The organism is Paraburkholderia sp. GAS38 (assembly GCF_050434965.1).
GTDB lineage: Bacteria > Pseudomonadota > Gammaproteobacteria > Burkholderiales > Burkholderiaceae > Paraburkholderia > Paraburkholderia phenazinium_A.
The window spans coordinates 55858-112777 of record NZ_JBNDJO010000019.1 but is presented as its reverse complement, the minus strand read 5'-3'; the positions used below and the strand labels follow the sequence as shown (position 1 = coordinate 112777).

The window sequence follows — 56920 nt, the reverse complement described above, 5'->3', positions numbered from 1 at the left end:
CGTCCGTGCAGGTATTCGCGTACGAGGTCGCGCACGACGGGATCGTCGTCGACGACGAGAATGGATTGGTTCATTCCGGCAATCTTAGGAGATACGCCGGAGCGCTGATAGCGCGCAATGCTTTCTAAACCTTTCCGGGGTAACTGGAAGCAAGCGGCTGCGAACGGTTTGCCGGCATGTTGGCGGGCAGCGCGTCCGCACGTTGAAGCCCTCTTGAACGCAGGTAAGTTTAGATAATCTGCTTCAGCTAATTTGCGTCAGATGAGCTGCGTCAGTTGATCTGCGAAGTCTGAATGGTCTGCGGGCGCAACTCGAGGCGGTTGACCACCATCTTGTCGATCATGCCGTTGAGTTTGACGGACGCATTCGAGAAACGATCGAGGCCGAGGTCGCCCGTCTGATAGCGCGCGGTGACGAGAATATGGCCCTGCTGGAGGAGCGTCAGATCGATCACCGACAGGTACTGGACCGGATTGTCGTTGAACTCGCGCCGGCCGTAATCGACCGCCGCGTTGTAGATCAGACGCGACTCGCAACTTGCGGGGGCGGTGCCCGGGTTGTAGACGTCCGAACGGATGCCGCGCCGGTTGAGCGCGAGTTGCAACGAGGGGACGAAATCGCCAACGGACACCGTCTGGTTCACTTCGATGCACACCGCGCTGATGGACGCGGGCCGGCCGTTGACGAAGGTCGGCGACGAGTAGTTCGACGCGATGGCATAGCCTGCCTGAATCACCGAGCCGGTAGCGTCGGCCGCTGTGATCAGCGTCCACGCGCAACCGTTCAGTCCGACGCAGAGGATGGCAGCGGTCGCGGCCCATACGCAGGTCCGCCGCCCCGTGGACCACGGAAAGCGCAGGGTGCACAGAACGGCCGGAAAGAGCGGTGAGCGCAAGGCGGTCATGATGCAGTACCTCGGCGTGTCGGATCGGGAGTGAATCGCAGGGCCGGCACGCTTAGCGTGCGACGCGCAGATGCAGTTCGCTGGATCCCTGCACGCTTGCCGTGACGCTGACGCGACGCTCGCCCGAAGTCACGATGAAATGCTGGCGCGTCGGCGTGTTGAGGTCGTGCACGACGTTCGGGAAACAGGCGGCGATGTCTGCGCCGAGCTCTTCGAGCGGGTCCGTGACCACGCCGTCGGCTTGCCAGTGAGCGCGCCAATGGCAGTCGTAGGCGTTCGATCCGGCGTGGCAATCGTCGGCGCTGGCGAGGCCCGGCAACTGCGCGGCCGGTTCATTGCGCAGTTGCTTGAAGTCGTGGGCGGCGACGATGTGCGTCAGCGCGGGGCAGACGTCGGCGGGCTCGGCGGCCGGCGTCATCTGCGCGGCGTGCGCGCCGACCGACAGCAGCAACGCGGTCATGCCGACGGTGGCGCCGGCGGCGGTGAACAGGGAACGGCTCATCCGCGTGAGTCGTTGGGTCAAAGGATGGAAGCTGCGATCGAATGACATGAGCGGGAAGTCCGGTAGCGGTGGATGGCGTACGGGCCGCAAGATAGTGTTTGGCCCGCACGTCAATCGTCGCCGCAGCACGGTACTTTCAAAGCACGGAACAACCTGAACGGTCCGCAAATGCTTTCGAACTGTTCTCGCGTATTTCAGGATGTTGCAAGGGGCTCGCCGGCGCCTGTCTGGCGGCCGATTGGAAGGTGCCTGGAGATTGGCTGAAGTTTGTCCGGCGTTTGCCTGGGACTGCAGTAGATTTGTGTCGTGCCGTGCCGTGCCGTGCCGTGCTGCGCCAGCGCCGGAGCCGGAGCCGGCATCGGCACCAGCACCGGCTCCGGTGATCAGCCCCCCGCGCTATCTACACGCTCGCTGCTCATGCGGCGACCGGTTCGCCCGAGCGTTCAACATCGAGCGTTTCCTCATGGAACGCCGCGAGCGATTCGCGGTGCGCGACACTGACGATCGCGGCCTTGGGCAGGCGCTCGGTGAAGAGGTGATAGAGCAGCGCCTCGTTAGTCGCATCGAGCGCGCTGGTGGCTTCGTCGAGGAACAGGTAGTCGGGCTTGTGCAGCAGCACGCGGGCGGCGGCGAGGCGCTGCTGTTCGCCGGGCGACAGCGTCCGCGCCCAGTGTCCCGATTCCGCCAGACGCTCGGCATAGGCGTCAAGGTGACAGACGCGCAGCGCTTCGCGGCATTCGTCGTCGGTGTAGGTGTCGGCGGAGGACGGGTAGGTGAGCGCCGCTTTCAACGTGCCGATCGGCATGTAGCTCTGCTGCGGAATGAACATCATGCGGGCATTGACCGGCGCATCGATCGAGCCGTCGCCGAACGGCCACAGTCCGGCGAGCGCGCGCATCAAGGTGCTCTTGCCCGATCCGGACGGGCCGCGTACCAGCCAGCGCGAACCCGGCTGGATCGTGATATCGCGGATCTGCGACAGGGCGGTTCCGTTCGGCAGGGCGAGCGACAGGCCTTCCGTGGTGAGCCTGTCCTCGTCGACGTAGTGCAGGTTGATGCCGCCATGCACGGTGGCGGGCGAGGTGGCCTCTTTCATGTGCGACGAACGCATGACGCGTTTGAATTCGCGCAGACGATTCACGGTAGCGCGCCAGTCGACCAGGCTGCCGTAACTGTTGATGAACCAGGAGAACGAATCGCTCACCGTGCCGAACGAGTTCTGGATCTGCATCAACACGCCCATGGTGAAGGCGCCGGTGAAGTACTTGGGCGCCGCGACAATGAGCGGAAAGATGAACGCGATCTGGCCGTAGAAGCTCAGCACGAAGCTCAGCCGCTTGGTGTACTTCATCACGCGCCACCAGTTGTCGCGAATGCGCTGGAAGAAGTTTTGTGCGTTCGCCCGTTCGGTCTGCTCACCATCGTAAAACGCGATCTGTTCCGAGTTCTCGCGCACCCGGATCAGGCCGAAGCGAAAATCCGCCTCGACCTTCTGTTGCTGGTACGTAATCGAAACGAGCGGCCGGCCGAGCTTGTACATCACGTACGAGCCGCCCAGCGCATAGAGCGCGGCGACCCACACCATGTAGCCCGGAATGACGATCGGCATGCCGCCGAGTGTGACGGTCAAGGCCCCAGCGAGCGTCCAGAGGATGGTGACGAACGTAATGAGCGTGACGACCGTCGAGAGCAGGTCGAGCGTCAGCGAGAGGGTGCTGGTCGCAAAGGACTGCAGGTCGTCGGTGATCCGCTGGTCGGGGTTGTCCGTGAGGCGGTCGCGCTCGATCCGGTAGAAGGCGCTGTCGCCAAGCCATTCTTCGAGGTAGCGGGTGGTGAGCCACTGGCGCCAGCGGAAGCCGAGCATCTGACGCAGATAGCGGCCGTAGACAAAGAGGACGATCAGCGCCGCAACCAGGACGACCCAAACCGTCATCAGGTGGGGGAAGTCCTTCACGCTCTTGTTTTGCAGCATGTTGAAGAACTCGCCGTTCCAGCTATTGAACTTGACGCTGATCCAGACGTTGGCGAGGTTGATCACGATGATCGTAATCAGGAGTCCCCAGGCGATCTTCCATTCTTCAGAGACCCAGTAGGGCTTGATCAGACTCCACGCGGAGACTTTATCGTCCGGTTCTAGCGTGCCGGCGGGGGAAGTATTGGGTGTCATGACCATCCTGAAGAAATGCTGGCTCATCTTGGGCCGCTTCGCCATGGCTGGGCTCGGATGGCTCAGCCTATGACGAGTCGGCGCTACGGCGGTATTGCGATTGCGGCTTGCGTCTCGACCCCGTCGCACGACGCTGGACGTCCGTTGCCGGATGCCCGTCGCCGGATTCTGGCCCGAGCGCCTTAAGCGAAAATTAATCGCGGCGGACGCAGCGAGGCGCTTGTCCTGTCGTGCGTGAAGCGGGAAGCCGTGCGCTCGTTGCATTGTGCCAGAGGGCCGCGCGCGGCTGCATCAATCGGCAGTGGCGGCTGCCGCACAGCCGCGCCGGTTTGCGGCCCGCGCGCCTTTTATGGTCTAATGACTCTCGACGAAACAGGGGTGCTTTGCGCGCGGGCCACACGCCGCGGCGAGGCTGAGAGAGACCCTTTGCACCCGATCCGGGTAATACCGGCGCGGGAAGTTTCCGGAAGTCAGCGTTTCTTCCAGCTTTTCTTCCATTCCCCGCCGGGCGGCGTCCGTCACTGGATGCGCCTTTTGCCCGGCCGGCCTCGCAAGCCGGTTTCGTCCTTGGGTACGTGCGCCTGTTGCCGTACGGAAAGGATACGATGACCGCTCAATCTTCAGTTTATTGCCTCGTTTGTCCCCTCATGGCGCAAACCGCTCTGCGCGTGCCGGCGGGACGGCGATGAGCACGCACGCCCAGGCGGATTTCGCCGTCATCGGCGGTGGTCTGTGCGGCCGGCTGGTTGCATGGCGGCTCGCCGGCGCGGGGCACCGCGTCGCCCTGTACGAGCGCGGCGATGCCGCCGGCTCGCAGGCTGCCGCGTGGGTGGCGGCGGCGATGCTCGCCCCGCTCGCCGAAGCGGCCAGCGCCGAATTGCTGATCACGCGCCTCGGCGCCGCCTCGCTCGACTCCTGGCCGAGCGTGCTGGCCGAATTGCCCGAACCGGTGTTCTTTCAACGCAATGGCACGCTGGTCGTCTGGCATCACGCCGACCGCACCGAAGCGCCGTTGTTCGAGCGCCGCGTGCGCTCAAATGCGCCGGCGGATCTGCTCGAGGGCGGCTTTGTCGCGCTAGCGGGCGCCCAGCTCGGGGCGACCGAGCCCGCGCTCGCCGGCCGTTTCACGCAAGGCTGGCTGTTGCCGCACGAAGGGCAGCTCGACAATCGCCAGGTGCTCAGCGCGCTTGCCGCGGGTCTGGCCGAACGCGGTGTCGAGACGCACTGGAATACGCCGGTCGCCGATCACGCCCTGCCGCCGGCCCGCGTGACGATCGATTGCCGTGGACTCGGCGCCAAGGCGGTGTTGCCCACCTTGCGCGGCATCCGCGGTGAGGTCGCCCGCGTGCATGCGCCCGGTATCGGCCTCACGCGTCCGGTGCGCCTGCTGCATCCGCGCTACCCGTTGTATATCGCGCCGAAGCAGGACGATCTCTACGTGATCGGCGCCACCGAAGTGGAAGGCGAAGACATGTCGCCGGTCAGCGTGCGCTCCGCGCTGGAATTGCTGAGCGCGGCGTTCTCGGTGCATCCGGGCTTCGGCGAGGCGCGCATTCTCGAATTGAACTCGCAGTGCCGCCCGACCTTGCCGGACCACCGTCCGGCGCTGGTGTGGGATGGCGCGCAGACCTTGCGCGTGAACGGCCTGTACCGGCATGGCTACATGATCGTGCCGGAAGTCGCGGACGAAGCCGCCCGCTTTGCCGCCGCGCTGCTCGAAGGACGCATCGGCGATGCCGACGCCTTCGCCGGCTGGCGGCGCGATGCCCGCTGGAGCGAGCTGTTTCAGCTCGCCCGGCTCGATCCACAGAATTGCGCGCAGGTGCCGGCATGAGCGTTGCGAAGATGGCTGCATCGGCCGTCGTGCCCATCACTTGCGTGATCGATTGAACCGTATCTGAACACCATGGACATTCATATCAATCAGAAGCCGTTGTCGCTCCCCGACGGGGCGACCGTCGCCGATGCGCTGGTTGCCTTCGGCGCGCGTCCGCCGTTCGCCGTCGCGCTGAACGGCGATTTTGTTGCCCGCACCCAGCACGCCGCGCGCGCGCTGCAGGCGGGCGACAAGCTCGACGTCGTGCAACCCGTCGCCGGCGGCTAAACGGCGCTCGCCTGCGGGCCAAACGTGGTCGCCTGCGGCCAGGGCCCGCGCATTGCCAGAGACAAGGATTTTCAGATGACTGCTCCCATTCCCGCCGACGCCCTCACGCTGTACGGCCAAACCTTTGCGAGCCGGGTGCTGCTCGGCACCTCGCGCTATCCGTCGCTGCAGTCGCTGTCCGACTCGATCGATGCCGCGAAGCCCGGCATGATCACGGTCGCGCTGCGCCGCCAGATGAACGACGGCGGCGCCGATGCCGGCTTTTTCGACCTGCTCAAACGCCACGGCGTGCCGGTGCTGCCGAACACGGCTGGCTGCCAGAGCGTCGGTGAGGCGGTCACGACCGCCCATATGGCGCGCGAAGTCTTCGAGACCGACTGGATCAAGCTCGAACTGATCGGCGACGACTACACGCTGCAACCCGACCCGATCGGCCTGATCGAAGCGGCCGCTCGGCTGGTGAAGGACGGCTTCAAGGTGCTGCCGTACTGTACCGAAGATCTGGTGATCGGCCGGCGCCTGCTCGACGCCGGCTGCGAGGCGCTGATGCCGTGGGGTGCGCCGATCGGCACCGGCAAGGGCGTGATCAATCCGTACGGCCTGCGGGTGCTGCGCGAGCGGCTGCCGGACGTGCCGCTGATCGTCGACGCGGGACTGGGCGTTCCGTCGCATGCGGCGCAGGTGATGGAATGGGGCTTCGACGGCGTGCTGCTGAACACCGCGGTGTCGCAGGCGACTCACCCCGAGGCGATGGCCCGCGCCTTCGCGCTGGGCGTCGAAGCGGGTCGCGAGGCCTATCTCGCGGGGCCGATGGCCGAACGTGAAACCGCCCACGCGAGCACGCCGGTGGTCGGCATGCCGTTCTGGCATCAGGACGGGAGCGCAGCATGAACGCGACCTCGACGCAGACTTCGCCGCTCGGCGGCCGCGACTTGTTCTGGCCGCCTGCCGACGAGCTGACCGAAGCCGCCGAGCGCATCCGCGCGCGGCTGGGCGACTGGCCGCCGACCCACGCGCCGTGGCGCATCTGCCTGACCGCGCCGGACGACGCCAACGGCGGCGATCTGATCATCGTCGCCGACGCCCAGCAGCACGGCGAACAGGTGGCGCGCTGGCAGGTGCAGGGCGCGGGCGTGATCGTCGCGGCTGCAGGCCGTGCGACGCTGCATCTGGGCGGCGAGCGCTATTCGCTGGAAGGGCATCTGGCCGAAGACTGGATCCCCGCGCTTGCCGCGTTTCTCGATTGTGGCTTTGCGCCGCACGACGCGCTGGTGCTGGCGCTCGCCTGGCGCGACGGCGACGAAACTCGCGGCGCTGATGCCTGGCCCTCGGACCTGGCGCGTTTTCCGCGCGTGACGGGTTTGCCGGCGGCGCCGCAGCAGGCGTTCGCGCGCTGCCCCGAACGCCTCGGGCTGTACCCGGTGCTGCCGACCGCCGAATGGGTCGAGCGGGTGGTTGGGTTGGGCGTGAAGACGGTTCAACTGCGTCGCAAGACGGCCGCCCCGGGCGAACTGGCGCGGGAGATCGCCCGCTGCGTCGCCGCAGGCCGCGCGCACGACGCCCAGGTGTTCATCAACGACCATTGGCAACTGGCGCTCGAAGCCGGCGCATACGGCGTCCACCTCGGCCAGGAAGACCTGCACAAGGCCGACCTCGCGAAGCTCGCCGCGGCCGGTGTGCGGCTCGGTCTGTCCACGCACGGCTACTATGAGATCCTCACCGCGCTGCACTTCCGGCCCAGCTACGTCGCGCTCGGCGCGGTGTTCCCGACCACCACCAAGGTGATGCCCACGGCGCCGCAAGGACTCGCGCGTCTCGCCCGCTACGTGCGCCTGCTCGACGGCGTCGTGCCGCTGGTGGCGATCGGCGGCATCGACCGGCAGGTGCTGCCGCAGGTGCTGGCGACGGGCGTCGGCTGTGCCGCCGTCGTGCGTGCCGTCACCGAGGCCGCCGATCCGGCCGACGCCATTTCTGCGATGCAGCGAGGGTTTACGCCATAATCGCGGCGTCCCTGTCTACGGGGACGGGGCGCGTCACGGCATCATTCGCATGATGGCCCTATAATTCGGCCTTCTGTGTAAAAGGATCGTCAGCTTCGTGCCCTCCTCCTCCGAGACCCTTCTCGAGCTTCGCGACGTCGACTTCGGTTACGGCGACCGGCTCGTCCTGTCGAACCTGAATCTGCGCTTCCAGCGCGGCCAGGTCGTCGCGGTCATGGGCGGCTCGGGGTGCGGCAAGACCACCGTGCTGCGGCTGATCGGCGGCCTCGTGCGCGCCCAGCGCGGCCAGATCCTGTTCCAGGGGCAGGACATCGGCGCGCAGACGCGCGACGGCCTGTACGCCCTGCGCCGCAAGATGGGCATGCTGTTCCAGTTCGGCGCCCTGTTTACCGACATGTCGGTGTTCGAAAATGTGGCTTTTACGCTACGCGAGCACACCGATCTGCCCGAAGAACTGATCCGCGACCTGGTGTTGATGAAGCTCAACGCGGTCGGCCTGCGTGGCGCGCGCGACCTGTCCCCGGCGGAGATTTCCGGCGGCATGGCGCGCCGGGTGGCGCTCGCCCGGGCCATCGCGCTCGACCCCGAACTGATGATGTACGACGAGCCGTTCGCCGGTCTCGATCCCATTTCGCTCGGCATCACCGCCAACCTGATCCGCGCGCTGAATCAGGCGCTCGGCGCCACCTCGATTCTGGTGACGCACGACGTGCCGGAGTCGTTCGCGATCGCCGACTACGTCTATTTCCTCGCCAACGGCGGTGTGCACGCCGAAGGCACACCTGCCCAGTTGCGGGCCTCGACCGATCCCACCGTGCGCCAGTTCATCGACGGCGCGCCGGACGGTCCGTTCAAGTTCCACTATCCCAGCAACACGCCGCTTGCGGCAGACTTCGGCATCGGCGGGGGACAGGCATGATCAGTTCGATCGGACGTTCGGTCATCGGCGGCCTTGAAACCGCCGGCTATGCCACGCGGCTCTTCTTCCGCCTGGTGCTCGAATTCTTCCCGTTGCTGCGCCGTCCGCGTCTTGTCACGAAGCAGATCCACTTCGTGGGTAATTATTCGCTCGTGATCATCGCGGTGTCGGGGCTGTTCGTCGGCTTCGTGCTCGGGCTGCAGGGCTACAACACGCTGAACCGCTACGGTTCCGAGCAGGCGCTCGGGCTGCTGGTGGCGCTGTCGCTCGTGCGCGAGCTCGGGCCGGTCGTCACCGCGCTGCTGTTCGCGGGCCGCGCCGGCACCTCGCTTACCGCTGAAATCGGTCTGATGAAGGCCGGCGAGCAACTGACAGCCATGGAAATGATGGCGGTCGACCCGATCAAGATCGTGGTCGCGCCGCGCCTGTGGGCGGGCATCATCTCCATGCCGATCCTCGCGGCGATTTTCAGCGCGGTCGGGATCGGCGGCGGCTATGTCGTGGGCGTCCTGATGATCGGCGTGGATGCCGGCTCGTTCTGGTCGCAGATGCAGGGCGGCGTCGACGTGTGGGCTGACGTCGGCAACGGGGTGATCAAGAGTATCGTGTTCGGCTTTGCGGTGACGTTCATCGCGCTCTTCCAGGGCTACGAAGCCAAACCGACCCCGGAAGGTGTTTCACGGGCGACGACCAAGACGGTGGTGTACGGCTCGCTGGCCGTGCTCGGCCTCGATTTCCTGCTGACCGCATTGATGTTCAGCTAAAAAAACCGCGCGACGCGCCTTCCGCCGCGGGCATTGACTTGCCTGCGCCGCGCGGAAGGGGTGGCCGGCGCGACGGATTCTCTTTGGGATGACGATGAAAAAGACTGCTCTCGACTTCTGGGTCGGCCTGTTTGTGGTGCTGGGTTTCGTGGCGCTGCTGTTCCTGGCGCTGAAGGCCGGCAACATGAGCTCCTTGTCGTTTCAGGCAACCTATCCGGTCAAACTGAAGTTCGACAATATCGGAGGCCTGAAGGCGCGCGCGCCGGTGAAGAGCGCGGGCGTGACGGTCGGCCGGGTCGATTCGATCGGTTTCGACAGCAATTCGTACCAGGCCGTGGTGACGATCGATCTGGACAAGCAATACCCGTTTCCGAAGGACACCTCCGCCAAGATCCTGACCTCGGGCCTGCTCGGTGAGCAGTACATCGGTCTGGAACCGGGCGGCGATAGCGAAATGCTGAAAGCAGGCGACACGATCTCGATGACGCAGTCGGCCATCGTGCTCGAAAACCTGATCGGCCAATTCCTCTATAGCAAGGCGGCAGATTCGGGTGCCGCCAAGTCGGGCGCATCCGCTGCGGCCCCCGCGCCGGCGGCACCGGCACCGGCCGTGCCCGCCTCGGGCGCGTCGGGTCAATAAGGAGAACAAGAATGCAGACCATGCGCGTCCGTTTCACGGCGCTCGCGTTCGGCGCGGCGATGCTGGCCGGCTGTGCGACCGTCCAGACCCCCACCAAAGGTGACCCCTTGGAAGGGTTGAACCGCACCGTCTTCAAGTTCAACGACAAGGTCGACCAGTACGCGTTGAAGCCGGTCGCCAAAGGCTACGTGTACATCACGCCGCAGCCGATACGCGACAGCGTGACGAACTTCTTCTCGAATATCGGCGACGTCTACGTTGCGGCGAACAACCTGCTGCAATTGAAGATTACCGATGGCGTCGAAGACATCATGCGGATCGTCATCAACACCACCTTCGGCGTGGGCGGCCTGTTCGACGTGGCCACGCTCGCGAAGCTGCCCAAGCACGACAACGACCTCGGCCTCACGCTTGGTCACTATGGCGTGCCGGCGGGTCCGTACCTCGTGCTGCCGCTGTTCGGGCCGAGCACGGTGCGCGACGCGGTGGGCTCGATTGGCGCTTACTATGTCAATCCGCTGTCGTACATTCATCCGGATGGCCTGAGCTGGGCGCTGTACGGCGTGAACATCGTCAACACGCGGGCCAACCTGCTGGGCGCGAGCGACGTGCTGGAAGGCGCGGCGCTCGACAAATACTCGTTCGTGCGTAACGCCTATCTGCAGCGCCGCAACTATCTGCTGTCGCAAGGCAAGGGCGGCGGCAACGCGTCGTTGCCGGATTACGGCGACAATGCGCCGCTGCCCAAGTACGACGATGTGGATGGCAGCGCTGCGGCGCCGGCTGCCGCAGCGTCGGCTGCCGCAGCGCCTGCAACGGCGGCCTCTGCTCCGGGTGCGGCTTCTGCGCCGGCCAGCGCAGCGGCTCCGCAAAGCGCTTCGGGCGCCACCGCCGCCGCTGCGGCGCCTGCCTCCGGTGTGTCGACGTCGCCGCCGCTGGATATGAACGGCGGTCCGGAGAACGATCAGGTGCCGGCCGACCAGATCGTCCCGCCGCGGCTTGATTTCCCATCGTTCAAATTGCGTTGAGGGGGCAGTCGTAACACCTGGAAACGACTCTCGCAGTTTGCGCGTGGATCGCGGATGAACTCGCGTGCTATTGTCGGTTCCAAGGTTTGCGCTGCACTATTTCATTCTGTCAGGCTCAATATGAAAAAATTCTTCCTCATTTCGGTTTTTGCTGCGTTCTTTTCGTTCGGTGGCACGGCGTTCGCGCAAGCGGTGGATAGCAGCGCGCCCGACGCCCTGATCAAGACGGTCACCCAGCAGGTGGTCGACGCGGTCCGTAACGACAAGTCGATCCAGCAGGGCGATATTTCCCACATCACCCAGCTCGTCAACGAGAAGATCCTGCCGTACACGGACTTCCGCCGCACGACGCAACTGGCGATGGGCCGCAACTGGCGCGCCGCGACGCCCGACCAGCAAAACGCGGTGGTCGAGCAGTTCAAGATGCTGCTGATCCGCACGTATTCCGGCGCGCTGGCGCAGGTCAAGGACCAGCAGATCCAGTACAAGCCGTTCCGCATGAACCCGGACGACACCGACACGGTGGTGCGCTCGGTGGTCATGAACAACGGTTCGCCGGTGGAACTGGACTACCGTCTGTACAAGACGGCGCAAGGCTGGCGCGTGTATGACATCAACGTGCTCGGCGCATGGCTGATCCAGGCGTATCAGCAACAGTTCAACGAGCAGATCCAGCAGCACGGCGTGGATGGGCTGATCCAGTTCCTCACGCAGCGTAACCAGCAACTCGCCGCAGGCAAGCAGTCGTGAGCACAGCGGTGAACGCCGAGGTCCGCTCCGTAGCGGGCCGTTTCGAAACCGGTACGACGCTGACCCACGCGAGCGCCAAAACCGCGCTCGCGGCGGGGCTGCAGCGTATCGCGGCGGGCGCGACCGGTGTCGATTGCGCGCCGCTCGCGCAGTTCGATTCGTCGGCGCTCGCCGTGCTGATCGCATGGCAGCGTGCCGCCCAGGCACGCGGCGCCGCGCTCGACATCGTCAATCTGCCGGCTGGCCTCGCCAGCCTGGCGCACGCCTACGGCGTCGACGTCCTCCTCTCCTCGCGACATTGACGCTCTACTGACGCTTCCGGCGTCACCTCCCAATCCCCCGGGCCAGGTCGGGACTCCCGACTTTGCCCTATAATCAAACGTTTTTTGCGGCTCGGGTTGTACTTGAAGCGAGCCCCAATTTCGTCCCCTCCAGCACTTTGCGCACCTATCAGGCGCCGTGATCCAAAGCGGCGCACAGTCATGCCAGCCATAGAAATTCGTAACGTCAAGAAGCGCTACAAAGATCTTCAGGCGCTCAAGGGCGTCAGCCTCACGGTGGAAGAAGGCGAGTTTTTCGGACTGCTCGGTCCGAACGGCGCGGGCAAAACGACGCTTATCAGCATACTCGCCGGTCTCGCGCGCGCCGATGAAGGCAGCATCGCGGTGCGCGGCCACGACGTCGTCACTGATTTCCGCGACGCGCGCCGGGCGCTGGGCGTCGTGCCGCAGGAACTCGTGTTCGACCCGTTCTTCACGGTGCGCGAGACCTTGCGCATCCAGTCCGGCTACTACGGCCTGCGCAACAACGACGCGTGGATCGACGAGGTGATGGCCAACCTCGATCTCACCGAAAAGGCCGACGCCAACATGCGCGCGCTGTCGGGCGGGATGAAGCGCCGCGTGCTGGTCGCGCAGGCGCTGGTGCACCGGCCGCCGGTGATCGTGCTCGACGAGCCCACCGCGGGCGTCGACGTGGAGCTGCGTCAAACCTTGTGGAAGTTCATCTCGCGCCTGAATCGCGAAGGCCACACGATCGTGCTGACCACGCACTATCTGGAAGAAGCGGAATCGCTGTGCGACCGGATTGCGATGTTGCGGCGCGGCGAAGTGGTCGCGCTCGAGCGCACCAGCACGCTGCTGCAACGCTTTGCCGGCATGCAACTGTTCCTGCGCTTTACCGAGGGCGTGCTGCCGGCCGAATTGCGGCCGCTCGAAGTCGAGTCCGGCGCGGGCAACGGCCATAGCCGGCAGCATCTGCTGCGTCTCGCGAGCTACGACGAGGTCGAGCGGATTCTCGCCCAATGCCGCAGCGCCGGTTGCAAGCTGGAAGAAGTCGAGGTGCGCAAGGCCGACCTCGAAGACGTTTTCGTTCAGGTGATGAACGGTCCGGAAGTGATCGAGGGGCTTGCATGAGCGGTTTTAGTGGATTTCGCACGCTGTTTTACAAGGAAATTCTGCGTTTCTGGAAGGTTGCGTTCCAGACGGTCCTCGCGCCGGTGATCACGGCCCTGCTGTATCTGACGATTTTCGGCCACGCGCTGCGCGGTCACGTGCAGGTCTATCCGGGCGTCGAGTACACGAGTTTCCTGATTCCGGGGCTGGTAATGATGAGCGTGTTGCAGAACGCGTTCGCCAATAGCTCGTCGTCGCTAATCCAGTCGAAAATCACCGGCAACCTGGTGTTCGTGCTACTGCCGCCGCTGTCCCACTATGAGATGTACTGCGCGTATGTGCTGGCTTCGGTGGTGCGGGGTCTGGCGGTCGGCTTCGGCGTGTTTATCGTGACAATCTGGTTCGTGCCGCTCAGTTTCAGCGCGCCCTTGATCATCATTGCCTTTGCCGTGCTGGGCGCGGGGATTCTCGGCACGCTCGGTCTGATCGCCGGCATCTGGGCCGAGAAGTTCGATCAGCTCGCCGCGTTCCAGAATTTTCTGATCATGCCGCTCACGTTCCTGTCGGGCGTGTTCTACTCGACGCATACGCTGCCGCCGGTGTGGCGCGAAGTGTCGCGGCTGAATCCCTTTTTCTACATGATCGACGGCTTTCGCTACGGTTTCTTCGGGGTCTCGGATATCGATCCGCTCGTGAGCCTGGCCATCGTCGCCGGTTTCTTCGTGGTGCTGGCCGTGGCGGCGATGCGCATGCTCGCCTCCGGCTACAAACTGCGCCACTGACGAGGAGCTTTCCCATGTTGCCGACTCCTGAACAGGTCAAGCAATACATCGCGGTTGGACTCGCCTGCGAGCATCTGGAAGTCGAAGGCGACGGTCAGCATTTCTTTGCGACCATCGTGTCTCCGAGCTTCGAAGGCAAGCGGCTGATCCAGCGTCATCAACTCGTGTATGCGGCGCTCGGCGACCGCATGCGCGAAGAAATCCACGCGCTCAGCATGAAGACGCTGACGCCCGCCGAATGGCAAAACGCGTAATCTGGAACGTTAGTGCGAATTACACAAGACAGGCGCGAGGCCGGTAGCGGCGCCGCCGCAGAAAGCAATGCAGCTCCGGTGCAGAGCCGGATCGATCAGGAACTGACAGGTATGGACAAACTCGTCATTGAAGGCGGCCAGCGGCTGGCCGGTGAGATCGTCGTGTCGGGGGCGAAGAACGCCGCCTTGCCGATCCTGTGCGCCGGCTTGCTGAGCGCGGAGCCGGTTCATCTCGAGAACGTGCCTGACCTGCAGGACGTGCGCACCACGCTCAAGCTGCTCAACCAGATGGGTGTGCGCACCGAATCCAGCGCGGGTCGCGTGTTGCTTGATGCTTCGAAGGTCGACAACCTCGTCGCACCGTATGAGCTGGTGAAGACCATGCGTGCCTCGATCCTCGTGCTCGGGCCGCTGCTCGCACGCTTCGGCGAGGCGAAGGTGTCGCTGCCGGGCGGCTGCGCCATCGGCGCACGGCCGGTCGACCAGCACATCAAGGGCCTGCAGGCGATGGGCGCGGAGATCACCATCGAGCACGGCTTTATTGAAGCCCGCGCGAAGCGCCTGAAGGGTGCGCGCATCGTGACCGACATGATCACCGTCACCGGCACCGAGAATCTGCTGATGGCAGCCGTGCTGGCCGAAGGCGAGACCGTGATCGAAAACGCCGCGCGCGAGCCGGAAGTGGGCGATCTCGCGCACCTGCTCGTCGAAATGGGCGCGCAGATCGAGGGCATCGGCACCGACCGTCTCGTGATCCAGGGCGTCGACAAGCTGCACGGCGCGAAGCACACGGTAATTCCCGACCGTATCGAAGCGGGCACGTTCCTGTGCGCGGTCGCGGCCGCCGGTGGCGATGTGATCTTGCGCAAGGTGCGTCCGCTGATCCTGGAAGCCGTGACGGAAAAGCTGCGCGAAGCCGGCGTGACGATCGAGGAAGGCGACGACTGGATGCGCGTGCGCATGGACCGGCGTCCGCAGGCGGTGAGCGTGCGCACCTCCGAGTACCCGGCGTTCCCGACCGACATGCAGGCGCAGTTCATGGCGCTCAACACGATCGCCAACGGTACGGCCCAGGTGGTCGAGACGATCTTCGAAAACCGCTTCATGCACGTCCAGGAACTGAACCGCCTCGGCGCCAACATTACGATCGACGGCAACACGGCGCTCGTGAACGGCGTCGACAAGCTGTCGGGCGCCAAGGTGATGGCCACCGACCTGCGCGCCTCGGCAAGCCTCGTGATCGCCGGTCTGTGTGCCGACGGCGAGACGCTGATCGACCGCATCTATCACCTGGACCGTGGCTACGACCGCATGGAGTCGAAGCTGACGGCGGTCGGCGCGAAGGTGCGCCGCATTGCGGGGAGCCAGGCATGAGCGCGCTGCCGCAAACCTCGTCCTCGACGGCGGTGAGCACACCGCTCACGTTGGCGCTGTCGAAAGGACGTATCTTCGAAGAGACCTTGCCGCTGCTCGAGGCGGCCGGCGTGCAGGTGGTCGAAGACCCGGAAACCTCGCGCAAGCTGATCTTGCCGACCACCGACGCGAACCTGCGCGTGATCATCGTGCGCGCCACCGATGTGCCGACCTACGTCGAATACGGCGCGGCCGACTTCGGCGTGGCGGGCAAGGACGTCTTGCTCGAGCATGGCGGCAGCGGCCTGTATCAGCCGGTCGACCTCGACATCGCGCGGTGCCGGATGTCGGTCGCCGTGGCGGCGGGCTTCGATTACGAGAACGCGGTGCGCCAGGGGGCGCGGCTGCGCGTCGCCACCAAATATGTGGAAACCGCGCGCCAGCATTTTGCCGCGAAGGGTGTGCACGTCGACCTGATCAAGCTGTACGGTTCGATGGAACTCGCGCCTCTGGTGGGCCTTGCCGATGCGATCGTCGACCTGGTCAGCTCGGGCGGCACCTTGCGCGCCAATAATCTTGTCGAGGTGGAAGAGATCATGCAGATCTCGTCGCGCCTCGTCGTGAACCAGGCCGCACTCAAGCTCAAGCGTGCCGCGCTGCGGCCGTTCCTCGACGCGTTCGAACGCGCGTCGCGGCGCGCCGATGCGGTGGCCTAAGCGCCTGACGATGCCTGATGCGGCCCGATGCCGCCTGATGTTGCCTGATGCAAGTTGAAGGAGCATCGGGCGCGCCTTACCGAAACGGATACCAGCATGTCTATCAAGATTCGCAAACTCGACTCCAGCGCTCCCGAATTCCAGAAGGCGTTGCACGCGGTGCTCGCGTTCGAGGCGAGCGAGGATGAAGCGATCGAGCAGTCGGTCGCGCAGATTCTGGCCGATGTGAAGGTGCGCGGCGATGCCGCCGTGCTCGAGTACACCAACCGCTTCGACCGTCTTACGGCGCCGAGCGTCGCCTCGCTCGAATTGCCGATGTCGGAACTCGAAGCGGCTCTCGAAGGGCTCGATCCACGTCGCCGGGCCGCGCTCGAAGCCGCCGCTGGCCGTGTGCGCGGGTATCACGAGAAGCAGAAGATCGAATGCGGCAGCCATAGCTGGCAGTACACCGAATCCGACGGCACCGTGCTGGGCCAGAAGGTCACGCCGTTGGACCGCGCCGGCATCTACGTGCCGGGCGGCAAGGCCGCGTATCCGTCGTCGGTGTTGATGAACGCGATCCCGGCGCGGGTGGCCGGCGTGCGCGAAATCGTCATGGTCGTGCCCACGCCGGACGGCGTGAAGAATCCGCTGGTGCTGGCGGCGGCGCTGCTGGGCGGCGTGGACCGCGTGTTCACCATTGGCGGTGCGCAGGCCGTCGGCGCGCTGGCTTACGGCACCGCTACCGTGCCCGCGGTCGACAAGATCTGCGGCCCGGGCAATGCGTATGTCGCGTCGGCCAAGCGCCGCGTGTTCGGCACGGTGGGCATCGACATGATCGCCGGTCCTTCCGAGATCCTGGTGCTGTGCGACGGTACCACCGATCCGCACTGGGTCGCCATGGACCTGTTCTCGCAGGCCGAGCACGACGAGCTCGCGCAATCCATCCTGCTGTGCCCGGACGACGCCTTCATTGCCCGCGTGCATGACGCGATCAACGAGCTGCTGCCCACCATGCCGCGCCAGGACGTGATCCGCGCCTCGCTGGAAGGGCGCGGCGCGCTGATCAAGGTGCGCGACATGGCCGAAGCCTGCGCGATCGCCAACGACATCGCCCCGGAACACCTCGAGATTTCCGCGCTCGAGCCGCATCAATGGGGCAAGCTGATCCGCCATGCGGGCGCGATCTTCCTTGGCCGCTACACCAGCGAAAGCCTCGGCGACTACTGCGCGGGCCCGAATCACGTGCTGCCTACGTCGCGTACCGCACGGTTTTCCTCGCCGCTTGGCGTCTATGATTTCTTCAAGCGCTCGAGCGTGATCGAAGTCAGCGCGGAAGGTGCGCAGACGCTCGGTGAGATCGCCGCGGAACTCGCGTATGGCGAAGGACTGCCGGCGCATGCCCGCAGCGCCGAATACCGGATGAAGCAGAACGGCTGAGCGCGCCAGGCTGGTGTCATCCAGCCGGCGCCTCACCGACCTTGACCAACCGGGGCGGCTCTCGCGCCGCCCCTGCATGACTGGTCCGTTGTACGGAACAGTCCGCCCATCCATGACGACACCTCAAGACATCATTCGCCGCGACGTGCTCGCGATGACGAGTTATCCGGTTCCGGACGCGACAGGCTTCGTGAAGCTCGACGCGATGGAAAACCCGTTCCCCTTGCCGGCGCCGCTCGCGGCGCAACTCGGCGAGCGTCTCGCCGGCGTCGCGCTGAACCGCTATCCGGCGCCGCGCCCGGAAGCGCTGCTCGAGAAAATCAAACGCGCGATGGGCGTGCCGGCCAACTGCGAAGTACTGCTGGGCAACGGCTCGGACGAGATCATCAGCATGGTGTCGATGGCCTGTGCCCAGCCGGGCGCCAAGGTGCTCGCGCCGGTGCCGGGCTTCGTGATGTATCAGCTGTCGGCCAAACTGGCGAATCTGGAATTCGTCGGCGTGCCGCTCAAGGCCGATTTCACGCTCGACGTCGAAGCCATGCTCGCCGCCATCGCCGAGCATCAGCCGGCCATCGTCTACCTGGCGTATCCGAACAATCCGACCGGCACGCTGTACGACGACGCCGACATGGAGCGCATCATCGCCGCCGCGGACAAGAGTCTGGTGGTGATCGACGAGGCGTACCAGCCGTTCGCGCAGCAAAGCTGGCTGCCGCGCGCCGACGCGTTCGACAACGTGGTCGTCATGCGCACGGTCTCGAAGCTCGGCCTCGCCGGCATTCGCCTCGGCTATCTGGCCGGACGCGCGGCCTGGCTGACCGAGTTCGACAAGGTGCGCCCGCCCTACAACATCAATGTGCTGACGCAGGCCACGGCCGATTTCCTGCTCGATCACCTCGACGTGCTCGACGCGCAGGCCGCGCAATTGCGTGAGGAACGTACAAAGCTGGCTCAGGCCGTCGGCCAGTTGCCGGGCGCGCAGGTGTTCCCGAGCGCCGGCAACTTCCTGCTGGTGCGGGTGCCTGACGCATCCGTTATGTTCGAAACGCTGCTTACCGCGCGGGTTTTGATCAAAAACGTGAGTAAAATGCACCCATTGCTGGCGAATTGCGTGCGTCTGACGGTGGGTTCCCCTGAAGAAAACGCGCAACTGCTGGCCGCACTGAAACTCGTGCTGCATTAAACGGCGTGCCGTTGCACCGCGCACCGCGTAGCGGGCGCGGCATCCGGCGTTCCCCCCAAACCCCCATCTTTCATAGTCAGATTCGAGGAATTACCATGCGCCAGGCGGAAGTCGTTCGCGACACTAGCGAAACGCAGATCCGTATCAAGATCAATCTGGACGGCACCGGCAAGCAAAAGCTCGCCACCGGTGTGCCGTTCCTCGACCACATGCTCGACCAGATCGCGCGGCATGGGTTGATCGATCTCGACATCGAGGCGCATGGCGACACGCATATCGACGACCACCATACGGTCGAAGACGTCGGCATCACGCTGGGGCAGGCGGTCGCGAAGGCCGTCGGCGACAAGAAGGGCATCCGTCGCTACGGTCATTCTTACGTGCCGCTGGATGAAGCGCTGTCGCGCGTGGTGATCGATTTTTCCGGCCGCCCGGGCCTCGAATTTCACGTGCCGTTCACGCGCGCGCGCATCGGTACGTTCGACGTCGATCTCTCCATCGAATTTTTCCGCGGCTTTGTGAACCACGCCGGCGTGACGCTCCATATCGACAACCTGCGCGGCCTGAATGCCCATCACCAGATGGAAACGGTGTTCAAGGCGTTCGGACGGGCGCTGCGCATGGCCGTCGAACTGGACGATCGTGCGGCAGGGCAGATTCCGTCGACCAAAGGTAGCTTATAAGAGCCCCCAAACCTGTCGCTTCGCGCCAGGCCCCCCAAGGGGGGTGGGCAAGAAAACCTGGGGCTGCCCGGCGTTTTCTTGCAATCAGGCGAGTGAGCAAGCAGGACTAACCGGACCGGGCGCGCGCCTTGCGTGGGCCTGGCTTGCGATGGATATCCTCAAGTCGTTTATCTCGCTGCTGGCGTTGATCAACCCGGTGGGCGCGATTCCGTTCTTCATGAGCCTCACGGCCCAGCAGTCGGACGGCGAGCGGCGCCGGACCATCCGGATTGCTGCGATCTCAGTGTTCTTCGTGATCGCGGTGACGACGCTGCTCGGGCAGCAGATCATCGGCTTTTTCGGCATCTCGGTGGGCTCGCTGCAGGTGGGCGGCGGCATCATCATGTTGCTGATGGCGATCAATATGCTGAATGCGCAGATCGGCAACAGCCGTTCGACGCCGGAAGAGCGTCACGAGGCCGAGCAGAAGGATAACGTCGCCGTGGTGCCGCTCGCGATCCCGCTGCTGACGGGGCCGGGCGCCATCAGCACGGTGATCATCTATGCGGCCCACTCGCCGCATTGGTACGACCGGATTAGTCTTATCGTTATCGGCGCGGTGCTGGCGGCGATCTGCTTTTTTTCGCTGCGGCTTGCTGAACCGATCGCCCGCTGGGTGGGGCAAACGGGCATCAATATCGGCACGCGGCTCATGGGTTTGATGTTGTCGGCGCTGGCGGTGGAATTCATCGTCGACGGTCTGAAGGCGTTACTGCCTAACTTGAAATGAAAACTTCGATTGCGATTGTGGATTACGGAATGGGCAACCTGCGTTCGGTCGCCCAGGCATTGAGAAAGGCCGCGCCGGAAGCGGAGGTGGCGATCGTCGACCGGCCGGAAGCGATTCGCGCGGCCGACCGCGTCGTGCTGCCCGGCCAGGGCGCGATGCCCGACTGCATGCGCAGCCTCGCCGAATCGGGCCTGCAGGAGGCGGTCGTCGAAGCGTCGCGCAGCAAGCCGCTGATGGGCGTGTGCGTGGGCGAGCAGATGCTGTTCGACTGGAGCGCCGAGGGCGGCACGCCAGGGCTCGGCCTGTTGCCCGGCAAGGTGCTGCGCTTCGACCTGGAAGGCCAGCTGCAGGACGACGGTTCGCGCTTCAAGGTGCCGCAGATGGGCTGGAACCGCGTCCGTCAGACCCTGCCGCACCCGCTGTGGGACGGCGTCGCGGACGGCAGCTTCTTCTACTTCGTGCATAGCTACTACGTGCAGCCGGACAATGCGGCGCACACCTCGGGCGAGACTGTGTACGGCGTGCCCTTTACCTCGGCGGTGGCGCGGGATAACATCTTCGCAACCCAATTCCACCCGGAAAAGAGCGCTGAAGCGGGTCTGCGCGTGTATCGAAACTTCGTGCACTGGAACCCGTGAGCGCCTGCCGTCCCATCTTTCGTTGTACCGTGAGCCGCCTGATTCGTACCGTGGCGGCGTGCGGCGCTGCGTCTTTGTGCCCGACGCACGTGCGCCGGGCTCCTGAAAGAGTTGTACTAAACTAGCGAAACGGCGCGCGAGCAGCCTCATCCGGCTTTTCGGCGCCGCCCGACTTTAAACCTTCTTCCCTGACTAGACCCGATTGCTATGCTGCTGATTCCCGCCATCGACCTGAAAGATGGTCAGTGTGTACGCCTCAAACAGGGCGACATGGACCAGGCGACGATTTTCTCCGAGGAACCGGCGGCGATGGCCCGACACTGGGTCGACCGCGGTGCCCGGCGCCTGCACCTCGTCGACCTCAATGGAGCATTTGCCGGTAAGCCGAAGAACGAAGACGCGATCCGCGCGATCATCGAGGAAGTCGGTGGCGAGATTCCCGTCCAGCTGGGCGGCGGCATCCGCGACCTGAACACCATCGAGCGGTATCTGGACGACGGTCTGTCGTACGTGATCATCGGCACGGCGGCGGTGAAGAACCCGGGCTTTCTGCAGGACGCCTGCACGGCGTTCGGCGGCCATATCATCGTCGGGCTGGACGCGAAAGACGGCAAGGTGGCCACGGACGGCTGGAGCAAGCTGACCGGCCACGAAGTCGCCGACCTCGCGCGCAAGTTCGAGGACTACGGCTGCGAGTCGATCATCTACACCGACATCGGCCGCGACGGCATGCTGCAGGGGATCAACATCGAAGCGACGGTGCGCCTCGCGCGCGCGGTGAAGATTCCGGTGATCGCGAGCGGCGGCCTGTCGAACCTCGCCGACATCGAAGCGCTGTGCGAAGTCGAAGTCGAAGGCATCGAAGGCGTGATCTGCGGTCGCGCCATCTATTCGGGCGACCTCGACTTTGCGGCGGCTCAGACGCTCGCCGACAAGCTGCGCGAGTCGGACGACGCCTGACGCGTTTCGGCGCCGCGGGTGCGGATGCCTGGTCGCTCTGGACTGCGGCGACCCTACGCTGCAAGGCAGCGCCGGCCGTCGAGGCAAGCGAAGGCCAACCTAGGCCAACCCAGGCCGACCCAGGCCAGCCCGGCACGGCAACGCGCGCCGGCATTGCGCCGCTCCGGTATGAGCGGCCTCATCAGCGGTATTGGCAAGAATTTGCACGATCATGGCTCTAGCTAAACGTATCATCCCCTGTCTCGACGTCACGGCTGGCCGTGTGGTCAAAGGCGTCAACTTCGTCGAACTGCGCGATGCCGGCGACCCGGTCGAAATTGCCCGTCGCTACGACGAGCAGGGCGCCGACGAACTCACCTTCCTCGACATCACCGCCACCTCCGACCAGCGCGACCTGATCCTGCCGATCATCGAAGCGGTGGCGTCGCAGGTATTCATTCCGCTGACGGTCGGCGGCGGCGTGCGCGCGGTCGAAGACGTGCGGCGCCTGTTGAACGCGGGCGCGGACAAGATCAGCATGAACTCGTCGGCGGTCGCGAACCCACAACTGGTGCGCGACGCCACGGATAAATACGGCTCGCAGTGCATCGTGGTCGCGATCGACGCCAAGCGCGTCTCCGCCGACGGCGAAACGCCGCGCTGGGAAGTCTTCACGCATGGCGGGCGCAAGGCGACCGGGCTGGAAGCGGTCGAATGGGCGCGCAAGATGGCCGAACTCGGCGCCGGCGAAATCCTGCTCACCAGCATGGACCGCGACGGCACCAAGAGCGGCTTCGACCTGGCGCTTACGCGCGCCGTGTCGGACGCCGTGTCGATTCCGGTGATCGCCTCGGGCGGCGTCGGCTCGCTGCAGCATCTGGCAGACGGCATCAAGGACGGTCACGCGGACGCCGTGCTGGCCGCCAGCATTTTCCACTACGGCGAACACACGGTCGGCGAGGCCAAGCGCTTCATGGCCGAACAAGGCATTTCGGTGAGGTTGTGACGTGGTGAACCCTACGGCAGTAGATTGGCTCGACAAGGTGAAGTGGGACGCGAACGGCCTCGTGCCGGTGATCGCGCAGGAAGCCTCGAGCAACGACGTGCTGATGTTCGCGTGGATGAACCGCGAGGCGCTCGCCAAGACGGTCGAGACCGGCCGCGCGGTGTATTTCTCGCGCTCGCGTCAGCGTCTGTGGTTCAAGGGCGAAGAGTCCGGCCACGTGCAGCACGTGCATGAAGTGCGGCTCGATTGCGACGAAGACGTCGTGCTGCTGAAGGTCGAGCAGGTATCGGGCATTGCCTGCCATACCGGCCGCCATTCGTGCTTTTTCCAGAAATTCGAAGGGACGGTCGACGACGGCGACTGGGTCGCTGTCGAGCCCGTCCTGAAAGACCCCGAACACATCTACAAATGACGCAAAACTCGCAATCGACGAACGACACCCTGCTGCGCCTCGCCGCAGTGATCGACGGCCGCAAGGGCGGCGATCCGGACGTGTCGTATGTATCGCGCCTGTTCCACAAGGGCGACGACGCGGTCTTGAAGAAGATCGGCGAAGAAGCGACTGAGGTCGTGCTCGCCGCCAAGGACGTGCGCCAGGGCGGCGCGCCCACCGCGCTGGTCGGCGAAGTGGCCGATCTCTGGTTCCATTGCCTCGTGATGCTGTCGCACTTCGATCTGAGCCCAGCCGATGTGCTCGCCGAGCTCGAACGCCGCGAAGGCATGTCGGGGATCGAAGAGAAGGCGCTGCGCAAGAGCCGCGAGCGCGAGCAGCAAGGCGACTGACGTCAACTGAGGTCAACCGAACGCCAACAGGAAGGAGGACGCAAACATGGAACAGTCGCAAGGTGCTTATCCGCCACCCCCGCCGCCGTCCTACCGCAATGCCGTCGAATCCGACCGCGAGCGCAGCGCGCGCACCCTGACGCATGTGCTGTACGCCCTCTACGCGGTCTATTGGCTGACGGGCGGCATCTCGGTGCTGATCGCCATCATCGTCAATTATGTGAAGCGGCCCGACGTGGTGGGCACGCCCTACGAGGCGCATTTCCAGTGGCAGATGCGCACGTTCTGGTGGTGCATGCTCGGCTATCTGATCGGCGGCCTGCTGTTTTTCGTCGTGATCGGAATTCCGATCCTGTGGGCTGTCGGGATCTGGATGTTGTACCGTATCATCAAGGGCTGGCTGTATCTGTACGACAACAAGCCGCTGCTGAATCCGCGGGCGTGGTTCTGACGTCTGGTCCCGCCGCCCGCCCGTTTGCGCTTCAGGACACACATGAGCCACGACTCAAATTGCCTTTTCTGCAAGATCGCCTCGGGCGAGATCCCGTCCACCAAGGTCCATGAGGACGACGAGTTCGTCGCCTTTCGCGACATCCGTCCGGCCGCCGAGACGCATGTGCTGGTGATTCCGCGCAAGCACATCGAAACGCTGTCGAACTGCAGCGAAGGCGATGCACCGCTGCTTGGTAGAATGCTCGTATTGGTGGCGCGTCTCGCCGAGCAGCTCGGCGTGGCCTACACCGGCGGCGAGACCGGCTTTCGCACGGTGATTAACACCGGGCCGGGCGGCGGTCAGGAGGTGTACCACCTGCATGCGCATATTCTGGCGGGACCGCGTCCGTGGCAACGGATGGGGTAAGCGCCGGGGCGCCGCGAACGCAGACGGTTCGATCGCGTTCTACAGGCGTATTGAACTGCGTATGATGGCGGACGGCGGAGCGAAGGCGTTTTCTCTTGAGATGTAATGACGCCGTCGCGATTGCCTGACCACAATCGTGCGCAGAGCCGCTGGGGGAATCCGAAGCAGCGGCGGCAACGTATAGATGAGGCGTACGCGCTTCGATTCGGGCCGTAAGGCGCAGATGTTCGACGCGTGCAAACGCGATGTCGGGGTTAAGGAGAGTAGTCATGGGTTCGTTGAGTATTTGGCACTGGCTGATCGTTTTGCTGATCGTGGCACTCGTGTTCGGCACGAAGAAGCTGCGCAATATCGGTACTGACCTGGGCGGCGCAGTGAAGGGCTTCAAGGAAGGCATGAAAGAAGCGGAGACACCGGCCGGCGACGCGCAACAGCGCGAGCTGCCCCGCACCGACACGGTGGACGTCGACGCCAAAGAAAAGACGCCGCGCTCGAGCGACTACCGCTAAGCCGCGGTCCATCCGCGTACTGACGGGAACCCCACCTCATGCTGGACCTCGGTCTAACCAAGATGGCGCTGATCGGCGTCGTCGCGCTGGTCGTACTCGGGCCGGAGCGGCTGCCGCGCGTCGCCCGCACGGCGGGGGCGCTGTTCGGTCGCGCGCAGCGCTATATCAACGACGTGAAGGCCGAAGTCACGCGTGAAATCGAACTCGACGAATTGCGTCGCATGAAGACCGAGTTCGAAACGGCGGCGAGCAACGTCGAAAACACCGTCCACGACAATCTGCGCAAGCACGAAACCGAGCTGAACGAGGCGTGGGGTTCGGGTTCGTCCGTGAGCCCCAGCATTGCCGGCGGGGCGCTGGAAGGCGCCGCGGATAGCGGCCTCATGTCCAGTTCGACATCCTGGCCGAGTTCGACGTCCTGGCGCAGCACGGCTGCCGCCGCGCCCAGGCGCAAGAACTGGCGCGTCAAGCAGACCGCCATGCCAACGTGGTACAAGCGTGCCACTGCCCGCCGGACGCGCGTGCAGTCGGGCGCAGCGCGCGTGGCGCGTCATACGCCGGTGAGCCTGCGCCGGCCGACGCGCTTCTTCTGATGACCCTAGCGACAATCTCCTACCGAGGGCCGGTGTGAGCGACCCCCAGCAAACCCAGACTGAAGGTAACGAAGAGACCTTCATCTCGCATCTCGTCGAACTGCGCGACCGCATCATGCGCGCCGGCATTGCCGTCATCGTGGTGTTTCTCGGGCTCGTCTACTGGGCGCCGGACATCTTCAAGCTGCTCGCGCGGCCCTTGATGATGAATCTGCCGAAGGACGGCAAGCTGATCGTCACCGACGTCACCGGCTCCTTCTTCGTGCCGATGAAGGTGACCATGATGGTGGCCTTCGTCATCGCGCTGCCTATCGTGCTGTACCAGATCTGGGCGTTTGTCGCGCCGGGCCTGTACCAGCATGAAAAGAAGCTGGTCGTGCCGCTGGTGGGCAGCAGCTACATCCTGTTCCTGTGCGGCATGGCGTTCGCGTACTTCGTGGTGTTTCCCACCATCTTTCGCGTGATGGCGCACTACAACGCGCCGCTTGGCGCGGCGATGAACACGGATATCGACAACTATCTCAGTTTCGTCCTGACCATGTTCATTGCGTTCGGGGTGACCTTCGAAGTCCCGATAGTCGTCGTGCTACTGGTCCGGATGGGCATTCTGACGGTCAAGAAGCTGCGTCAGATCCGGCCGTATGTGGTCGTCGGGGCGTTCGTCGTGTCCGCTGTCGTGACCCCGCCCGACGTGTTTTCCCAGTTGATTCTCGCGGTGCCGCTGATCGTGTTGTACGAGGCGGGGATCATCGCGGCGCGGCTGATTGTCGGCAAGCAGAAGGAAGTGGCCGACGAAGAGGAGCATGCGCCGAGTTGAGGGGGATGACGCAAAGGCCGGGACAAGGGTGATGCAAAAAGGGCGGTCCGTGATTGGACTGCCCTTTTTATTTGGGTGGGATCTGGGCGCGGCCTGAGCTCGACTCAACCGGGCTTAACCGCCGTCGTCGTTCTGGTCGTCGCTGTCGTCGGTGGGCTGTTTCGGCGGCGGTGGACGCTTGCCGATCATCACATCCAGATCCATCTCGTGGTTCTTGCGCACCAGATGGATCTTCGCGTTGGAACCCGGCTTGATCTGCGCGATGAGGTTCAGCAGACGCGTGGTATCCGTGATGTCCTGGCCGTCCACGCTGACCAGAATATCGCCTGGCTTGATGCCGGCGCGGTCGGCCGGGCCGTTCTTCAGCACCCCGGCGACGATCGCCCCCGACTTCTGCTCGAGCCCGAACGACTCAGCAATCTCCGGCGTCACGTCCTGCGGCTCCACGCCGATCCAGCCGCGCGTCACCGAGCCGGTGGTGATGATGCTCTCCAGCACGCTGCGCGCCGTCGACACCGGAATCGCAAAGCCGATGCCGAGCGAGCCGCCCGAGCGCGAATAGATCGCGGTGTTGATACCGAGCAGGTTGCCGTTCACGTCCACCAGCGCGCCGCCCGAGTTGCCCGGGTTGATGGCCGCGTCGGTCTGAATGAAGTTTTCGAAGGTATTGATGCCAAGGTGATTGCGGCCGAGCGCGCTGACAATCCCCATGGTGACCGTCTGGCCGACGCCGAACGGGTTGCCGATCGCCAGCACCACGTCGCCGACGCGCGTCTGGTCCATGCGGCCGAGCGTGATCGTAGGCAGGTTGGTGAGGTTGACCTTGAGCACCGCCAGATCCGTCTCCGGATCGACGCCGATCACCTTGGCGGTGGTCGTGCGGCCGTCGGCGAGCGCGATTTCGATCTGATCCGCGCCGTCGACGACGTGCTGGTTCGTTAGAATGTAACCTTCCGAACTCACTATGACACCCGAGCCGAGATTCGCGGCCGGCTGTTCCTGCTGTTTGCTGTTGTTCTTGTTGCCGAAGAAGTAACGAAACAGCGGGTCTTTCGCCCGAGGGTCGGGCGGCAACGACCCGTCTTTGCTCGAGAACACGTTGACGACCGCGGGTGATGCCTTCTGCGCGGCGTCGGCATAGGAAGCCTGTGCGGGACCGCTACCGATGCCAGGCGCTACCTCCCGCAGTGCGACGATCGGTTCGGCGAGCTGCTTGCCGAATTGCCCCTGGCGCTGCAGCCATTGCGGTTTAAGGGTCGCAATGATGAACATCAGCGCCAACAGCACGGTCACCGCTTGGGCAAAGAACAGCCAAAAGCGTCTAAGCATCTGAAGATTAGAGGTTTATATGGATCGGATCGAACTTGAATTGTACTTGAACAAAGTCCTTGAAACCGCGCGCTTCAAGGACTACTGCCCGAACGGCCTGCAGGTCGAGGGGCGCCGCCGGGTCAATAAGCTCGCGACCGGCGTGACCGCCTCCGTGGCGTTCCTGGAAGCGGCGCTCGACTGGGGCGCGGACGCCGTGCTGGTCCATCACGGCTACTTCTGGCGCAACGAGGCGCCGCAAATCACCGGCCGCAAATACGCGCGCCTGAAGCTGCTGCTCGCCAACGACCTGAACCTGTTCGCCTACCATCTGCCGCTCGACGATCACCCCGAGTTCGGCAACAACGCGCAGATCGGCGCGAAGATGGGCTGGATCGCCGATACGCGCTTCGGCGAGAACGACATTGGCTGGATGGCCACGCTGCCCATGCCGGTCACGCTGGCGCATTTCACCGCCGAGGTCGAGGAGACGCTCGGCCGCACGCCGCTCGTATTCGGCGACCCGGACGCGGAACTGCGGCGCGTCGCATGGTGCACGGGCGCGGCGCAAGGCTATTTCGACGCGGCGATCGAAGCCGGCGCCGACGTCTATCTCACCGGCGAGGTTTCCGAATCCACCATGCATACCTCGGCGGAGAGCGGCGTCGCGTTTCTCGCCGCCGGCCACCATGCCACCGAGCGTTTCGGGGTGCAGGCGCTCGGTGCGCATCTGTCGGAATCCTTCGATATCGAACACCTCTTTATCGATATCCACAATCCGGTCTGAGTCGCGAACCAAACCGTAACTAAAACGCACGAAATACACAGGGCCCACTTAAAAGGAACGACTAAAAAGTTTCTGATTGGTGCGGGGAAACCCTTGGATATCAAAGACTTCGCATGGTTTTTGGCATTCGGGCCTTGTAAATGACGACTCCATTCGAGCAAACTAGCGTCGGTAGAAGCGACGTGAAGGAAAAATCCAACTCAGAAGTGGGGCGTGTGATGCGAGACAAAGAAGATGAGCTCGTCGACGGCGGCCGCCGTACATGGCTGATAGCGACGACCGTAGCAGGTGGCATAGGAGGCGTTGCCACTGTCGTACCCTTTGTTAGTTCGTTTGCACCATCTGAAAAAGCCAAGGCGGCTGGCGCGCCGGTCGAGGCCGATATCAGCAATCTCAAGCCCGGCGACATGATGACCGTCGCCTGGCGCGGCAAGCCCGTCTGGATCCTGAACCGCACCGACCGGATGCTCGCCGACGTCCAGAAAGCCGATAACGAAGTCGCCGATCCCCATACCGAACATCCCTTCTCGATGCCGTTGCCGGAGTACTGCAATAACGAATTCCGCTCGCGTCCGGATCACAAGAACCTGCTGGTGACTGTCGCCGTGTGCACCCATCTGGGCTGTACCCCGACGCCGCGCTTCCAGGAAGGCGCGCAGCCCAATCTTCCGGACGACTGGCCCGGCGGCTTCCTGTGCCCGTGCCACGGCTCGACCTACGACCTGGCCGGCCGCGTCTTCAAGAACAAACCCGCGCCGCAGAACCTGGACATCCCGCCCTACATGTTCACGTCGGCTACCCAGCTCGTGATCGGCAAGGACGAGAAAGGAGAAGCGTAAATGGCGATCGAACACGAAGTGGAGACAACCGGGCTGGCCGGCTGGATCGACCGCCGTTTCCCGATGACCTCGACGTGGAAGAAGCACGTCTCCGAGTACTACGCGCCGAAAAACTTCAACTTCTGGTATTTCTTCGGCTCGCTGGCGTTGCTGGTGCTGGTCAACCAGATCGTCACCGGCATCTTCCTCACCATGAACTACAAGCCCGATGCGACGCTCGCGTTCGCCTCGGTCGAGTACATCATGCGCGAGGTGCCGTGGGGCTGGCTGATCCGCTACATGCACTCGACGGGCGCGTCGATGTTCTTCGTGGTGGTCTATCTGCACATGTTCCGCGGGCTGATGTACGGCTCGTACCGCAAGCCGCGCGAACTGGTGTGGATCTTCGGCTGCGCGATCTTCCTGTGCCTGATGGCCGAGGCCTTCTTCGGCTACCTGCTGCCGTGGGGCCAGATGTCGTTCTGGGGCGCCCAGGTGATCGTGAACCTGTTCTCGGCGATTCCCTTCATCGGGCCGGACCTGTCGCTGTGGATTCGCGGCGACTACGTGGTCTCGGACGTCACGCTGAACCGCTTTTTCGCGTTTCACGTGATCGCGATTCCGCTGGTGCTGATCGGGCTGGTGGTCGCGCACCTGGTGGCGTTGCACGAAGTGGGCTCGAACAACCCGGACGGCATCGAGATCAAGGCGAAGAAGGACGCGAACGGCATTCCGCTCGACGGCATCCCGTTCCACCCGTACTACTCCGTGCACGACTTCATGGGCGTCACGGTGTTCCTGCTGATCTTCGCGGCGATCATTTTCTTCGCGCCGGAGATGGGCGGGTACTTCCTCGAGTCGAATAACTTCGTCCCGGCCAACCCGCTGCAGACGCCGCCGGAAATCGCGCCGGTGTGGTACTTCACCGCGTTCTATGCGATGCTGCGCGCCACCACGGATCCGTTCAAGATCGTCCTGATGATCGTGATCGCGCTGCTCGGGCTGTTCGCGCTGGTGCGGGCCCGCGGCAAGTGGAAGCTGGGCTTGCCGGTGCTCGCCGTGCTGGTGATCCTGGCGATGTACTTCACCCAGTCGAAGTTCTGGGGCGTGGTGGTGATGGGCGGCGCGGTGATTTCGCTGTTCTTCCTGCCGTGGCTGGACCGCTCGCCGGTGAAGTCGATCCGCTACCGGCCGTTCTTCCACAAGGTGTTCTACGGGATCTTCGTGCTGGTCTTTCTGACGTTGGCGTTCCTCGGAACCAAGCCGCCGTCGCCCGCCGCGACTCTGATCGCGCAGATCTGTGCGCTGGTCTACTTCGCGTTTTTCCTTGGCATGCCGTTCTGGACGCCGCTTGGCACCTTCAAGCAGCCACCCGAACGGGTGCGGTTCAAGCCTCACTAATCGCGGGCCAAGGAGACATGAAGATGAGAAAAATGCTTGCGAGGCTTGCGGTGATCGGGACCGCATCGCTGACTTTGGCGCTCGCGCTGCTGGCTGCGCCGGCTTACGCGGACGAGAATTTCCCGCTCGACCGCGCGCCCGATAACGCGGACAATTTTGCTTCTTTGCAGCATGGCGCCAAATTGTTTGTAAACTACTGCCTGAATTGCCACAGTGCGAACCTGATGCGCTACAGCGCATTGACCAGTTTGGGCATTTCACCGCAGGAAATTCAGACAAACCTGCTTTTTACAACCGATAAAATCGGCAACACCATGTCGGTGGCCATGAAGCCGGACGACGCGAAGGCGTGGTTCGGCACGGCGCCGCCGGATTTGTCGGTGGAAGCGCGGGCGCGCGGCCGCGATTGGCTTTACACGTATCTGCGCAGCTTTTATCGCGACGATACGCGGCCAACCGGCTGGAACAATCTGGTGTATGAAAACGTGAGCATGCCTCACGTGTTGTGGCAGCTTCAGGGGCAACGTACGGCGAAGTTCGACGACGTCATCGACGAAAGGAGCGGGGAAACAGTCCATAAATTCGTCGGCTACCAGCAGATCACGCCGGGGACGTTATCGCCGGTGGATTATGATTCGGATGTGGCCGACCTCGTGTCGTACCTGTCCTGGATGTCCGAACCGACGCAGCAAACCCGCCACCGGCTTGGTGTGTGGGTGCTGTTGTTCCTCGGCGTCCTGAGCTTTTTCGCCTGGCGATTGAACGCCGCGTACTGGAAAGATATCAAATAATCACGCCATGACTGGCGTGGGGCCGGCGCTAGGAGAGACCTGCTGGACGGTTTTTCCGCGTGCTGGCCCTTCAGCTTTTTGAGGAAACGTAAACATGATGGTTCTGTATTCCGGCACAACTTGCCCATTCTCCCAGCGCTGCCGGCTGGTGTTGTTTGAGAAAGGCATGGACTTCGAGATCCGCGACGTCGACCTGTTCAACAAACCGGAAGACATCGCTGTGATGAATCCGTACGGTCAGGTGCCGATTCTCGTCGAACGGGACCTGATTCTGTATGAATCGAACATCATCAACGAGTATATCGACGAACGCTTCCCGCATCCGCAACTGATGCCGGCCGACCCGGTGCAACGCGCCCGCGCCCGCCTGTTCCTGCTCAACTTCGAGAAGGAACTGTTCGTGCACGTCGGCACGCTCGAAAACGAGAAGGGCAAGGCCGCCGAGAAGAATCACGAGAAGGCCCGCCTCGCGATCCGCGATCGCCTGACGCAACTCGCGCCGATCTTCCTGAAGAACAAGTACATGCTCGGCGAAGAGTTCTCGATGCTCGACGTGGCGATCGCGCCGCTGCTGTGGCGTCTGGATCACTACGGCATCGAACTGTCGAAGAACGCCGCGCCGCTGATGAAGTACGCCGAACGGATTTTCAGCCGCCCGGCCTATATCGAAGCGCTGACGCCGTCGGAAAAGGTGATGCGTCGTTGAGTTTGGCTTAAGGGCGGAGGCGTCGCACGTTGCTTGTGAGCGTGATTCGCGCGTGAGCGGCGGCGCCTTGCCCAGTAAGAGGACTGTTGATGCAAGAGATTTCCACGAAACCTTACCTGCTGCGCGCGCTCTACGAGTGGTGCACGGATAACGGCTATACGCCGCACATCGCGGTACGGGTCGACAATCAGACGCGGGTGCCTCGCCAGTTCGTGCGGGACAACGAAATCGTGTTGAACATCAGTTTCGAGGCGACCAGCCAGTTACAGATGGGCAACGAGTGGGTCGAGTTCAGCGCGCGCTTTTCAGGCAAGTCGCACAAGATCGAAGTGCCGGTCGCCAATGTGCTGGCCATCTATGCGCGTGAGAATGGCCAGGGGATGGCCTTCCCGGTCGAGTCGGCGGGTGGCGAGGCGACGGATTCCGGCGCGGACGCGGTGGAAGCCGATGAGGTGACGCCGCCGGTGAAGTCAGCGGGCAGCGGGCCTCGGGCGGTCGAGTCCGAACCGGCCTCTGTGCCGCGGGCGAAGGCCGATGAGGCTGACGCTGACGGCACGCCCTCTCCGGATGACGATGGATCAAAGGGTGGCGGCGGTCGCGGCCACCTGAAAGTCGTCAAGTGAAGTGAGACGATGCTGCGGGCGGATCCAGCAAGCTGATTACGCTGGAGCCGCCGCGCAGCCGCTTTCTTCGGTCAGTTTTCTCAGGCCAGTTCGCGGCCGCCGGTTTCTTCGAGCATCGAAACGGCAATCAGCGAAACAATCACACAGCCAATCATGTACCAGGCCGGGGCCATCGTATTGCCTGTCGCCTTGATGAGCCACGCAACGACCAGTTGCGAGGTACCGCCGAACACCGACACGGCGACCGCATACGCGCTCGCCAGATAACCGGCGCGCACATGCTTCGGGAAATTCTCGGGCATCAACGCATAGGCCGGCGCCGATCCCATCGTGTAGAAAATCATCAGCAGTACGATCAGGCCGAACACCACCGGCAGCGTCGGAAAGTGGTTCATCAGCCAGAAAGCCGGATACAGCAAAGCGATCAGCGCGACGCGGCCAATCAGGGTGAGCGGCTTGCGGCGCTGCAGCTTGTCCGAGAGCGCGCCCCAGACCGGGCAGAGGACCAGCGAGACGCACGCCGCGCCGATCGACACCAGCATGGACAGCTTCGCCGGCAGCTTCAGATACTGGATCGAGTAGGTCGGGATGTAGTACATCAGCACGTAAGTCGCGACGGTCATGCCCATGATCGCGAATACGGTGAGAAACCACTTCCGCACGAGGGCCGGCTCGATGCCCGCGGCTTTCGTCCTGGCCGCAGCGGGCGGCTCTTCGACGATATGCCGGCGCAGATACACGCCGACCGGCATGATCAGCACGCCCGCCAGAAACGGCACGCGCCAGCCCCAGTCGAGCAACTGTGTGCTGGTGAGCTGGTAGTTGAGCAGCGTGGCCATGCCGGAGCCGAGCAGCGCGGCGGCACCCTGGCTCGCCAGTTGCCAGCTCGCCCGAAAGCCGCGGCCGCGCGCCGAACCCGTCTCCAGCAAGGTCGCCGTTGCCGCGCCGAACTCGCCGCCTTGCGCGAAGCCCTGCAGCAGGCGGGCGAACACGATCCACGCGGGGGCGGCGAGACCGATCGTGGCGTAGCCGGGCGCAAGGCCGATCATCGCGGAACCCACTGCCATCAGGAAGATCGTCAGCGTGAGCGCCGCGCGCCGGCCGTGCTTGTCCGCGTAGTGTCCGAGCACGAAGCCGCCCACCGGCCGCGCGACGAAGCCGATCGCGAAGGCCGACAGCGCGAGCAGGGTCGAGACCACCGGATCGTGCGCGGGGAAGAACAGCTTCGCGATTGTCAGCGCAAAGAAGCTGTAGACCGTGAAGTCGAAGAACTCGAGCAGATTGCCGAAGACCGCCGCCACGACGATCCTGGTTTGGGATGCCTGCGTGGCAGCGGACGGTGCGACGGACTGCTCAATGGGCTTGGCGGACATGGTGGTTCCAGTGTGCTCAGGTTTCGCGCGCCGGTCAGGGTCGCGCGAGGCTCGTGCTAGCTCGGTGGGGAGGGCGCGGGCGCCGGCAATGCTTAAGCCTGCGCGGCGAGGAAGCGCTCCACGAGACGCGTCCAGTACGCCGCGCCGACCGTGAGGTTGTCGTCGTTGAAGTCGTAGGAGGCGTTGTGCAGCATCGGCGCGCCTTCACCGTTACCCAGGCGCAGGAAACAGCCCGGCTTTTCCTGAAGGTAATAGGCGAAATCCTCGCTGCCGGCAATCGGGCCGAAGCCGTCGATCACCCGTTCGTCGCCCACCAGTTCGCGCGCCACCTGCAGCGCCAGTTCGGTCTCCGGCGCGCTGTTCACGACGACCGGGTAGCCCGGCACATAGTTGACCTCGATCCGCGCGCCGTACGCGTCCGCATGCGCCTGGGCAAGCGTGCGGATGCGCGTCTCGAGCAGCGTGCGAACCGCGGCGTCGAACGAACGCACGCTGATCTGCAGACGCGCCGTTTCGGGGATCACGTTCGCCACGTGCCCGGCATTGAAGGCGCCGACCGTCACGACGGCGGCTTGCATCGGATCGACGCTGCGCGACACGACCGTCTGCAGCGCGGTCACCAGGGCGGCTCCAATTACGACTGGATCGACGGCCAACTGGGGCCGCGCCGCATGGCCGCCGCGGCCGTGAATCACCACTTCGACCGTATCGCAGGCCGCCATGAACGGCCCGCTGCGGAACATGAAGGTGCCGGTGGGGTAGCCCGGGTGGTTGTGCAGACCGAAGATCGCCTCACACGGAAAACGCTCGAACAGGCCGTCTTCGATCATGCGTTTGGCGCCGCTGTCCGCACCGATTTCCTCGGCGGGTTGAAATACGAGGTGCACCGTGCCGTCGAAGCGGCGCGTGCGGGCCAGATGGCGCGCCGCGCCGAGCACCATGGTCGTGTGGCCGTCGTGGCCGCACGCGTGCATCTTGCCTGGTTCGGTGCTGGCGTAGGGCAGGCCGGTTTCTTCGTTGATCGGCAAGGCGTCCATGTCGGCGCGCACGGCCACCGCGCGCGATCCTGTGCCCGCCTTGAGCGTGGCCACCATGCCGGTGCCGCCCAGACCGCGCGTCACGGCATAACCCCAGCTTTCCAGGCTCTGCGCGACGAAGTCGGAGGTCTTGAACTCCTGATAGGCCAGTTCCGGGTGGCGATGGAGATGATGGCGAATGCCACTCAGTTCGTCGCGCAGATCCTGGGTGTCGTCGAGGGAGCAGAAGTCCTGGGTGTCTGACATGGTTTGGCTTGCAGGGAAGTAAGGGTAGCGTGGAGTATTTCGCCGCCATAAAGGCCAATCAATGACGTTTTACCGTCGATAATGTTGACTTTAATGTCAACGGATTCCGCCATGTCGAACGATGCTGAAACCCTGCGCGAGACCGTCCTCAGCACCCGCAGCCTGCGCTATCTGCATGAAATCGAAGTGCACGGCGGCGTGCGGGCGGCGGCGGACGCGTTATCGATCAACGGTTCGGTCATCAGCCGCCAGGTGGCGCAGCTTGAACGCGTGCATGGCGTGGCATTGCTCGAACGGCGTGGCCGACGCGTGAGCCTCACGGAAATCGGCATGAGCCTCGTCGAGCACTTCCGTGACAGTGCGCGGCGCGACGCCGAGATGCTCGCGCAACTGGAGGACTACCGGGGCTTGCGGCGCGGGCGGCTCGAGATCGGCATTGGCGAGGGTTTCGTCGAGAAGCTGCTCGCCACCGTGCTCGAGGCTTTCAGCCTGCAATTCCCGGACATTGTGGTGGAACTGCGCGGCGGGGCGACCTCCGAAATCATTGCCATGGTCCGCAACGACGAAGTCGATCTTGGCCTGTGCGCGGGCGGCAGCAGCGACCCGGCGATTCGCGCGCGGACCTTTCGCGCCGCGCCGCTCTGCGCGCTGGTGAGCCCGCAGCATGCGCTGGCGGGCGAACGGCGAATCCGCGTCGAACAATTGGCTAACCACCGGCTGATCTTCATGCCGGCGCGCTTTGGCGTGCAGCAGTATCTGGACTCGCTGATCCGGGCGGAGCGGCTGAATTTGACGCCGGCGTATCGCTGCGACCTGTTCTCGGCGGCGCAGGCGATCGCGGCTGCGGGGCTGGGCGTCGCGTTCATGTCGACCGATGCCGCGCGGCAGTATCTGGATGCCGGAAAACTGGTCCCGCTAGAAATCGATCATCCGATTGCGCGGGAATTCGGCAGCCAGGCGATACGGCGGGTGGGGCGTCGCTTGTCGCCTGCTGCGGAATTCCTTTGGACGGAATTGATCAAGGAAATGCAGAAGCGCTGGGTGGCGACGGGAGCGAAGGCGGGGTAGAGGGCGATATTGAGTGATGTGCGTGATTATGTTCGACAAGGCCAGGTCGTGCAGTTTGTCGCGCAAACGTTTTACATACCGTGAAAATGGCGGTATTGCGTCATAAATCACCGGAAAGGCTGCTGATTTAAAAGATGCATTCAAATCACCCGATTTTAGTAATTAAATCGAAAGAAAAGGTATTCCAATAAATTACTAAAGATTTCTTCCGGTCTGCCGACATTCGTATTAAGAAAGCGAAGCCTGGTCCGACCTGACGCTACGGGCTCGCATAAAACCAACGCTACGAGTGAGCCCGCGAACGCGAAAGCGGCGGGATTGTTGCATGACCGCCCAGCACCCACTCTGGCGCGCGAGTCACGGGGATTCGCGCGCCATTCAACTTTGCCTCTGCCTGATTCAGACCTTACCGCTTGCGGCACAAGCGGCCGGGATTGTCACGCATGACGGAGCCGCGATCACCGTTTCAAATGCCGCCAACCGCAGGCAAGCCGTCAATAGCACGCTTGCGATCTCCGGCGTTTTGAATAACTCATATAGCGGCTTCAGTTTTAATGCATTTGGCATAAACAAAATAACTCCGGCATTAATAGCCGATAGCAGCACCGGAACAACGCAATGAAGAAGAACAAATCAGGCGGGATTGCACGGTCGTCGGAAGCGACCCGCAAATTCCTGGGTGCAGGTGATGCGCGCCGGACCACGTGGGGTCGGGTTTGGGTCGTATGTGCCGCGTTGGTGACGCTCTCGCATGTGGGCGTCGCGCACGCGCAAGCCGCCGATCCGCTCGGCGAACAGGAGCAGCGTCGCCGGGCACAGGACCAGGCCGCGCAGCGCGAACGCGCGCTCAATGCACCGAACGTCGAGCTTCAACCTGCCGGGCGTCCCGAGGTTGACGACGGCAAGGTGCCGGTCGAATCGCCGTGCTTCAGGCTCGACTCGCTCACGCTCGAGGTGCCGCCGGGGTTGAGCCCCATCGTCGAGGCTGCCGGGGCACGCGCGCTGTCGCCCAATCCTCTGTTCCCTGGCGAATTGATGTTCGCCAACGACTATCTGCAGCGCTACCGCGGCCAGTGTATCGGGCGCGAGGGACTCAACCTGATCGTGCATCGCGTGTTGGCGCGTGTCATCGAGAAAGGTTATTCGACGACACGCGTCGTCGTTGCACAGCAGGATCTGTCCACCGGCAAGCTGAAGCTCGAACTGATTCCGGGTGTCATCAGCGCGATCCGCTTCGCCGACCCGTCGACGTACGGTACATGGCGCAATGCGTTTCCGACCGGTCCTGGGGACCTGCTGAATCTGCGCAGCCTCGAGCAAGGTCTCGAGCAGATGAAGCGCGTGGCGAACCAGGACGTCGACATGCAGATCGTGCCGGGGCCCTCGGCCGGCGAAAGCGACGTCGTGATCGCAGTCAAGCGCCAGAAGCCGTGGGCGCTGGCCTTGAGCGCCGACGACAGCGGCCTGAAATCCACCGGCCGGTATCAGGGGACGGTGACCCTTGCGATCGACAACCCGCTCGGGCTCTCCGACATTTTCAACATCAGCTACAACCACGACATCGATGGGCATCCTGGGCAATACGGCACGCACGGCAGCAGTGCCGATTACTCGATTCCCTGGGGCAACTGGACTTTCACCGCGACGGCGAGCCAGTACGACTATCACGAGCAGATTGCCGGTGCCTTCAGCACGCTGGTGTCGAGCGGCAAGTCGGAGACCTTCGACGTCAAGACGGAGTACCAGTTCTATCGCAATCAGGTACAGAAAAATTCGCTCGAATTCCGTGTGGGCAAGTACTTCAGCGAAGCGTTCGTCGACGGCACGGAACTCGGTGTCCAGCATCGCGACAACAGCTTTGCGGAGATCGGCTGGGAGCACAAGCACTACTTCGGGGCCGCGCAGCTGGACAGTACGCTCACATACCGCTGGGGCGTCCCCTGGTTGGGTGCGCAGCCCGATTTTCCGGGTGTGGGTGGCGGTACGCCAACCTACTACTACCACATCGAAACGCTCAACGCGACGCTGAACGTGCCATTCGCGATCGCCGGTTTGCCGCTGCGCTACACGGCGACAGTGAGTGCGCAGAACTCGCCGAGTCTGCTCTATTCGACCGAGTATTTCTCGATCGGCGGTCGCTACACGGTACGCGGCTTTGACGGCAACACGCTGCTCGCTGCGGAGAAGGGCGCCTTCATGCGCAACGATCTGGAGTTGCCGATCCTGCGAACGGGGCAGGCCTTGTACGTGGGTCTCGACGGAGGTGAAGTCTTCGGTCCCGAAGCGCACAACCTGCTGGGCCGGCGCCTCGCCGGCGCGGTGATCGGCCTGCGCGGCAATCTCTATCAGCGCGTCAGCTACGACGCTTTTATCGGCGGCCCGTTGTACCAGCCCGCCGGCTTCCCGAACCACTGGCCAGTGGCGGGCTTCAGCGTGAGTTTCCTGCTATGAACAAGCATATCTATCGGGTTATTTTCAACGCAGCCCGTGGTCTCTGGACGGCTGTGCAGGAAACCGCAACGGGCTCCGGAAAGGGGCGTTCGGTCGGCACGCCTCGCCGCACGCGGCTGATGCGCGCGGCTGCGGCCTCGATCGACATGCTGTCGATGCGGCACATGGCATTTGCCGCGCTGTGCGCGCTCGGCATGCAACCGGTACTGGTCGAAGCCCAGGTCGTCGCGGCACCTGGATCGGGGAGCCGGCCGATCGTCGGCGTAACCGCGAACGGCTTGCCGATCGTCCAGATCGCCACGCCGAACGGCGCGGGCGTCTCGAACAACCCGTACACGCAGTACAACGTCGGTTCGCAAGGCCTGATCCTGAATAACTCGCCTGGCAATGTGCAGACCCAGCTGGGCGGGTACGTGACCGGCAACCCGAACCTTGGCGCCGGAAGCGCGCGCGTCATCGTGAATCAGGTGGTGGGTGGCAATGCGAGCCAGTTGCTGGGCTACAGCGAAGTGGCGGGCCAGAAGGCCGATGTGGTGATCGCCAACCCGGCTGGCATTTACTGTAACGGTTGCGGGTTTATCAATACGAGCCGCGGCGTCCTGACGACGGGCACACCGGTCTTCGGCGGAACGGGTAGCCTGGATGCGTTTCACGTGACGGGTGGCCAGATCCAGATCGGCCCGGCGGGGCTCAACGGAAGCAACGTTGACGAGGTGGACCTGATCGCGCGCAGCGTGGCCGTCAACGGCAAGCTCTGGGCGGGGCAGTCGCTGAACGTCGTGACGGGCAACAACGACGTGCGGTATGGCGACCTGGGCGCGCAATCGCTCGGCGCGGACGGCAACAGTCCGGCGGTGGCGATCGACGTCGCGCAGCTCGGCGGCATGTACGCCGGCAAGATCATGCTGGTGGGGACGGACGCGGGCGTCGGCGTCAACAGCGCCGGCACGATCGCGGCGCAATCCGGCGACGTGTCGATCAGCAGCCAGGGCAAGGTGATGCTGTCGGGTACGACGGGCGCGAACGGCAATGTGTCGATCGCCGCGGCGGGTGATGTGTCGAACAGCGGTTCCGTCTATGCGACGCAGAATGCGACGTTGAACAGCCAGGGGCAGGTGAGCAACAGCGGCACGGTGGCCGCGCTCGGCAACACGACCGTCACGGGCGCGAGCATCAATTCGGGCGGTTCGCTCGGTGCCGGCATCGATGCGAACGGCAACGTCACGGGAAGCGGCAGCCTCGCGGTGACTGGCGCCGGCAGCGTGAGCGCTACGGGTCGGCAGATGGCTGGCGGCAATCTCGCGCTCTCGGGCAGCAGTCTGAACATGACTGGCGCGCAAACGCTCGCAACGGGCAATGCGTCCCTGACGGCAACGGGCGCCGGCGGCGACACCGGCAACATCGTGCATACGGGCGGGTCGCTGCAGGCGGGCGGCAGTCTGAGCGTCAATGCCGTAGGGACCGTCACGAACGATCAGGGGCAGGTCGGCGCTGCACAATTGAGCGTGACGGCGGGCAGCATCTCGAATCGCAGCGGCACGCTGTCGCAAACCGGTGCGGGCAACACGACGCTGGCTGCCTCGGGGGCGTTCGACAATACCGGTGGCACGGTCACGACGAACGCGCAAAACACGGCGATCCGCACGGGTAGCCTGACCAACGCGAGCGGCACGATCAGTCAGTCGGGCACGGGTGCGCTGAATGTCCAGACCGGCGCGCTCGACAACAGCAGCGGCAGCATCGCCACGAACGGTGTAGCGACGATCGCGGCGACCGGCCTCAAAAACGGCTCCGGCTCGATCACGTCGGCGCAGGCGCTCACTGTGGCGTCGAACGGCGACATCGACAATACGGCGGGCCGGCTCGAAGCGGCCGGAGCGGTGAACGTCTCGGGCGCGAACGTGCAGAACACGGCCGGGCGCATCGTATCGGATAACGGCGACGGTCTCACGCTCACGGCGAGCGGGCAGATCACGAATGCGGCGGGCACGACCGTGCAGGGTGCGACGGGTGGTGTGATCGGCGGCAACGGTAATGCGACGATCGACGCGGCAACGCTCGCCAACAGCGGGACGGTCACGGCCGCGCAGAATCTGGGCGTGACGACTTCGGGAGCGCTCAACGACAACGGCGGCTCGATGAGCGGCGCGACGCTCGAGGCGAACGCAGGGTCGCTGACGAACGCGAACGGCACGATCAGCGCGGACACCGTGTTGCTTACCGCGCCGCAGCTCGACAACAGCGGCGGCAAGATCACGGCGAACCAGATCAGTCTGAGCGCCACCAGCCTGACGAACCAGAACGGCACGCTTACCCAGCTCGGCTCGGGGGTAATGGGCGTGAATGTCAGCGGCACGCTCGACAATTCGGGCGGCGGTGTGATCCAGACCAACAGCACGGACCTGACGCTTGCGCCGTCGACGTTGAACAACAGCGGCGGCACGATCACGCATGCGGGGACCGGCACGCTGACGATCGATGCGGGCAATGGCACGGGGGCGCTGACGAACGTTGGCGGCAAGATCGTGACGAACGGTCTGGCGAACCTGTCGGCCGGCAGCATGGACGATACCGGTGGCGCGATCACCGGACAGGGCGGATTGAATGCGACGGTTGCCGGGGCGTTGAACAACACCAACGGACAGCTTGAATCGAGCGCCGATCTGCGCGTCGCAAGCGGTGGCGCCATTACGAATGCCAACGGCACGATCGCTGCGTCGGGCAATAACACGGTGCAGGCCGCGTCGCTCGCGAACGGTGGAAGCATTACGGCTGGGGGGAATCTCAACACCACTGTCAGCGGCACGCTCGACAACGGCAACGGGACGCTGAGCGCACAGACGGTCACGGCGAACGCCGCGTCGCTCACGAACGCGAACGGGACCATCAGCGCCGACACGGTGTCCCTAACCGCGCCGCAGCTCGACAACAGTGGCGGGAAGATCACGACGAACCAGCTCGCGCTCACCGCCACGAACCTGACAAACGAAGGCGGGTCGATCACGCAGCTCGGCAGCGGGACGATGGCGCTTGGCGTCAGCGGCACACTCGACAACTCGAACGGTGGTTCGATCCAGACCAACAGCACGGACCTGACCATTGCGCCGTCGACGTTGAACAACGACGGCGGCACGATCACGCATGCCGGCACCGGCACGCTGACGATCGACCCGCACAACGGCGCGGGGTCGCTGACGAACGTCGGCGGCAAGATCGTGACGAATGGCCAGGCGAACCTGACGGCCGGCACCGTGGACGACACCGACGGCACGATCACCGGACAGGCCGGATTGAATGCGACGGTTGCGGGTGCATTGAACAACGCCGGTGGGCAGCTTGAGTCGAATGGGAACCTGAGCGTCGCAAGCGGCTCGACTATCACCAACACGAACGGCACGATCGCCGCGTCGGGCAATAACACGGTGCAGGCCGCGTCGCTCACGAACGGCGGCAGCATCACCGCCGGACAGGCTCTCGACGCCACCGTCAGCGGCACGCTCGACAACGCAAGCGGGACCTTGAGCGGTCAGACGATCACCGCGAACGCGGCGTCGTTCACGAACGCGAACGGCGTGGTGAGCGGCAATGCGGTATCGATGGCGATTGCGCAGCTCAACAACAATAACGGCCGGATCACCACGAACCAGCTTGGTGTTACTGCAACGAACCTGACGAACGAAGGTGGCTCGATTACTCAGCTCGGCACCGGGGTGATGGGACTCGGTGTGAGCGGCACGCTGGACAACTCGAACGGCGGCGTGCTCCAGAGCAATGGCACGGACCTGACACTCGCGCCGTCGACGTTGAACAACAACGGCGGCACGATCACGCATGCCGGCACCGGCACGCTGACGATCGACCCGCACAACGGCAGCGGATCGCTGACGAACGTCGGCGGCAGCATCGTGACCAATGGCCAGGCCCTGGTGTCGGTCGGCAGTCTCGACAACACCAGGGGCAAGCTGGCTGCGCAGGGTCTCCTAACCGCCACCGTTCAGGGCATGCTGAACAACACGAACGGGCGGCTGTCATCGGGCACCGGGCTCAACGCCAGCAGCAGCGGCGAGCTGCTCAATGCCGGGGGCGTGATCGGCGCGGGCGGTGCGGCGACAGGCAGCACGCTGAGCCTCACCGCCTCGTCGATCGACAACTCGGGCGGGGCGATCACCAACCTCGGCAATGGTGCAACGACAATCAACGGCGGTAACGGGATTACCAACAGCAATGCCGGCGGCGCGTCCGGCATGGGCTCGATCAGCGGCAACGGCAATGTGACGCTGAACGCGACGTCCCTCTCGAACACGCAGGGCGGCCAGCTGAGCGGTGCGAACCTGCAGATCAACGCCGGCAATCTGGACAACACCGGTGGTGAAATCGGCAATGTCGCGAACGTGACGGGAGACGTCGGGATCACGACGGGCACGCTGAGCGACATGAGCGGCCAGATCAACGCGTCCCGGAATCTGTCCGTCACCGCCAATACACTCGCGAACGGCGGCACGTACAGCGCGGTCAACGATCTTTCGCTGAATCTGCAAGGGGACTTCACCACCTCGCCGAGCTACAGCTTCAGTGCGGGCCACAATCTGACCTTCACGCTGCCCGGCACGTTCAGCAACGGCGGCGTGCTGTCGGCTGTGAACGGCCTCACGATCAGCGCGAGCGATATCGAAAACGCAGGGGCGTTGGGCGCCGGCGGCCTGCTGACCACGCACTCGAACACGCTGACCAATACAGGCACGATTGTCGGCGGCAGCGTGTCGCTCAATGCCACACAAACCCTGTCGAATCTCGGCCCGAGCGCGCTGATCGGTGCAACGGACAGCGCGGGTACGCTCGAGCTGCTCGCACCGGACATCGAGAACCGGGACGATACGACCGCCACCGACACGCAGGCGACGACCGCGATCTACGGCCTTGGCAACGTCGTCCTCGCCGGCGGCAAGGACGCGAATGGCAATTACATCAACGCGAATCTGATCCACAACCAGTCTGCGCTGATCCAGTCGCAAGGCAACATGGAGCTCGACGCGAACCAGGTGACGAACACCCGGCGCGTGATGACCACGACCGGCTTCACGTCGTCGGTCGATCCGGCGCTGCTGACGAGCCTCGGCATCAGCCTGTCTGGGTGTACCGCGATCAACATTGCTGCGTGCTCCGGTCAGAATGTGGGCTGGACCACTCCGGATAACCCGGCCTTCCTGACCATGATTGGCGGTGTGTACACGGTGCCGCCCAACGGCGGCCAGTGGAACAGCGGCTATCAGTACACGACCTATACGGGTACCGCGGTCGCCAACACGATCGCGTCCATCAGTCCGGAATCGCAGATCATCGCCGGCGGCAACCTGAACGCGTCGTCGGTCGGGACGTTCCAGAACTACTGGAGCGCGGTCGCAGCAACCGGCAACATCGCCGCGCCAGCCACCCTCGACCAGAACAGCTGGCAAGGCCAGACGGCGCCGCAGGTGCAGGTCACCTACTCGGGCGAATATCACTACAACAACTACGACAACAGCGAGCACGACTGGCAACTGCCGTTCGGCGATGCTCCCTTTGTCGGCTCCAATCCCGGCGGATACACCCAGGCGGCGCCAGCCGACGTCCGTACGTACGCGTTGCCAGGTTATGAATCCAGCTTCACGGCGGGCGGCACGCTCAGCGGCACGGGCGTGACAATCGACAATACGGCGGGCAACGCGGGCGTCACGCCGCTCGGCCTTCTGCCCGGCCAGACCGTATCGGGCACGGGAGCCGGTTCCGTGAGCGGCTCGATCGGCGCGCATGACGTGGGCGTGATTGGCATGGGTGAGGTGAGCGGATCGCTCTTCACCGGCGGTGGCGTCGCTGGGGGTTTCGTGGCGGTCCGGGGCGGCGAGATACTCAACAGCGGCCTCGCGAACTTCAACAACCCGATCATCGCGGCTGCGACGGCCGTCAAGGTGCTCAACAACATCACGGTGCCTACCGGCGGACTCTTCAGTCCGGATACGGCGCCCAACGCGCCGTACCTGGTCGAGACGAACCCGGCCTTCACGAGCCAGCAGCAGTTTCTCTCGAGCAATTACTACTTCCAGCAACTGGGCATGAACCCCAGCCAGATCCAGGAGCGGCTGGGCGACGGGTTCTACGAGCAGCAGCTCGTGCAGAACCAGATCCTGTCGATGACCGGGAAATCGGTGCTCACGAACTATGCGGACACGCAGGACGAGTACGAGGCATTGATGACCTCGGGCGCCCAGCTCGCGAAGTCGCTCGATCTGGCGCCCGGTACCGGCCTGTCGCCCGCGCAGGTGGCACAACTGACGAGCAACGTGGTCATCATGCAGACGCAGATCGTCGACGGGCAGTCGGTGCTCGTGCCGGTGGTCTATCTGGCGCAGGCGAGCCAGCAGAATATGGCTAACGGTCCGGTGATCGCGGCGACGAACATCGATCTGCAGAACGCACAGTCGGTCACCAACAGCGGCACGATTTCGGCGACGAACAGCTTCGCCGTCAGCGCACAAAGCATCGACAGTTCGTTCGGGACGTTGCAAAGCGGTGGGCAGATGTCGCTCGTGACGACAGGCGACGTGAACCTGACGTCGGCGACCGTCAACGCCGGTAGCCTCGCGCTGCAGGCCGGGGGCAACCTGGTGCTGAACACGGCGGCGAACACGCTGAGCCAGGTGAGCGCCAGCGGCGCGACGCGTGTGACGACGACGCTCGGGCCGACGGCGAGCATCAACGTAGCGGGCAACGCGGCGATCGTGACCGGTGGCAACTTCGTGCAGGACGCGGGCAATCTGAATGTGGGCGGTGCGCTCGGCATGAGTATCGGCGGCAACTGGACGCTTGGCGCCCAGCAGACCGGCGAGACAAAGGTGGTGGCGCTTGCGAACGGCGTGTCTGACACGAGCATCGTGAGCGACGTGGGCAGCGGCGTGAAGGTGGGCGGCTTGTCTTCGATCATGGTGGGCGGCGATCTCACGGCGACCGGCGCGAACATCAGCCTGGGCGGCGGCGGAGCAGTTGAGGCTGCCGGCAACGTGACGCTGCAGGCGGCGACGGCGACCTCGACCGTCGACGCCAACAGTTCCGGTAGCGACCATCACGGCAGCTACTCGTCGACGCTGCACACCTCCGACGACGCGGTGACGGGCACGACGCTCAATAGCGGCGACAGTCTTGCCATCGTGTCGGGCAAGGACATCAACGTGGTGGGCAGCACGGTCTCGCTCGACAAGGGCAACGCGCTATTGATGGCGGCAGGCAGCGTCAATGTCGGCGCCACGACGGAGACGCATGTCTCGGACAGCTACCAGACCGGTAGCCACAGCGGCGTCGCGAGCCACACGAGTGCGGTCGATCAGGTCGACCAGACCGCGACGTACGCCGATGGCAGCACGATCTCGGCCGATGGGGTGACGGTCGTGTCCGGCAAGGACATCAACGTGACCGGCAGCAGTATCGTCGGTACCAACAGCGTCGCACTCGCCGCGCAGGGCAACGTCAATATTCTTGCCGCAACGGATACCTATCAGGATTCCGAATATCACGACGTCAAGCATTCGGGGCTGTCGGGAAGCGGCGGCATTGGCTTTAGCGTCGGCTCCAGCGAGCAGAAGGATCAGTACGACACGAATTCCGTCACCCAGAGCCAGTCGCGCAGTGCGGTGGGTAGCGTGGCAGGTAATGTATCGATCGCCGCCGGCAAGGATGTCCATATCGGCGGCAGCGACATCGTCGCTGGCCAGGCGGCGAATGACACCACCGGTGCGACGGGCAACATCAGCATTCAGGCGCAGAACATCACGATTGACCCGAGTCAGGACACCTCGCAGGCGCAGGACCAGCAGAGCTCGCGCTCCAGCGGCTTCACGGTCGCGGTGACCGGCACGCCGCTCGATACTGCGCGCAATCTGCAGTCGGCTGGATCGTCGGGCAATGCTTACCAGCGCAGCACAGGCATTGCCACCGAACTGGGCGCCAGCGCACTCGATACGCCGTCGATTTCGTTATCCTATGGAAGCAGTAAAAGCTCCAGCACGACCGACGTGTCCAGCATAAGCAACGCGGGCAGCACGATCCGGGGGGCCGGCAATGTGACTCTGACGGCAACCGGTGGCGCGCTGAAGGACGCGAACGGCAATCCGCTGGACGGGGATATCACCGTCACGGGTTCGACGATCACGGCGGGAGCGGCGGCCACGTTCGAAGCCAACCGCAACGTGACCTTCCAGGCGTCCACGAATCAGACGCAACAGAGCACGCAGTCGAGCAGCTCCAGCATGGGGATTTCGTTGGCGGCGCCGAGTCTGGGGGACGCGGTGCGCTGGATTTCCGGTGGACCGAACAGCGGCGGCGTTGGCCCGTCGCCCTACAACGCGAGCAGCAGTAGCGCGAATGGCAATTCGTCCACGACGCAGCAGACCGCGACGGTAGTCACCGGCAACAGCGTGGTGGTGAAAAGCACAACGGGCGATATCAATGTCATCGGCTCGGGTATCAGCGGCAACCAGGCCGTCAGCCTGATCGCGTCTCAAGGCGCAATCAACGTGCTGGCCGGCACCGATGCGAACACCGACTATCAGGAGTCCAGCAGTCATCAGATCGGCGACCTGGGCAGTAATGGCACGGGAACCGGCTTTAGCGTTGGTGTGGCTAGCAGTCACTCTGTACAGGACACCAACGCGCAGACACAAAGCACGATTCGCAGCCAGATCGTGAGCAAGAGCGGCGACGTGACGCTCGACGCGAATCAGGACGTCACCGTGCAGGGTTCCGACCTGTCTGCCGGTAAAGACCTGACGCTGATCGGCAAAGACCTGAACCTCGATCCGGGCAACGATGCGACGCAAAGCAGCGTCAGTCAGAGTTCGAGCCAGTTCGGCGTGACGTTGGCGCTGGGCGGCACGGTGGGCAACGCGGTAGCCACCGTCAATCAGGCGATGACGACGCAGTCGAGTGACGCGAACAATCCGCGACTCGCCGCACTCGACAAGGCTGAGGCAGGACTGGCTGCCTATGGTGCCTACCAGGCGGCGACGTCGAACACGGCAAGTTCACCGGCGCTGATCAAGGCGACCGTGAGCATCGGCGGTGGCACGAGCCATAGTGAGTCGCAGAGCACTTCAACGACGACCGACGGCAGCACGCTCACCGCAGGCGGCGCAGCGACGCTGATTGCCACCGGCAGCGGTGCGACAGATGCGAACGGCAACGCCACCGACGGAGACATCAATTCCGTCGGCACGCAGATCACCGCGCAGAACGTGACGCTGAGCGCGGCACGCGATATCAATCTGTTGAGCGCGCAGAATACGACGCAGAATTCGAGCAGTAACAGCAGCACGAGTGCGAGCATCGGTGTGGGAGCGAGTCTGGGTGGCACGCAGAACGGCTTCACGATTGACCTGGCCGCGAGCGGCGCGAAGGGCAACGCGAACGGTCAGAGCGTCACGAACGAGAACACGCAGATTACTGCCGCGAATACGGTTTCGATCACGAGCGGTCGGGATACGAATCTGATCGGTGCCGAGGTGTCGGGCAATACGGTGGACGCGAACGTGGGCCGCAATCTCACGATTACCAGTCCGCAGGACACCAACACGTATAACAGCCAGCAGTCGAGCGCGGGGTTCCAGGCGAGTATTTGCGTGCCGCCGATCTGTTATGGCCAGACCGTGAGTGGTAGCGCGAGCGCCAGCGATCAGACGATCAAGGACAACTTCCAGTCGGTGGGCCAGCAGAGTGGGATCTATGCGGGCACGGGCGGGTTTGATGTCAACGTGGGTAACCATACGCAATTGAACGGTGGTGTTGTTGCGAGTACGGCGACGGCTGACAACAACACGCTGTCGACGCAGACGTTCGGCTATACCAACCTGCAGAACACCGCGCAGTCGTCGGGATCGACGGTTGGTTTCAGCGCAAGCGGTGGGGCTGGGCAGAGCACGCCGGACGGTGTGAGCTTTACGCCGCCAGTCCAGACCGGCAGCAGCACGCCTGGTGCACAGAACTCGCAGGGCCAGGGACCGCTCGGTTTTGGCGTGGCGGGAACGAGCAGCAGCGCATCCGGGACGACCTACGCGGCGGTGAGTCCGGGCACGATCACTGTGCGCGGCGACGCCGGGACGGGGCAGGACAGCACGGCGGGTCTGAGCCGCGACACGGCTAACGCGAATGGCTCCGTGCAGAACACGTTCAATGCGCAGACTGTGGCCAACGACATGGCGATCCAGCAGGTCACGGGTCAGGTTGGGATGCAGGTGGTGGGGGATGTTGCGACTGCGCTGGAGAACAAGGCCAATGCAGCGGTTGCCAAAGACCAGTCGGCTCTTGACGCAGCCGAAGCTTCGGGCGATCCGGCCAGCATCGCGCAGGCGCAGGCCAATCTCACTTCTGACCAGCAGCAGGCGGCGTTGTGGGGTAACGATGGTGCGGCACGCATTGGCGCGCATGCCGCAGTCGCTGCGCTCGGTGCAGGGTTGGGCGGCGGGAGCATCGCGGGTGCTGTTGGTGGGACCGTTGCGGGCGATGAGGCTGGCAACGCGGTCGACAGCATTGTGGGTGGCAATCCGACGCTGGCTGGCACACTCCTGTCCAACATCGCCTCGGGCGCGGCAGGTGCGATTGCCGGCGGCGCCCTCGGCGGTTCGGCGGGCGCGCTGAGTGGCGCGAACGGCGCGTTGAGCGCGGACCTGTACAACCGGCAACTGCATCCAGAAGAACGCACCTGGGCAATGCAGCATGCGAATGATTTTGCAGCGTATTACGAGCGCACTACTGGTCAGGCGATTTCATCGACAGATGCGCAAAACATGCTGCTCGCGAACGGCTACATTCGAGTCGATAACGCCGCTGCGAGCGGGCCTGGTTACAACGCAGTGGCAGCGCAGTACCTTACGGCGAATGCCGGAAGCCTGTTCTCAGCGACGCCGGCTCAAATGGCAAGCCCTCTGTCGGGCGGGAATCCAGATGGTACGCCGACACCTGAGCAGATGGCCTTGCCGGGTTCAACGGCGCATCCGGCGATTGGTTTGGCAATTGCGGGAGCGTTGGCAGCGCCCGCTATACTCCCCGCATTGGCAGCGATACCGGGCGCACCGATCTTGAGCTCAGGCGGTGCATTGGGTTCGGGGGCATGGGCTTCACCTGTTGGAATTGGCGTTATCACTGGCGCAGTGAATGCTTCATCGCAGTATATCCAGACTGGCTCTGTCAATCCTGTTGACGTAGGCTATGCTGCTCTTGCTGGTGGGCTAGGTACTGCCGGTGGACTTCTATGGAATATCGCTGTCAATGCGGGAACGGGAGCAGCGGATACCTATACAAACAATAAGATTTTAGGAAAAAGCGATAGCATCGCTACTGGGTCACTAGTAAACGCTGGTGCAGCGATCATCGGTTATGGTATAGGCCTAACGGCTCAGAATTTGCTTCCGGCGACGAACTGGTTTATTCCGAACAATATACCCGTAATTGGCGCAGGTGCAGCAGGTGCTGCGGGGTCGGAGATGGGCACCAAAGGCATCAATGACGCAAAAAGCAATATGGGAAAATAGAGCATGTCTCATCTGATTTCGATTTATCTTAAGTTGATTATCCTATCGCTCATTGGAATGGCTGCGGTAAAAATTTGGGCAATTTTTATTGTTGTTTGGATGCATGGCGGGAAGTATCAATGGACCTGGATGGATGCCAAATCAATTTTGGTAAATGGCTTGGTACTTGCTGCGGTATTTTGCGCCATTGCAACTATAACCATTTATCGCGAGAAAAATAGATCGTAGGTACCTCTACAACCGGCAACTGCACCCGCAGGAAAAAACGCTCGCGCAGAAGATAGCGTCGCAGACCGGCGGACAGTACAGCGCACAGGACGTGGCGAACCAGCTTGCGCAAATGGGATACAGCCAGAGCGGCGTGACAGAAAGCGGAGCAGCGGCGACGGTGGAAGGGGCGACGCCGCCGAACGACGGCACGACGTGGGCGAAGGCCGGTGTTGACCAGAACACGGGGCAAACGATCTGGACCCAGACGCTGGGGGCACCCAATCCGGCGTTGCAGGCGTTCATCCTGCAGAACACCAACGGGGCGGACGTGCCGCTGCTGCAGCAATACACAGCGTCGCCTGCAGGAGCACAATCGCAGTATGGTCCGCAGGGCACTCCAATGGGATCGTCCGCAGGTTCGATCTCCCCGAGTGGAAACTGCAATGCGAACGGATTGCTGCCCTCTCAAGGAACGGTAAATATTGGACTTGTAGGTAGTGCTACGATTCCTTACACAGGATTTAGCTTCACTGTTGGGGCTGGAGTCATAGCGGATGCCCAGGGTAATGCTGGGATTTACTGGTCCGCTGGGCCCGGCAAAGGAGTCGGCGCTGACGTTTCGGTCGGTGTGACTGTTGGTTCATATCCGGGCGCCACAACGATCCAGGACTATGCTGGGTGGTTCAACAACGCAAGTGTGGGGGCTGGTCTTGGCGAGCATGCCAGTATCGATATCTTCCAAGATCCAACGAAGAGCATTACGAATCCACTAGCCTATGGTTCCAGTACTACCTACGGTCTCGGGATTGGCGGGGGTGCGTCAGTTTCCCGGACATATACGGGCATCCCGATTCATACGCCATGAGTACATATGCCATGAATAAATACGCAAGATTGTTGGCTTATGCCGCTAAAGTTGTCTTGGGGGGAGTAGGGATGCTTCTAGTCGCCGCCTGGTTCTGGGTATCGTCTGCGACTAGTGGTGCGCCAACAGTTCCGCGTCCTGAAACAGGCAACGTTGTGCCATTTAATAACCACGGGAAGACCGTCTATGTGACGCAGTTTGAAGATAGGTTCGTTGTTTGGTGCCCTGCTGCAATCGCACTTGTCATCCTGGCCGGGGCTCTATCGAAGAAGTGGATTGCGTCGGTTGAAAAGCGTTAGAAGATGCTATCGATCATGTCATGCCCAACTAGATGGAACCTCTACAACAATCAGCGGCACGGCGAACAGCGGCGGCGCGAGCCCTTCGCCGTACAACGCGAGCCGTAGCAGCTCCGACGGGACGCAGGCGCAGACCACGCAGACCGCGACGGTGGTGACTGGCAACAGCGTCATATCGGCGAATGGTTCCGGCATGACCATTGCCTACGGAACGTCCTTAAATTTGCATGATGGCCAAGCATATTTGGGCGGCGGCAAAGCCAATCCCTTGTCGCCGTCTGGAAATATCATGTTTGGGTATCTACTGTTTCCGGGCGATAACCCTACGCTCGAAACCAATAATTTCCTCAATGGGGGTTCAGTCCCGATGGGAGGCTGCATGTTTGGTGTCTGCATGGGACTAAATCATTCGATCGGAGGACAGACCTCGGTCGAGTTTGGGCTGGGCACGCCCGGGATCTCGACTGGTGTTACGGTATCGAAGCCTGTCGGAGGTGCGCATTGGTGAAATATCGGACGTGGATGCAGCTAGTAGTAATCGCGCTGCTCATATTTGCCCTCGTAAATCTCGTGCGCTCGTGTCAGAGCGATCCCACGCAGATGCAGCTATTCAATCAGTTGGCGACAATGCGAAATGACATGCAAGCAGTTATCCATGATGGCGGCCATGTCGTTAAATATGACAACAACGGGAAGACTACATTCGCAAGAGTCTATCTTTTGTTAAGTATCGATCGACAAACATGGACCATTGATTTGGAGCAAGCCTATAGAAATACGTTACTTGCACGTGGATGGACGCAAGTGAAGGAAGCAACCAGCGAACTTTCATTTTGCAAGAACGGGGCTTTCGCATCCGTAACTGCTCCTGCGAATACGCGCAACGGCTCAGTCGGGATGACTTTCGATGCTGCGAGCATTTCTCAGTGCCAGAAGGCCATACGTACTACAGGGGCAAGTTGACCTCTACAACCGGCAACTGCATCCCGAGGAGCGCATCTTGATTGCGAATGCAGCGAATGCTATTGCAAAATCGACACGCCCTTTATCCCTTTGGAATGGCTCCCCGTTTTGCCGTTGCCGGCTTATAACGACCCGTATGATTTTATGAAAAAATTTGATATCAATGCGCCGATCGAATAATTGATCCGCTTTGCAATGAAACGCTGTGGTTTTATGTAAACTGTCGCGTTGACCTGAAAAGTGGAAGCTGCGGCACCTTGCCTCATTAATCTTAGTTCTTGTATCGTGCGACGGGATACCGGTAAAGAGTAAAGGAGCAAACATCCCTTGACAGGCTCGCAGCGGACTGACCATCGTGCAGGCATTGGGACGAATGTGACGTTCGGATTCCCGTTGACCTTACAGTTTCGAGGTCGTCAATATCACGGCCTCCGAATCATTGCATTGCTGAAGTGGGAGCGGCCTCCAGGGCTGAAACGCAAGGGGATTCAGGTGCAAGTGGGACTGCCCGCACCTGGGACAACTGGTGCCACGCAGATATCGATCCAACCTTGGTTGCCAAAATCATCATGACCGATCTTCGTAGCAGTGATCCTTCAATTTTAGGCGTGTCTCCTCGCTGGCCGAGCCGCAAGACAGTTGTCAAATGGCTCGAGAAATCCAATCCTCGACCGATCGACGATCTGCTCGCATATAACAGCCGTTCCGACGCGGAAAACACGTTGAACATTCCGCCTAACTCGACATACGGCCCAGTGGGTTCCCTGCTGCGTACCAATGCTGAGTTGCTGGCGCTAACCGGGCGCCCTTGGGAACCGGCAATGTTGAACGCAACGGGGTTTCAGATGTTTGGAACGAAGTTGTATTTCTTTTGGCACGTCAAATTCCGTAGCCTGTATCCAGAGCATCCACGTCCTCTGCGGATGATGAGTTGGGAATCGATGACGGAAGTCATGGCGATGACGTTCATTCTCGGACGCGTTCAGGAGGGTACGTATCAGGGGTATCTGACACACGCCGCTCTTAACCGGAAGTACCAATTGCAGCTGTCGTATGAAGAGCGGCATCGCCGAGTGCACGCTTTCATGCTACGGCTCTTTGCCGACTGGCGTGGCGATGTCGGCCACGAATGGCCGGCATTTGCCTATAGCGAACCCGTCTACGAAGGCATTCTGGAAAGGTGGCGTGAACCGGATGCCGATGTCCTGACGCCATGGCTGATAGCTGCCTGTGACCGGCATACGCACGAATCACAGCGCGACAGCGAAAGCAAGTTTTACGACTGTTCGGCGTTTCCACGCACGCCGCTCGAAATCCTTCTCCTGTTCCGGTTGCGCGAACTGGTCGGCTTGCAGAATCCCGACCTCTGTCACCCGTTAATGGAGTCGCCTTTTGATGCGTTGCCTGAGGCACAACCACCGTACGCTCCGGATGATCTGGTTCGCGGAACGCTTACCCGAGTGCGAGAAGATTGGACCGATTTTGACCGGTTCGTCTCCCTGGAAGCGCTAGGGGCGAGCTAGCTCACGCCGTCCAGAAAGCAAAAAGCCCGGTCACGAGGACCGGGCTAAGTGCTTGAATCGATTGGTGCCCCCTGTCTGATTCGAACAGACCACCTCATGATTACAAGTCAAGTGCTCTACCAAATGAGCTAAGGGGGCGAAAGCAGGGCGTCATTATATGACAAGCTTGGCCATTCGACTATACGTGGACTTGATTGGGCGTTTTTATGCTCGCGAGTTCCACGGCGCGACGGGCCCCGGCGATTCGTCACGTATCCATCCCAGCCGCACCCGGACGGACCCACATGGCGTGATGAAAAATGTTGTTCGGATCGTAGCGGTGCTTGACGTCCTGCAGGAACCCGTACAGTCCGCGGTCGCCCGCAGAACACGCCGCCAACGAACACCGCAGCCCGCACGCTGGACACAGGGGGTACTATTCGGGCATCAATCGGCGCCGCCGACGGTCGCACTGGCCACCCGCCGCCCATGACGCGATGTTTCGCCGCGTTATCCCGAGAAAACACTTCCTGGTTCACCATGCCTTTGCCTGCCACTCCCACAGTCCCCGCCACCATTACCTGGCCCGAAGCCGACGGCCCGCGCTCTGCCCTCTGGCGCTCGGAGGCGGCGGTGCCGCCGCCCAAACGGGTCGTCGTGGCCGATGACCGCACCACCGCGGACACCGCCTACCGCCTTGCCTGCGAAGGGACGGCGCTGCTGTGGCAAGGCGATTTCCAGAACGCCCGCCAACTGTTGCAAGCGGTGACGCGCCGCGTCGAACGCAAGCCGCGCAAGCCGGCCGAGACGTTGCTCGACGCCTTCAATTTCCACCGTCAGGCGCAGTCGCAGCGCGCCCGCACGCTGGGCATGCTGCTGATCCCGCTCGACGCCACTTACACGATCCCCCTGCGCCGTGCGCCGGAGGTGCAGCAGGCCTGTGCGGAGACCTACGGGCCGCCGACCGACGAACCGTCCGTGGTGTCGCTGCGTGAACTGCTCGGTCTGATCGGCGCGCACGAATGGCGCAAGAAGGGCGTGGAGATTCCCGTGCTCGGCGAGCGCATTCATCCGCACTACGGCGTGTTCTCGCCGGTGCGCGGCGAGTATGTCGACCTCGTGGCGCGCACGCCGCTGCCGTCGCTGAACAAGGCGTTCGATATCGGCACCGGCACGGGCGTGCTCGCCGCCCTGCTGGCCAAACGCGGCGTGAAGAAGATCGTCGCCACCGATCAGGACCCGCGTGCGCTGGCCTGCGCGCGCGAGAATCTGACGCGCCTCGGCTATGCCCAGCAGGTCGAGGTGATCGAGGCGGATCTGTTCCCCGAGGGCCGCGCGCCGCTCGTGATCTGCAACCCGCCGTGGGTGCCGGCGCGGCCCGCGTCGCCGATCGAATACGCCGTCTACGATATGGAAAGCCGCATGCTGCTCGGCTTCCTGAACGGGCTGGCGGAACATCTGTCGCCCGGGGGCGAGGGCTGGCTGATTCTCTCGGACTTCGCCGAGCATCTCGGCCTGCGCAGCCGTGAGTTTCTGCTCGCGGCGATCGAAAAGGCGGGGCTCGTTGTGGTCGGCCGGGAAGATATCCGGCCGCGGCATCCGAAGTCGTCGGACGAGACCGATCCGTTGCATGCCGCACGCGTGGCGGAAGTGACGTCGCTGTGGCGCTTGAAGGCGCGCTAGGACGCCAAGCGTCCGCCGGTTTTTCGACGGCGGGCGCGAACCCGGCGCGTGAACCCGACGCGCGAACACCGCGTCAGCCCTGGCGGCCTCAGCTTCCTGCGCCTGCCAGATAAGCCAGCGCGCCGCGCCCCGCCACGAGCCCGCTCGCGAAGCACGCGGTGAGCAGGTAACCCCCGGTCGGGGCCTCCCAGTCGAGCATTTCGCCGGCGCAGAACACGCCCGGCACCTGCCCGATCATCAACTGCGAATCCAGCGCCTCAAAGGGAATGCCGCCCGCGCTGCTGATGGCTTCTTCAATCGGGCGCGGACGCACGAGCTTCAACGGCAACGCCTTGATCGTCTGGGCGAGGCGCGTCGCATCGGTGAAGGCCTCCTTCGAGAGCGCCTCGTGCAGCAATCCGAGCTTGACCCCGGCGAGGCCAAGGCGGCTTTGCAGATGACTCGACATCGAACGCGAGCCGCGCGGCCGGGTGACTTCGTCCAGCACGCGTTGTGCGGTGTGTCCGGGCAGGAGATCGAGCGTGATCGTCACCTCGGCATCGGCCCGTAACCGCTCGCGGATCGGCGCCGACAGCGCGTACACCAGACTGCCCTCGATGCCCGTTTCGGTGACGATAAACTCGCCTTGCCGATGCTGCACGCCGCCATCGACGTCGGTCAGCGTGATGGCTACGGGCTTCACCGGCTGTCCCGCGTAGCGCTCGCGGAAGTAGTCGCTCCAGTTGGCGTCGAAGCCGCAGTTGGCCGGACGTAGCGGCTCGA

55 protein-coding genes, 1 tRNA gene, 1 pseudogene and 1 riboswitch (2 of these 58 running past the window's edge) are annotated in these 56920 nt (G+C 63.4%); of the genes and pseudogenes, 46 read left to right on the top strand and 11 right to left on the bottom strand.

The features are described from left to right. The 4 genes from P3T42_RS33125 to P3T42_RS33110 form a co-directional block, all read right to left on the bottom strand. Positions 1-74 carry the 5' end (the start) of a response regulator gene (locus P3T42_RS33125; protein ID WP_074301453.1) on the bottom strand. It extends 673 nt beyond the left edge of the window, so 74 of the gene's 747 nt are visible here — the first part of the coding sequence; it begins with the start codon at positions 72-74; its stop codon lies beyond the left edge, outside the window. 197 nt (positions 75-271) lie between these two features. Then, positions 272-904, bottom strand: coding sequence for a hypothetical protein (locus tag P3T42_RS33120; RefSeq protein WP_429308410.1), 633 nt, complete (start codon positions 902-904; stop codon positions 272-274). A gap of 52 nt (positions 905-956) precedes the next feature. Beyond that, on the bottom strand, positions 957-1454 hold the full coding sequence (locus P3T42_RS33115) for a hypothetical protein (protein ID WP_429308409.1): 498 nt from the start codon (positions 1452-1454) through the stop codon (positions 957-959). 367 nt (positions 1455-1821) lie between these two features. Beyond that, positions 1822-3573 carry an ABC transporter ATP-binding protein/permease gene (locus tag P3T42_RS33110; RefSeq protein WP_429308427.1) on the bottom strand — a complete coding sequence of 584 codons (1752 nt, stop codon included), beginning with the start codon at positions 3571-3573 and terminating at the stop codon, positions 1822-1824. Between the two features lie 364 nt (positions 3574-3937). Next, positions 3938-4049: riboswitch (TPP riboswitch) on the top strand. A gap of 209 nt (positions 4050-4258) precedes the next feature. Between P3T42_RS33110 and P3T42_RS33105 the strand changes: the two genes are divergently transcribed. The 29 genes from P3T42_RS33105 to tatC all read left to right on the top strand — a co-directional run bounded on the left by P3T42_RS33105 (position 4259) and on the right by tatC (position 26475). Then, on the top strand, positions 4259-5407 hold the full coding sequence (locus tag P3T42_RS33105) for an FAD-dependent oxidoreductase (RefSeq protein WP_429308408.1): 1149 nt from the start codon (positions 4259-4261) through the stop codon (positions 5405-5407). 72 nt (positions 5408-5479) lie between these two features. Beyond that, positions 5480-5677: a sulfur carrier protein ThiS gene (gene thiS, locus P3T42_RS33100; RefSeq protein ID WP_429308407.1), complete on the top strand. Its 198-nt coding sequence runs from the start codon at positions 5480-5482 to the stop codon at positions 5675-5677. Positions 5678-5752: 75 nt separating this feature from the next. Further along, on the top strand, positions 5753-6568 hold the full coding sequence (locus P3T42_RS33095) for a thiazole synthase (RefSeq protein ID WP_429308406.1): 816 nt from the start codon (positions 5753-5755) through the stop codon (positions 6566-6568). Then, on the top strand, positions 6565-7677 hold the full coding sequence (gene thiE, locus P3T42_RS33090; protein ID WP_429308405.1) for a thiamine phosphate synthase: 1113 nt from the start codon (positions 6565-6567) through the stop codon (positions 7675-7677). The genes P3T42_RS33095 and thiE overlap by 4 nt, the downstream gene beginning before the upstream one ends. A 97-nt stretch (positions 7678-7774) precedes the next feature. Continuing rightward, a complete protein-coding gene (locus P3T42_RS33085) occupies positions 7775-8596 on the top strand; it encodes an ABC transporter ATP-binding protein (protein ID WP_074301459.1) in 822 nt (273 codons plus the stop codon). After that, complete coding sequence (gene mlaE, locus P3T42_RS33080) at positions 8593-9360, top strand: lipid asymmetry maintenance ABC transporter permease subunit MlaE (protein ID WP_074301460.1); 768 nt, start codon at positions 8593-8595, stop codon at positions 9358-9360. The genes P3T42_RS33085 and mlaE overlap by 4 nt, the downstream gene beginning before the upstream one ends. A 94-nt stretch (positions 9361-9454) precedes the next feature. Then, a complete protein-coding gene (gene mlaD / locus P3T42_RS33075) occupies positions 9455-10000 on the top strand; it encodes an outer membrane lipid asymmetry maintenance protein MlaD (RefSeq protein WP_074301832.1) in 546 nt (181 codons plus the stop codon). Positions 10001-10011: 11 nt separating this feature from the next. Next, positions 10012-11028: an MlaA family lipoprotein gene (locus P3T42_RS33070; RefSeq protein ID WP_429308404.1), complete on the top strand. Its 1017-nt coding sequence runs from the start codon at positions 10012-10014 to the stop codon at positions 11026-11028. A gap of 120 nt (positions 11029-11148) precedes the next feature. Beyond that, the gene (locus P3T42_RS33065; protein WP_074301462.1) at positions 11149-11778 is read left to right on the top strand and encodes an MlaC/ttg2D family ABC transporter substrate-binding protein; all 630 of its coding nucleotides are present in this window, start codon (positions 11149-11151) and stop codon (positions 11776-11778) included. Continuing rightward, on the top strand, positions 11775-12080 hold the full coding sequence (locus P3T42_RS33060) for an STAS domain-containing protein (protein WP_253190245.1): 306 nt from the start codon (positions 11775-11777) through the stop codon (positions 12078-12080). Before P3T42_RS33065 ends, P3T42_RS33060 begins: the two co-directional genes overlap by 4 nt. A 180-nt stretch (positions 12081-12260) precedes the next feature. Then, entirely contained in the window at positions 12261-13193 is a 933-nt protein-coding gene (locus P3T42_RS33055) for an ABC transporter ATP-binding protein (protein ID WP_074301463.1), read from the top strand. After that, positions 13190-13954 carry an ABC transporter permease gene (locus P3T42_RS33050; RefSeq protein WP_074301464.1) on the top strand — a complete coding sequence of 255 codons (765 nt, stop codon included), beginning with the start codon at positions 13190-13192 and terminating at the stop codon, positions 13952-13954. The genes P3T42_RS33055 and P3T42_RS33050 overlap by 4 nt, the downstream gene beginning before the upstream one ends. Before the next feature lie 14 nt (positions 13955-13968). Beyond that, positions 13969-14208, top strand: a complete 240-nt coding sequence (locus P3T42_RS33045) for a BolA family protein (protein WP_074262648.1) — start codon at positions 13969-13971, stop codon at positions 14206-14208. Between the two features lie 111 nt (positions 14209-14319). Next, entirely contained in the window at positions 14320-15582 is a 1263-nt protein-coding gene (murA, locus tag P3T42_RS33040; protein WP_429308403.1) for a UDP-N-acetylglucosamine 1-carboxyvinyltransferase, read from the top strand. Continuing rightward, on the top strand, positions 15579-16277 hold the full coding sequence (gene hisG / locus P3T42_RS33035) for an ATP phosphoribosyltransferase (RefSeq protein ID WP_429308402.1): 699 nt from the start codon (positions 15579-15581) through the stop codon (positions 16275-16277). Before murA ends, hisG begins: the two co-directional genes overlap by 4 nt. A 96-nt stretch (positions 16278-16373) precedes the next feature. Continuing rightward, on the top strand, positions 16374-17696 hold the full coding sequence (gene hisD, locus P3T42_RS33030; protein ID WP_429308401.1) for a histidinol dehydrogenase: 1323 nt from the start codon (positions 16374-16376) through the stop codon (positions 17694-17696). 112 nt (positions 17697-17808) lie between these two features. Continuing rightward, positions 17809-18879 carry a histidinol-phosphate transaminase gene (hisC, locus tag P3T42_RS33025; protein ID WP_429308400.1) on the top strand — a complete coding sequence of 357 codons (1071 nt, stop codon included), beginning with the start codon at positions 17809-17811 and terminating at the stop codon, positions 18877-18879. 95 nt (positions 18880-18974) lie between these two features. After that, positions 18975-19562: an imidazoleglycerol-phosphate dehydratase HisB gene (hisB, locus tag P3T42_RS33020; protein WP_074262644.1), complete on the top strand. Its 588-nt coding sequence runs from the start codon at positions 18975-18977 to the stop codon at positions 19560-19562. Positions 19563-19710: 148 nt separating this feature from the next. Then, on the top strand, positions 19711-20331 hold the full coding sequence (locus tag P3T42_RS33015) for a MarC family protein (RefSeq protein ID WP_074301469.1): 621 nt from the start codon (positions 19711-19713) through the stop codon (positions 20329-20331). Continuing rightward, on the top strand, positions 20328-20969 hold the full coding sequence (gene hisH, locus P3T42_RS33010) for an imidazole glycerol phosphate synthase subunit HisH (protein ID WP_074301470.1): 642 nt from the start codon (positions 20328-20330) through the stop codon (positions 20967-20969). The genes P3T42_RS33015 and hisH overlap by 4 nt, the downstream gene beginning before the upstream one ends. A gap of 207 nt (positions 20970-21176) precedes the next feature. Continuing rightward, positions 21177-21929: a 1-(5-phosphoribosyl)-5-[(5-phosphoribosylamino)methylideneamino]imidazole-4-carboxamide isomerase gene (gene hisA, locus P3T42_RS33005; protein ID WP_074301471.1), complete on the top strand. Its 753-nt coding sequence runs from the start codon at positions 21177-21179 to the stop codon at positions 21927-21929. 211 nt (positions 21930-22140) lie between these two features. Continuing rightward, entirely contained in the window at positions 22141-22914 is a 774-nt protein-coding gene (hisF, locus tag P3T42_RS33000) for an imidazole glycerol phosphate synthase subunit HisF (RefSeq protein ID WP_429308399.1), read from the top strand. 1 nt (position 22915) lies between these two features. After that, a complete protein-coding gene (gene hisI, locus P3T42_RS32995; protein WP_171991746.1) occupies positions 22916-23326 on the top strand; it encodes a phosphoribosyl-AMP cyclohydrolase in 411 nt (136 codons plus the stop codon). After that, complete coding sequence (locus tag P3T42_RS32990; RefSeq protein ID WP_074301473.1) at positions 23323-23697, top strand: phosphoribosyl-ATP diphosphatase; 375 nt, start codon at positions 23323-23325, stop codon at positions 23695-23697. The genes hisI and P3T42_RS32990 overlap by 4 nt, the downstream gene beginning before the upstream one ends. Before the next feature lie 46 nt (positions 23698-23743). Beyond that, positions 23744-24148: a DUF4870 family protein gene (locus P3T42_RS32985; RefSeq protein WP_429308398.1), complete on the top strand. Its 405-nt coding sequence runs from the start codon at positions 23744-23746 to the stop codon at positions 24146-24148. Positions 24149-24190: 42 nt separating this feature from the next. Continuing rightward, a complete protein-coding gene (locus P3T42_RS32980; protein ID WP_074301475.1) occupies positions 24191-24556 on the top strand; it encodes a histidine triad nucleotide-binding protein in 366 nt (121 codons plus the stop codon). A gap of 269 nt (positions 24557-24825) precedes the next feature. Beyond that, a complete protein-coding gene (gene tatA, locus P3T42_RS32975) occupies positions 24826-25065 on the top strand; it encodes a Sec-independent protein translocase subunit TatA (protein WP_074301476.1) in 240 nt (79 codons plus the stop codon). A 38-nt stretch (positions 25066-25103) separates the two neighbouring features. Further along, positions 25104-25658: a Sec-independent protein translocase protein TatB gene (tatB, locus tag P3T42_RS32970; protein WP_429308397.1), complete on the top strand. Its 555-nt coding sequence runs from the start codon at positions 25104-25106 to the stop codon at positions 25656-25658. Positions 25659-25692: 34 nt separating this feature from the next. Further along, positions 25693-26475, top strand: a complete 783-nt coding sequence (tatC, locus tag P3T42_RS32965; protein WP_074301478.1) for a twin-arginine translocase subunit TatC — start codon at positions 25693-25695, stop codon at positions 26473-26475. 114 nt (positions 26476-26589) lie between these two features. Here the strand turns inward: tatC and P3T42_RS32960 are convergent, their stop codons facing one another. Then, positions 26590-27804, bottom strand: a complete 1215-nt coding sequence (locus P3T42_RS32960; RefSeq protein ID WP_074301479.1) for a Do family serine endopeptidase — start codon at positions 27802-27804, stop codon at positions 26590-26592. 19 nt (positions 27805-27823) lie between these two features. On the opposite strand from P3T42_RS32960, the gene P3T42_RS32955 reads away from it, so the two are divergent. The 6 genes from P3T42_RS32955 (at position 27824) to P3T42_RS32930 (ending at position 32909) form a co-directional block, all read left to right on the top strand. Continuing rightward, complete coding sequence (locus P3T42_RS32955) at positions 27824-28570, top strand: Nif3-like dinuclear metal center hexameric protein (protein ID WP_429308396.1); 747 nt, start codon at positions 27824-27826, stop codon at positions 28568-28570. 218 nt (positions 28571-28788) lie between these two features. Next, the gene (gene petA / locus P3T42_RS32950; RefSeq protein ID WP_074301481.1) at positions 28789-29409 is read left to right on the top strand and encodes a ubiquinol-cytochrome c reductase iron-sulfur subunit; all 621 of its coding nucleotides are present in this window, start codon (positions 28789-28791) and stop codon (positions 29407-29409) included. Beyond that, a complete protein-coding gene (locus tag P3T42_RS32945) occupies positions 29410-30789 on the top strand; it encodes a cytochrome b (RefSeq protein WP_074301482.1) in 1380 nt (459 codons plus the stop codon). Positions 30790-30812: 23 nt separating this feature from the next. Then, positions 30813-31580, top strand: coding sequence for a cytochrome c1 (locus P3T42_RS32940; RefSeq protein ID WP_074301834.1), 768 nt, complete (start codon positions 30813-30815; stop codon positions 31578-31580). A 94-nt stretch (positions 31581-31674) separates the two neighbouring features. Further along, positions 31675-32286, top strand: coding sequence for a glutathione S-transferase N-terminal domain-containing protein (locus tag P3T42_RS32935; protein WP_006052302.1), 612 nt, complete (start codon positions 31675-31677; stop codon positions 32284-32286). An 89-nt stretch (positions 32287-32375) separates the two neighbouring features. Continuing rightward, positions 32376-32909 carry a ClpXP protease specificity-enhancing factor gene (locus tag P3T42_RS32930; protein ID WP_429308395.1) on the top strand — a complete coding sequence of 178 codons (534 nt, stop codon included), beginning with the start codon at positions 32376-32378 and terminating at the stop codon, positions 32907-32909. Positions 32910-32989: 80 nt separating this feature from the next. Here the strand turns inward: P3T42_RS32930 and P3T42_RS32925 are convergent, their stop codons facing one another. Then, positions 32990-34282 (bottom strand): MFS transporter, encoded by a 1293-nt coding sequence (locus tag P3T42_RS32925; protein ID WP_429308394.1) that lies wholly within the window; start codon positions 34280-34282, stop codon positions 32990-32992. A 92-nt stretch (positions 34283-34374) separates the two neighbouring features. Continuing rightward, positions 34375-35565, bottom strand: a complete 1191-nt coding sequence (locus tag P3T42_RS32920; RefSeq protein WP_074301485.1) for a M20 aminoacylase family protein — start codon at positions 35563-35565, stop codon at positions 34375-34377. Positions 35566-35676: 111 nt separating this feature from the next. On the opposite strand from P3T42_RS32920, the gene P3T42_RS32915 reads away from it, so the two are divergent. From P3T42_RS32915 to P3T42_RS32885, 7 genes are all read left to right on the top strand, one after another. Continuing rightward, on the top strand, positions 35677-36633 hold the full coding sequence (locus tag P3T42_RS32915; protein WP_074301486.1) for a LysR family transcriptional regulator: 957 nt from the start codon (positions 35677-35679) through the stop codon (positions 36631-36633). Between the two features lie 325 nt (positions 36634-36958). Continuing rightward, entirely contained in the window at positions 36959-37255 is a 297-nt protein-coding gene (locus P3T42_RS32910; RefSeq protein ID WP_143788521.1) for a hypothetical protein, read from the top strand. Then, entirely contained in the window at positions 37252-39084 is a 1833-nt protein-coding gene (locus tag P3T42_RS32905) for a ShlB/FhaC/HecB family hemolysin secretion/activation protein (RefSeq protein ID WP_429308393.1), read from the top strand. Before P3T42_RS32910 ends, P3T42_RS32905 begins: the two co-directional genes overlap by 4 nt. Next, on the top strand, positions 39081-50636 hold the full coding sequence (locus tag P3T42_RS32900) for a hemagglutinin repeat-containing protein (RefSeq protein ID WP_429308392.1): 11556 nt from the start codon (positions 39081-39083) through the stop codon (positions 50634-50636). Before P3T42_RS32905 ends, P3T42_RS32900 begins: the two co-directional genes overlap by 4 nt. Positions 50637-50639: 3 nt before the next feature. Next, entirely contained in the window at positions 50640-50864 is a 225-nt protein-coding gene (locus tag P3T42_RS32895) for a hypothetical protein (protein ID WP_154561256.1), read from the top strand. Between the two features lie 91 nt (positions 50865-50955). After that, positions 50956-51711 (top strand): hypothetical protein, encoded by a 756-nt coding sequence (locus tag P3T42_RS32890; protein ID WP_429308391.1) that lies wholly within the window; start codon positions 50956-50958, stop codon positions 51709-51711. Positions 51712-51722: 11 nt separating this feature from the next. Then, positions 51723-52010, top strand: a complete 288-nt coding sequence (locus P3T42_RS32885) for a hypothetical protein (RefSeq protein ID WP_143788522.1) — start codon at positions 51723-51725, stop codon at positions 52008-52010. A gap of 18 nt (positions 52011-52028) precedes the next feature. On the opposite strand, the gene P3T42_RS32880 is transcribed toward P3T42_RS32885, so the two are convergent. Next, positions 52029-52205 carry a hypothetical protein gene (locus P3T42_RS32880; RefSeq protein ID WP_171991747.1) on the bottom strand — a complete coding sequence of 59 codons (177 nt, stop codon included), beginning with the start codon at positions 52203-52205 and terminating at the stop codon, positions 52029-52031. On the opposite strand from P3T42_RS32880, the gene P3T42_RS32875 reads away from it, so the two are divergent. From P3T42_RS32875 to P3T42_RS32865, 3 genes are all read left to right on the top strand, one after another. Next, entirely contained in the window at positions 52204-52518 is a 315-nt protein-coding gene (locus P3T42_RS32875; RefSeq protein WP_143788523.1) for a hypothetical protein, read from the top strand. The two genes, P3T42_RS32880 and P3T42_RS32875, sit on opposite strands and share 2 nt — an antisense overlap. Positions 52519-52649: 131 nt before the next feature. Then, a complete protein-coding gene (locus P3T42_RS32870; protein WP_429308390.1) occupies positions 52650-52973 on the top strand; it encodes a hypothetical protein in 324 nt (107 codons plus the stop codon). A gap of 551 nt (positions 52974-53524) precedes the next feature. Next, positions 53525-54496, top strand: coding sequence for a hypothetical protein (locus P3T42_RS32865; protein WP_429308389.1), 972 nt, complete (start codon positions 53525-53527; stop codon positions 54494-54496). Positions 54497-54558: 62 nt separating this feature from the next. Here the strand turns inward: P3T42_RS32865 and P3T42_RS32860 are convergent. Next, a tRNA-Thr gene (locus P3T42_RS32860) sits at positions 54559-54634 on the bottom strand. A gap of 109 nt (positions 54635-54743) precedes the next feature. Then, positions 54744-54857 (bottom strand): annotated as a pseudogene (locus P3T42_RS32855) (BBE domain-containing protein); the annotation flags it as partial. 158 nt (positions 54858-55015) lie between these two features. Here P3T42_RS32855 and P3T42_RS32850 point away from each other — a divergent pair. Beyond that, a complete protein-coding gene (locus P3T42_RS32850) occupies positions 55016-56158 on the top strand; it encodes a methyltransferase (protein WP_429308388.1) in 1143 nt (380 codons plus the stop codon). Positions 56159-56246: 88 nt separating this feature from the next. On the opposite strand, the gene P3T42_RS32845 is transcribed toward P3T42_RS32850, so the two are convergent. Further along, positions 56247-56920, bottom strand: partial view of a TIGR03862 family flavoprotein gene (locus P3T42_RS32845; protein WP_074301491.1) — the 3' portion only. It continues 604 nt past the right edge of the window; 674 of the gene's 1278 nt are visible here — the last part of the coding sequence; its start codon lies off the right edge, out of view — the gene reads right to left on this strand; its stop codon occupies positions 56247-56249.

What these genes read in the sequence shown, in the direction of transcription:
- P3T42_RS33120 (WP_429308410.1), bottom strand. Translation starts at nt 904, where the DNA reads ATGACCGCCTTGCGCTCACCGCTCTTTCCGGCCGTTCTGTGCACCCTG.
- P3T42_RS33115 (WP_429308409.1), bottom strand. Translation starts at nt 1,454, where the DNA reads ATGTCATTCGATCGCAGCTTCCATCCTTTGACCCAACGACTCACGCGG.
- P3T42_RS33110 (WP_429308427.1), bottom strand. Translation starts at nt 3,573, where the DNA reads ATGACACCCAATACTTCCCCCGCCGGCACGCTAGAACCGGACGATAAA.
- P3T42_RS33105 (WP_429308408.1), top strand. Translation starts at nt 4,259, where the DNA reads ATGAGCACGCACGCCCAGGCGGATTTCGCCGTCATCGGCGGTGGTCTG.
- thiS (WP_429308407.1), top strand. Translation starts at nt 5,480, where the DNA reads ATGGACATTCATATCAATCAGAAGCCGTTGTCGCTCCCCGACGGGGCG.
- P3T42_RS33095 (WP_429308406.1), top strand. Translation starts at nt 5,753, where the DNA reads ATGACTGCTCCCATTCCCGCCGACGCCCTCACGCTGTACGGCCAAACC.
- thiE (WP_429308405.1), top strand. Translation starts at nt 6,565, where the DNA reads ATGAACGCGACCTCGACGCAGACTTCGCCGCTCGGCGGCCGCGACTTG.
- mlaE (WP_074301460.1), top strand. Translation starts at nt 8,593, where the DNA reads ATGATCAGTTCGATCGGACGTTCGGTCATCGGCGGCCTTGAAACCGCC.
- mlaD (WP_074301832.1), top strand. Translation starts at nt 9,455, where the DNA reads ATGAAAAAGACTGCTCTCGACTTCTGGGTCGGCCTGTTTGTGGTGCTG.
- P3T42_RS33070 (WP_429308404.1), top strand. Translation starts at nt 10,012, where the DNA reads ATGCAGACCATGCGCGTCCGTTTCACGGCGCTCGCGTTCGGCGCGGCG.
- P3T42_RS33065 (WP_074301462.1), top strand. Translation starts at nt 11,149, where the DNA reads ATGAAAAAATTCTTCCTCATTTCGGTTTTTGCTGCGTTCTTTTCGTTC.
- P3T42_RS33055 (WP_074301463.1), top strand. Translation starts at nt 12,261, where the DNA reads ATGCCAGCCATAGAAATTCGTAACGTCAAGAAGCGCTACAAAGATCTT.
- P3T42_RS33050 (WP_074301464.1), top strand. Translation starts at nt 13,190, where the DNA reads ATGAGCGGTTTTAGTGGATTTCGCACGCTGTTTTACAAGGAAATTCTG.
- P3T42_RS33045 (WP_074262648.1), top strand. Translation starts at nt 13,969, where the DNA reads ATGTTGCCGACTCCTGAACAGGTCAAGCAATACATCGCGGTTGGACTC.
- murA (WP_429308403.1), top strand. Translation starts at nt 14,320, where the DNA reads ATGGACAAACTCGTCATTGAAGGCGGCCAGCGGCTGGCCGGTGAGATC.
- hisG (WP_429308402.1), top strand. Translation starts at nt 15,579, where the DNA reads ATGAGCGCGCTGCCGCAAACCTCGTCCTCGACGGCGGTGAGCACACCG.
- hisD (WP_429308401.1), top strand. Translation starts at nt 16,374, where the DNA reads ATGTCTATCAAGATTCGCAAACTCGACTCCAGCGCTCCCGAATTCCAG.
- hisC (WP_429308400.1), top strand. Translation starts at nt 17,809, where the DNA reads ATGACGACACCTCAAGACATCATTCGCCGCGACGTGCTCGCGATGACG.
- hisB (WP_074262644.1), top strand. Translation starts at nt 18,975, where the DNA reads ATGCGCCAGGCGGAAGTCGTTCGCGACACTAGCGAAACGCAGATCCGT.
- P3T42_RS33015 (WP_074301469.1), top strand. Translation starts at nt 19,711, where the DNA reads ATGGATATCCTCAAGTCGTTTATCTCGCTGCTGGCGTTGATCAACCCG.
- hisH (WP_074301470.1), top strand. Translation starts at nt 20,328, where the DNA reads ATGAAAACTTCGATTGCGATTGTGGATTACGGAATGGGCAACCTGCGT.
- hisA (WP_074301471.1), top strand. Translation starts at nt 21,177, where the DNA reads ATGCTGCTGATTCCCGCCATCGACCTGAAAGATGGTCAGTGTGTACGC.
- hisF (WP_429308399.1), top strand. Translation starts at nt 22,141, where the DNA reads ATGGCTCTAGCTAAACGTATCATCCCCTGTCTCGACGTCACGGCTGGC.
- P3T42_RS32990 (WP_074301473.1), top strand. Translation starts at nt 23,323, where the DNA reads ATGACGCAAAACTCGCAATCGACGAACGACACCCTGCTGCGCCTCGCC.
- P3T42_RS32985 (WP_429308398.1), top strand. Translation starts at nt 23,744, where the DNA reads ATGGAACAGTCGCAAGGTGCTTATCCGCCACCCCCGCCGCCGTCCTAC.
- P3T42_RS32980 (WP_074301475.1), top strand. Translation starts at nt 24,191, where the DNA reads ATGAGCCACGACTCAAATTGCCTTTTCTGCAAGATCGCCTCGGGCGAG.
- tatA (WP_074301476.1), top strand. Translation starts at nt 24,826, where the DNA reads ATGGGTTCGTTGAGTATTTGGCACTGGCTGATCGTTTTGCTGATCGTG.
- tatB (WP_429308397.1), top strand. Translation starts at nt 25,104, where the DNA reads ATGCTGGACCTCGGTCTAACCAAGATGGCGCTGATCGGCGTCGTCGCG.
- P3T42_RS32960 (WP_074301479.1), bottom strand. Translation starts at nt 27,804, where the DNA reads ATGCTTAGACGCTTTTGGCTGTTCTTTGCCCAAGCGGTGACCGTGCTG.
- P3T42_RS32955 (WP_429308396.1), top strand. Translation starts at nt 27,824, where the DNA reads ATGGATCGGATCGAACTTGAATTGTACTTGAACAAAGTCCTTGAAACC.
- petA (WP_074301481.1), top strand. Translation starts at nt 28,789, where the DNA reads ATGCGAGACAAAGAAGATGAGCTCGTCGACGGCGGCCGCCGTACATGG.
- P3T42_RS32945 (WP_074301482.1), top strand. Translation starts at nt 29,410, where the DNA reads ATGGCGATCGAACACGAAGTGGAGACAACCGGGCTGGCCGGCTGGATC.
- P3T42_RS32940 (WP_074301834.1), top strand. Translation starts at nt 30,813, where the DNA reads ATGAGAAAAATGCTTGCGAGGCTTGCGGTGATCGGGACCGCATCGCTG.
- P3T42_RS32935 (WP_006052302.1), top strand. Translation starts at nt 31,675, where the DNA reads ATGATGGTTCTGTATTCCGGCACAACTTGCCCATTCTCCCAGCGCTGC.
- P3T42_RS32930 (WP_429308395.1), top strand. Translation starts at nt 32,376, where the DNA reads ATGCAAGAGATTTCCACGAAACCTTACCTGCTGCGCGCGCTCTACGAG.
- P3T42_RS32925 (WP_429308394.1), bottom strand. Translation starts at nt 34,282, where the DNA reads ATGTCCGCCAAGCCCATTGAGCAGTCCGTCGCACCGTCCGCTGCCACG.
- P3T42_RS32920 (WP_074301485.1), bottom strand. Translation starts at nt 35,565, where the DNA reads ATGTCAGACACCCAGGACTTCTGCTCCCTCGACGACACCCAGGATCTG.
- P3T42_RS32915 (WP_074301486.1), top strand. Translation starts at nt 35,677, where the DNA reads ATGTCGAACGATGCTGAAACCCTGCGCGAGACCGTCCTCAGCACCCGC.
- P3T42_RS32910 (WP_143788521.1), top strand. Translation starts at nt 36,959, where the DNA reads ATGACCGCCCAGCACCCACTCTGGCGCGCGAGTCACGGGGATTCGCGC.
- P3T42_RS32905 (WP_429308393.1), top strand. Translation starts at nt 37,252, where the DNA reads ATGAAGAAGAACAAATCAGGCGGGATTGCACGGTCGTCGGAAGCGACC.
- P3T42_RS32900 (WP_429308392.1), top strand. Translation starts at nt 39,081, where the DNA reads ATGAACAAGCATATCTATCGGGTTATTTTCAACGCAGCCCGTGGTCTC.
- P3T42_RS32895 (WP_154561256.1), top strand. Translation starts at nt 50,640, where the DNA reads ATGTCTCATCTGATTTCGATTTATCTTAAGTTGATTATCCTATCGCTC.
- P3T42_RS32885 (WP_143788522.1), top strand. Translation starts at nt 51,723, where the DNA reads ATGAATAAATACGCAAGATTGTTGGCTTATGCCGCTAAAGTTGTCTTG.
- P3T42_RS32875 (WP_143788523.1), top strand. Translation starts at nt 52,204, where the DNA reads ATGACCATTGCCTACGGAACGTCCTTAAATTTGCATGATGGCCAAGCA.
- P3T42_RS32880 (WP_171991747.1), bottom strand. Translation starts at nt 52,205, where the DNA reads ATGCCGGAACCATTCGCCGATATGACGCTGTTGCCAGTCACCACCGTC.
- P3T42_RS32870 (WP_429308390.1), top strand. Translation starts at nt 52,650, where the DNA reads ATGCAAGCAGTTATCCATGATGGCGGCCATGTCGTTAAATATGACAAC.
- P3T42_RS32850 (WP_429308388.1), top strand. Translation starts at nt 55,016, where the DNA reads ATGCCTTTGCCTGCCACTCCCACAGTCCCCGCCACCATTACCTGGCCC.